The following is a 56,462-nucleotide window of genomic DNA, read 5'->3' as shown; positions in this document are numbered from 1 at the left end:
CGGCGGATGCGCTCCAGCTCGGCCTCGCCGAGGTCACGGATACGCCGTACCCGGGTTTCGTAGCCGGCTCGCTCGATGCGCTTGACCATCTGGCGCACGTTGCGCATCGCGCGTCCGGCGAGCGAGAAATCCGCGACGTCGACCACCGCCTCGTCGCCCAGTTCCAGGGCGTCGAGGCCGGTCTCACGGGTCCACACCTCGCCGCCCGTCTCCGAGCAGCCCATGACGGCGGGCGTCCAGGAGTGGGCCTTCGCCTCGTCCATGAAGCGTTCGATGGCGCCGGGCCAGGCCTCGACGTCGCCGATGGGGTCGCCGCTGGCGAGCATCACGCCGGAGACGACGCGGTAGGTGACCGCGGCCTTGCCGCTGGGGGAGAAGACGACCGCCTTGTCGCGGCGCAGCGCGAAGTGGCCGAGGGAGTCGCGGCGGCCGTGCTTGACCAGCAGGGCGCGCAGTTTCTCCTCGTCGTCCTCGGTGAGGCGGGCGGCCGGGTGCTCGGGGCGGAAGGCCAGGTAGATGGTGGTGACCGCGGTGATCCAGCCGAGGGCGCCGAGGGAGAACGCCACGGTCCAGGAGGTGTTGCCCTGGTAGTCGACCGGGCCCTCGAAGCCGAACAGGCCGTAGACGACGTGCGTGAGCCGGTCGGCCAGGCTCGGATCGCCGATCGTGCGGTCCGGGTGGACGTTGACGATGACGAGTCCCAGAGCCAGCGAACCCGCGCTCATCAGGACGAAGTTGGCGAGCGCCCGCCAGCGGCTGCGCGGGTCGGGCAGCGCCGCGAACTCCTCACGGTGCCGCAGCAGAGGCACCAGCAGCGCGACGGCGATGAGTACGCCGATGAGCGAGTGCCGGTAGGCCAACTGCGCCACCGCTCCCGCCGGCAGCAGCACGACCGCGGCCCGCCAGGCCCGGCGCTTGCGCCGCTTCAGCCCGTGCGCCAGCAGCAGCAGCAAGACGCCGGCGCTGAGCGAGAGCGCCGCCGCGAAGGGACCGAAGGAACCCGGCAGTACCTCGGCGATGGCGTGCATACGGCTGTGCCGGAAGCGCGGGAACACACCTGCGGCGATGTCCAGGACGCCCACGATCGCGGCAGCCCGGGCGACCAGAACGGGGGCCACCTCGGCGCGCGGGCCACTCAGTATGCGCCGCGCCCGGCTTGATCCACCCGGAACCTCGCCCGACATTTCCCCATCTATCCTGACAGACATCGCATCCCGTAGTTCTGCGAGAGACCTTGAACCCGGGCCCGATCGGGCATCCGGCGACATTGCGCCCTCTAGGACGGTGTCTTGGGGAAAAAGGTTCACTCCCCATCGGAAAGTCGGGTCAAAGGCCGAGGAAAGCCCCGGGCAAGTCCACACGAAGACGTGTGGTCCGGCACGGGCCGAAAGTGCAGGCAGGAAACAGACCATGGGTCTCACGAGCAACAAAGTGCTGATGCTGACGGTGGTGTGCGCCGTCGCACTGTTCGTCGGCACGGTCTGGCTGTGGCCGCGCCTGGCTCGGCAGAACTGGCGCACCGTCAGCGGCCGGGTCGGTCTGATGCTCGCCACTCAGCTGGCGCTCTTCGCGTCCGTCGGGCTCGCCGCCAACCAGGCCTTCGGCTTCTACGCCAGCTGGGCGGACCTGTTCGGCAAGGAGACCGATCAGGGGATCGTCGTCGACCACTCGGCGGGCGGCGGTTCCGGCGGCCCGCTCCAGGTGATCTCCTCGTCCGCGGTGAAGGGGGCTCGCAGCTCGCGGCCGGAGATCGGGGGACAGATCCAGAAGGTCGACATCGTCGGCCGCAAGACCCACATCGCCACCCCGGCGTACGTGTACCTGCCGCCGGAGTACTTCCAGCCGCAGTACCGCACGCGTACGTTCCCCGCGGCCGTCGTGCTGACCGGCTACCCGGGCACGGCCGAGTCGCTGGTGAAGAAGCTGAAGTACCCGAACACCGCGCAACAGCTCGCCGACGACGGACGCATGCAGCCGATGATCATGGTGATGATGCGGCCGACCGTGGCACCGCCGCGGGACACGGAGTGCGTGGACATCCCGGGCGGCCCGCAGACGGAAACGTTTTTCGCGAAGGATCTGCCCGATGCGGTGCTCGCGCACTACCGGGTCGGCAAGCGGCCGGGCAGCTGGGGCGTCATCGGCGACTCCACGGGCGGCTACTGCGCGCTGAAGCTCGCCATGCACCACCCGGGCGTGTACGCGGCCGCCGCGGGCCTCTCGCCGTACTACAGGGCGCCGATCGACCCCACGACCGGCGACCTCTTCCACGGCGACAAGGATCTGCAGAATCGTGCCGACCTGTGGTGGCTGCTCCAGCACCAACCGGCGCCCGACACCTCCCTGCTCGTCACCAGCAGCAAGACGGGCGAGCACAACTACAAGGACACGCTCGAGTTCATCGACCGCGTGAAGGCCACGAACCGGACCAGGATCGCGTCGATCATCCTCGGCAGCGGTGGTCACAACTTCAACACCTGGCGGCGCGAGATCCCGGCGACTCTGCAGTGGATGAGCGGACGGCTCACCGACCGCTGAGCCCGCGCGCCCCTGACGCCCCGTGAAGCCCGGGAAGTGGCGTGTTTTTACGAGGCGGGGGCCCATGATTCGCCTACGCGCGGTAAGTTTCTGGCCATGCCACGTGGACGCCACCGCCATTCCCCGCCTCTGCACCGGCTGTTGCCTCCCTCGGCGATCGCCGGTGTCTCCGTCGTCTGCGCGCTGGGGCCCTGGGCGTTCTCCGAAGCCATGGTGCTGCGCGCCCTGGCCGCCGCCGCCGCGGTGACCGCGGTCGCCGGCGCCGTCGTGATGCGCCGCTGGGACACGCACGCGGGCAAGCAGGTCGCCGACCTCGTACGCGCGCGTGCCGGCGACGAGTGGCGGTACGAGGAACGGGTCGCCGAACTGGAGACCGACCTGGAGGAGTCCCGCGAGCTGCGCGCCAAGCTGGAGCAGCGGCTGCGTGCCAAGCGAGCGGAACTGGCGGGCCTGCGCAACGAGCACGCGGCCCTGCTGCGCCGGTACGCCACGGCGGAGACCGAGCGCGCGAGCGCCCTGGAGGGACGCCGGCTGCTGGAGATCGAGGCCGCCGTGCCCTCGTCCTCGCCCGCCCTGCCACCCGCGCGAAGCGCCGAGCGCGGCGCGATCGAGGCGGCCCGCGAGGGCTCCGACAAGCCCGACAAGCCCGAGAAGCCCGAGGGCTCCGCAGACGCCGACGACTTCGAGGACGCCGAAGACTTCGACAGGGCCGACGACTTCGACAGGACCGACGGCCTTGAGGGCGCCGACGGCCTTGAGGGCGCCGACGGTTCCGAGGGCGCCCGGGTGTCCGGGACATCCGGTGCCGAGGCGAAGGCGTCCGCGGTGTTCTCGCCCGAGGGCGCCCGGTTGTACCGGCGGGCGCTGACGGCCCTGGCCCGGTTCGACGGAGACGCCCGTGCCGCGAGCGGTACCGCCGAAGCGGGGACCGCCGGGCGGGACGCGGCCGAGCCGGACGCACTCGCGTCGGACGCCGCCGAGTTGGACACACCCGAGTTGGACACATCCGAGCTGGACGCCCCTGAGTCGGACACCGCCGGGTCGGACACCACCGGGCCGGACGCTCCCGCGACGGAGGCCTCGCACCGTGGGGCGGCCGAGGCGGAGTCCGTCGCCAAAGGAGAACCCTCGGCACCCGTCGTGAAGGACGACTCCGGCGCTTCCGCGAGCGAGTCCGCTGCCGTCCGGGACGAGTCGGCGGCTGTCCGGGGCGAGTCGGCTGCCGTCCGGGACGAGTCGGTCGCTTCGCGGGGCGAGGTCGCCGAACCGTCCGCCGAGAAGGGCGAAGGCGAAGAGGCCGAAGGCATCCAGGGGGCCGAAGGGGGCGTAGCGGCCCCAGAGGGCGAGAAGCGCGAGCCGGGCGGGGAACACGCGCAGCCCGCCGCGGCCGGCGGGCACGAGCCCGCGGCCGGCGTCGCGACCGAACCGGCCGAGCCCGCGCAGCCGGTGGGGCGGCGGCCCGCCGGGCACTTCACGGTGCCCACCGCGGTGGCCGTCGTACCGGCCGCGCCCGTGCGGCGTCCGGTGGTCGAGGGCGGCTTCGACTTCTTCGGCACCCAGAAGGGCGACCCGAAGGCCGCGCTGGACGCCGTGCAGAACGAGGATCTCGCCGATGTCGTCGGCCAGGAGGCCCTGGCCGTGCACAAGGCCGAGGCGGAGGGCGAGTTCAAGCCCGCCGACGCGCAGTCGCGCGGTGTCGGTCAGGTCATCGACCTGACCGCGCACGACGAGACCGAGCAGATCGACATCCAGGGGCTGCGCAGCGCGGCTTCCTGAGCCCCAGCGACACCGGACGCACGAGACCAGGTACACCGGCATCCAGGCCCGGCTTCCCCGCGAAAGGGGCGGCCGGGCCCTTTTCGCGGGGAAGCCGGGACAAGGGGCGGCCGGGCCCTTGCGGTCATTCGGTCGGTGGTGGCGGACGGGTCCCGTGCTCAGCCGGTCGGTGCGGGGGTGGGCCGGCCGTTGGTCAGCCGGTGGGTGTGAGGCGCGTGGGCTGGCCCTTGCGGTCAGCCGGTCATCCAGCGGTCCGGGCGGGCGTCCCGGCGGCCGGTACGGGACCGCTCCGCCTGCTCGTGCAGCAGCCGTGCGGCCTCCTCCGCGTCCCGCAACCGGGCCGTCACGGTCTTGCCGGCCCCCGTGTCCACGTGGACGTCGGCGAGCCGCCAGAACCGCTTCCAGGGGCCCTGGGTGAGCCGTACGCTCTGCACCTTGGCGTGCGGGACGAGCGAGAGCCTGCGGCGCAGCAGGCCGTCGCGGGTGGCGAACACCGTGCCGGTGACCGCGATGCGGTGCCCGCGCCACCACACCGGCAGGCACCACCGGGCCCGCCGCGGGGAGCGCGACAGCTCCCGGGGGACCCGCACGCCGGGCAGCACGCGCGCGATGACCGACTCGGCGAGCGGGCGCGGGGCGACCGGGATCAGCACGGAGTTCGCGGATCCGGCCACATCGAGTTCCACCCGGACCCAGCCGAGCGGCCGCCACAGGAGCGGTTCCACGATCCGTACGGTCTGCACCCGGCCGGGCGGCACCGTCTCGTGCGCGCGGTCGAGCAGCCCGCGGTCGATGCGCAGGCCGTCCGGGGACTCGCCGACCGTCCAGTCGAACTCGGAGACGAACCGTCCCGCACTGCTCGCGCCGGCCGCGCCGAGCAGCGGCAGGGCGCTGACCAGCACCGTCCACACGTTGTGCGTGGCGACCCACAGCACGGACGGCACGACGAGCGCGGCGCACAGCGAGCCCCAGGTGGCGCCCGTCAGCAGCAGGGAGCGCACCAGCACGCGCGGGGGCACGCGCAGCAGCTCGCGTGCCGGCGCCTCGCCGACCTCGCGCGCTGTCTCGGGCGCGAATCCGGCCGCGCGCGCCAGCAGCTCCGCGCGCAGGGTGCGCGCCTCCTGCTCGCCGAGGAAAGCCAGTTCGTCCTTGGAGTCGGTGCCGACGACGTCTATCCGCAGCTTGGCGACGCCCGCCACGCGCGCGAGAAGCGGACGGGAGACGTCCACCGCCTGGATGCGCTCCAGCCGGATGTGCGCGGTGCGCCGGAACAGCAGCCCGGTGCGGATGCGCAGCTCGGTGTCGGTGACCGCGAAGTGCGTGAACCACCAGGACAGGAAGCCGTAGAGGCCCGCCACCGGCATTAGAACGGCCAGCCCCAGCAGGAGCATGGTGGTGGTCAGCCGCGCCAGCTGCTCCTGGGTGCCGTTCGGGTCGTGCACAGCCCAGCCGGCCAGGACGGCGACCGGCGCCCACGCCCGGCGGAAGGGGGTGACCGGGTGCAGCCGGCGTTCGGTGACGGGCGGGCGCTGCGGTATGCCGCCGGGGTCCGGGGAGGTCACAGGCCCGCCGATCGGGCCTCGCCCAGCTCGGTGAGCCGGTCGCGCAGTCGTTCCGCCTCGGCCGGGTCCAGGCCGGGGATGGTCGCGTCGGTCGCGGCGGCCGCCGTGTGCAGCTGTACGGTGGCCAGCCCGAAGCGCCGCTCCAGGGGCCCGGAGGTCACCTCCACGAGCTGCATCCGCCCGTACGGCACCACCGTCTCCTCGCGCCACAGGACACCGCGGCTGATCAGCAGGTCGTCGGCGCGCTCGGTGTACCGCCACGAGCGCCAGTTCCGCTCCAGCAGCCGCCAGCCCCACGCGGCCAGGGCCGGCGGCAGCACCGCGAAGGCCGCCCACGCGGGGCCCGCCAGCAGCCCCGGCAGCAGGCCGGCGGCGGCCGTGAGCACGGCCGTCCACGCGACCACCAGCAGCCGGCGCACGCGCAGCAGCCCCCGCTCCAGTCCCCGCCACACCGGCTCGCTGTCCGGTATCCCGGTCTCTTCCCGGCTCCCCGTTTCCATGAGCCCAGCGTACGTAGGGGAAACTGGGGCCATGACTCCTACGACGGAGACCACGGTCGGTGTCGGCGGTGCCGCCGAGAGCACCGACATGGTGCTCAACATCGGACCTCAGCATCCCTCCACGCACGGCGTGCTGCGGCTGAAGCTGGTGCTGGACGGGGAGCGCATCGTGCGCGCGGAGCCGGTGATCGGCTACATGCACCGCGGCGCCGAGAAGCTCTTCGAGGCGCGGGACTACCGGCAGATCATCATGCTCGCCAACCGCCACGACTGGCTGTCGGCGTTCTCGAACGAGCTGGGCGTGGTCCTCGCCGTGGAGCGGATGCTCGGCATGGAGGTCCCGGAGCGGGCGGTGTGGACGCGCACGCTGCTCGCCGAGCTGAACCGGGTGCTGAACCACCTGATGTTCCTCGGCTCCTATCCACTGGAGCTGGGCGGGATCACGCCGGTGTTCTACGCGTTCCGGGAGCGCGAGGTGCTCCAGAACGTCATGGAGGAGGTCTCCGGCGGGCGCATGCACTACATGTTCAACCGCGTCGGTGGCCTGAAGGAGGACCTGCCGGCCGGGTGGAGCGCACGCGCGCGTGCCGCCGTCGCCGCCGTGCGTTCGCGCATGGACGTCTACGACGACCTGGTGCTCGGCAACGAGATCTTCCGCGGGCGCACGCGCGGTGTGGGCTCGCTCGCCCCCGAGGCCGTGCACGCCTACGGCGTGAGCGGTCCCATCGCGCGCGGTTCCGGCGTCGACTTCGACCTGCGCCGCGACGAGCCGTACCTGGCGTACGGCGAGCTCCAGGACACCCTGAAGGTCGTCACCCGCTCCGAGGGCGACTGCCTCGCGCGCTTCGAGGTCCTGCTGGCGCAGACCCACAACGCGCTGGATCTCGCCGACGCCTGCCTGGACCGGCTCGCGGAACTGGCGCCGGGGCCGATCAACCAGCGCCTTCCGAAGGTGCTGAAGGCGCCCGAGGGCCACACGTACGCGTGGACCGAGAACCCGCTCGGCATCAACGGCTACTACCTCGTCAGCAAGGGCGAGAAGACCCCGTACCGGCTGAAGCTGCGCTCGGCGTCGTACAACAACATCCAGGTCCTGACGGAACTGCTGCCCGGGACGCTGGTGGCGGACATGGTGGCGATCCTGGGGTCGATGTTCTTCGTGGTCGGCGACATCGACAAATAGGGGTGCCTCAGCGGATGCGTACGGCTCGGCGGGTGGGCGTGGCTCAGCCGAGCGGGTCGGCGACACCGACCGGCTGGAGCAGCCAGCCGAAGTCCCCGAGGCCGCCGGGAGCGGTGAGTTCGGCGGCCTCACCGGCACTCGCGAGGGCGCGCACATAGCCGGTGGGGTCGGTGGACGCGAGCGCGAGCGGGGGGCGTGCGCCGGTGACGTCCAGGGCGCGCAGAGCAGCGCGCTGAGTGAGCAGGCGCGCGGAGGTGAGCGTCCGCGCCGCGTCAGGGAGTGTGTGGTCCGTGGGAGCCGCGGCGCACGCGTCCAGGGCCACATGCGCGGTGATGTCGCACGAGCCGTCCGGCACCGGAACCGTCTCGCGCCCCTCGCGGAAACCGGTGAGCGTGCCGAACGCGGGACGCGTGGACACGGTGTGCGCGTAGTCCACGGCCACAGCGAGCCCGCGCACCACCCGGCCCACCGCCGCCGCCCAGGCCAGGTCCCGGGGCAGTCCGATCTCCGCCCGCAGCCCCTCCTCGGCAGGCAGCGGCCACCAGCGCGCCAGCCAGTCCGCGTCCCCGCCGGTCACCCGCTCCCCGAGCCGCTCGGAGCCGTCCCGCGCGACGAGCACCAGCCGGGGCACGCCCGCCGGGTCCACCTCGGCGACGTCCACGGGCACGTTGTCCAGCCACTCGTTGGCGAACAGCAGTCCGGTGACCGCCCCGGGAGGTTCGCTCAGCCAGGTGATCCGTGCGTCCAGGCCCGCCGGGCGGTCGGCGATCTCCACGGCGTACCCGCGCGCGCGGGCGGCCACGTCGGCGGGCAGCGCGCCGAGCACGCCCGTGACCAGCTCGCCCCGCCCGGCGCCCATGTCGACGAAGTCCAGCACCGCGGGCCGTCCCAGTGCCTCGTCGACCCGGCACAGCAGCCGGGCCACGGCCCGTGCGAACAGCGGGGACGCGTGCACGGACGTACGGAAGTGGCCGGCCGGCCCCTCCGGGCGACGGTAGAAGCCGCCGGGCCCGTACAGCGCCGCCTCGGCCGCCGCGCGCCATCCGCGCGGCCCGCGCTCCTCGCGGGGACTTCCCTCCGTCGTCTCATCCGTCACCGGACCAGACTAGGCGCACAGATGATCAACTCCTCCACCTTGCGGAGTACGTGCGCCGGGCGCGGATCGGCCCTCCGGTTGACCCCTGCACACGTCTGGTTTACCTACGCTGGGTTACGTGCAGCGCCTCTATGACTTCCTCCGCCGCCACCCGACCTGGGTCGACACCTTCTGGGCCGTCGTCCTGTTCGGGCTGTCCGGTCTGAGCACGGTCAATCTCGACGGGGCGTCCGGTCATCACGGGACGTTCGCCGGCGGCATGGCCGTGTCCGCCGTCCTCTGCGTCGTCGTGGCGCTGCGCCGCCGCTTCCCGGAACCGCTGCTGCTGATCGCCCTCGCCACCGGACTGGCCCAGCTGGTCCTGGACATCGAGACGAACGTCGCCGACTTCGCGATGCTGGTGATCACCTATACGGTCGCGGCGGTCGGCGCGCGCTGGGCCTCCAGGCTCGCCCTCGCCGTCAGCCTCGGCGCGGCGACGCTCGCGCAGATCCGCTGGCCCGCCGAGCACAGCAGTTTCCTCGGGCAGATCGCGGTAGCGGTCTTCCAGACGGTCCCCTTCGCCCTCGCCTGGGTGCTCGGCGACTCCGTGCGCACCCGGCGCGCCTACTTCGCCCAGCTCGAGGAGCGCGCCGCCCGCCTGGAGAAGGAGCGCGAGGCGCAGTCGAAGGTCGCGGTGGCCGCCGAGCGCGCCCGCATCGCGCGCGAGCTGCACGACGTCGTCGCGCACAACGTGTCCGTGATGGTCGTGCAGGCCGACGGCGCCGCCTATGTCCTGGACGCCGCACCCGACCAGGCCAAGAAGGCGCTGGAGACGATCTCCTCCACCGGTCGCCAGGCCCTCGCCGAGATGCGCCGCCTGCTGGGCGTGCTGCGCACCGGCGAGCACCAGGAGAGCGGTGAGTACGTCCCGCAGCCCGACGTGGAGCAGATCGACGATCTCGTCGACAAGTGCCGCAGCTCCGGTCTCCCCGTCGACTTCAAGGTCGAGGGCACCCCGCGCCCGCTGCCCAGCGGCGTGGAGCTGACCGCGTACCGGATCGTGCAGGAGGCGCTCACCAACACCCGCAAGCACGGCGGGCCCGACGCGGGCGCGAGCGTACGGCTGGTCTACTTCGACGACGGGCTCGGTCTGCTCGTCGAGGACGACGGCAAGGGCGCCCCGCACGAGCTGTACGAGGAGGGCGGCGCCGACGGCCAGGGGCACGGCCTGATCGGTATGCGTGAGCGGGTCGGCATGGTCGGTGGCACGCTGGACGCCGGTCCGCGCCCGGGCGGAGGATTCCGCATCAGCGCCCTGCTGCCGCTCAAGCCGGCGCACTGACGACCTCCAGTGCCCTGGCCTGCACCCGTCAGGCCTGCTCCCGTGCCCAGTACCCCTACAGCCCGCATCGCCCGCCCGCCCGCACCGAGCGCCGGACGAATCCGAACGAAGCGCATGAGCCCGAACGAACCGCACGAACTCGAACGAACGTGAACGAACCCGAGCGAACTCGAATGAACTCGAATGAAAGAGACCCGATGACGATCCGCGTGATGCTCGTCGACGACCAGATGCTGCTGCGCACCGGGTTCCGGATGGTGCTCGCCGCCCAGCCGGACATGGAGGTCGTCGCGGAGGCGGGCGACGGTGTCGAGGCCCTGCAGGTGCTGCGGTCCACCGCCGTCGACGTCATCCTGATGGACGTCCGGATGCCCAAGCTGGACGGCGTGGAGACCACCCGGCGCATCTGCTCCGAGCCCAACCCGCCGAAGGTGCTGATCCTGACCACCTTCGACCTGGACGAATACGCCTTCTCGGGGCTCAAGGCGGGCGCGTCCGGTTTCATGCTCAAGGACGTGCCGCCCGGCGAACTGCTGACCGCCATCCGTGCCGTGCACAGCGGTGACGCGGTGGTGGCGCCGTCCACCACGCGGCGCCTGCTGGACCGTTTCGCGCCGATGCTGCCCTCCACCGGCAAGGAGCCCCGGCACGAGGAGCTGGACCGGCTCACCGACCGGGAGCGCGAGGTGATGGTGCTGGTCGCGCAGGGTCTGTCCAACGGCGAGATCGCCGCCCGTCTGGTGCTGAGCGAGGCCACCGTGAAGACCCATGTCGGCCGCATCCTGACCAAGCTCTCGCTGCGCGACCGGGTGCAGGTGGTGGTGCTGGCGTACGAGACCGGCCTGGTGCGCGCGGGCGGCCACGGCTGAGACGGCCGTGGCCGAGGTGGCAACGGCTGGGACGGCCGAGGTGGCCGCGCCGCGCGGTCTCAGCGCAGGACGCCCTCGAGGAAGTCGCTGCCCAGCCGGGCGACCGCGGACAGGTCCAGCTGGTGCTGCACGTACCGGCCGCGCCGGCAGCCGGTGATCAGGCCCGCCTTCTTCAGCACCGTGAGGTGCCGGGATATCTCCGGCGCCGTCATGCCGTGCGCGTCGGCCAGTTCGCCCGTGGTGTGCGGTGCTCGCGCGAGGTGCCGGCACAGCCGCATCCGCACCGGGTGGGCCAGCGCCTCCAAGCGCCGGGTGAGCTGTTCCACCGACGGCGCCTGGGGCCGGGGGCCGCTCGTGGGGTAGGTGATCGAGGGCTGCCAGCCGTACCGGTGCAGGACCATCAGATGGGGGCGGCCGAGGCCGGTCGGCACGAGGACCAGGCCGCCGTCTCCCGTGGCGGTGCGTCCCACGAGGAGCTTGTCGACCGTGATGAGCGCGGCCTCCTCGTCCAGTGACACGGCACCCGACAGCGACGCGAGGGCCTCACCGAGCCCCTTGCGGCGCAGCAGCTCGGTCTTGTGCCGGGCGTCCGCCGCCAGCTGCGGCTGGATCCGGGCCCAGGTGTCGGCGAAGAAGGCCTCGTCGCAGTCCAGCATCAGCTGCCGGAACCAGGCGCGGACGACCGGCGGGTCGTCCAGCAGGCGGCGGGTGAACCGCTCCTGTACGACACCGCGCGCGGCGGCCAGTTCCAGGGAGCGCCGGCGCAGCTCCGGGTCGTCCAGCGGGCCGGGCTCCTTCAGGTCGTAGCGCAGCTGGCAGGTGAACTCGAGCGCGGCGTTGACGAACTGTTCGTCCGTCAGCTTGTCCAGCTGGTCGAGTTCCTCGGCGAGCGTGGCACCCGGGATCGCGCGGCCGCCGGGGATTCCGGCGAACGGGGCGAAGACGTCCGAGAACGTCGTACGCCACAGGAAGTCCGCCTCGCACAGCCGGTCGGCCAGGCCCGGCTCCAGCCGGGTCGATACGGCCGTCGCCCAGCCCTGCAGCTCCGGGTGGTGGCCGGGCTCGCTGAGCGCGTGCAGGGCCATTCCCAGTTCCGCGAGCGGGGAGGGCACGACGCAGACCCGCTCAGGCGGCAGTCCGGTGATGTCGATGGTCACGCTCATGCCCTCCATCGTGCACGCCGCCACCGACAGTGACCCCGTGGATTGACGGCAGCCGTCAATCCACGGGACAACCGCCCCGGCCGGCGAGCAGTGTGGAGGCACCGGGGCAGCCGCGGAGCCCGATCGGTCACCGAGCGGTCGGTGAACAGTCCACGTCCCGAGACCTACCGGGAAGGCGATCCCCCATGAGCATCACCCAGCAGTACCTCCTCGACAGCCATCGCGCCCGCCTGCACGGCGAGCCGGAACCGCCGGCGCCGGGCCGCCACGACGTCGGGACCCTGCGCGCGCTGCGAGACCACCGGCGCTTTCGCGCGGTGATCGCCGAGCGGCCGGCACGGGGTCGGCTGCGGCACCTGCTGGAGCGCCGGCTGCGCCCCCGCGCGGTCGGCTAGGGCCTCTCCGGCAGGCGGCCGGCGAAGTCCCGTACGGCGTCGCGGACGTCGCCGGCCGTCCACTCCAGGCCCGCGGAGCGGACGGTGACCTCCGTCATCGCGACACCGGGACCGGCGCCGGCCCAGTCGTTAGCGAAGAGCAGCACCGAGGTCTCCTCGCACTGGCGCACGGCCGCCTCGGCGACGACGTCCGGCTCGTACGGCAGCCAGACCTGGAACTCGTGGGTGTGCGGCTCCTCCGGGTTGACGCGCGCCCAGGGCACCCCGGCCGCCGCGAAGCCCTCACGCAGCGCGCCGGCCACCACGCGCGCGTGCCGCACGTACTCGGGCAGCCGCGGCAGTTCACGGTCCAGGCCGACGAGCGCGGACAGCGCGGTCGGGAACTGCTGGAAGATCATGCCGCCGTACCGGTGCCGCCAGGCCTTCGCCTCCTCCACCAGCGTCATCGGACCGGCGAGGGCGGCGCCGCCGAAGCCGTCGAGGGACTTGTAGAACGACACGTAGACGCTGTCGGCCAGGCCCGCGATCTCCTCCAGCGGGCGCCCGAAGTGGTCCGTGCACTCCCACAGGCGCGCGCCGTCGAAGTGCACCACCGCGTCGCGCTCCCGCGCCGCCTCGACGACCTCGGTCAGCTCCTGCCAGGTGGGCAGCACGAAACCGGCGTCCCTGAGGGGCAGTTCCAGCATCAGCGCGCCGAAGGGCTCCTCGAAGTCGCGTATCTCGGCGGCCGTGGGCGGCCGCGGCCCGCTGCCCACCCTGACCGGACGCAGGCCGCTGACCCGGCTGAAGGCGTTCCGCTCGTGTACCTCCGGATGGGACAGGGCGTGCAGGGCCACTGCCGGGTCGCCCGTGCGTCCCGCCCAGCAGCGCAGGGCCACCTGCTGGGCCATCGTGCCCGTCGGGAAGAACGCGGCGGCCTCCGTGCCGAGCAGCGCCGCGACGCGCTCCTCCAGGGCGGCGACGATCCGGTTGCCGTAGACGTCGGCCGGCTCGTCCAGGTCGTACACCGCGGCGCCCGCCCGGCTCAGCTGCGCGAGACGCTCGCCGATCGTGTCTCCCCAGCCCGCGCGGGACAGCGCGCGCCGCGCCCGTCGCCGGGCGGCCGCGCGCCGCTCCCGCAGCCCCTCCTGCCCCGGGCGGTCCGTGCCCCGCTCGGCGTCCTGCCCGGTGCCGTGTCCCGTCGTGTCGCTCATGCCGGGGATCATGCCGTGCCGGGCGCGGAAGGGCACCGGGTTTCCCCAGGGCGCCCGTGCCGGGCCGGGTTTCCCTCGGGCGCCCGGGCCGGAGGGCGCGGACAGGCCGCGGGCGCCGGCACCGGACGGGCCGAGAGGACCCGTGACAGCCCGGCGTCGTGGGGTGGGGAAACCCACAGCCTGTGGACAACCGGTCGCCGCCCGACCCGATAGCGTTAACATGACGAGAAATCGTTCGGTACATCGTCCGGTACCCACAGCGGACTGGAACGGGAAGGCCGCCGTAGCGTGAGTACAGTCCACCAGCCAGACCTCAAGGACCGCCCCGCGCGGCTCACCGTCGGCGTCGTCGGCGCCGGACGGGTGGGCCCCGCGCTCGCCGCGTCCCTCCAGCTCGCCGGACACCGTCCGGTCGCCGTCTCCGGAGTCTCCGACGCCTCCCGCAGGCGGGCCGAGTCGATGCTCCCGGACGTACCGCTGGTACCGCCCGCGGAGGTCCTGCAGCGCGCCGACCTCGTGCTGCTCACCGTCCCCGACGACGCCCTGCCGGGCCTGGTCACCGGCCTCGCCGAGACCGGTGCCGTACGACCCGGACAGCTGCTGGTGCACACCTCCGGCCGGTACGGCACGAAGGTCCTCGACCCCGCCCTGCGCGCGGGCGCGCTGCCGCTGGCCCTGCATCCGGCGATGACCTTCACCGGCACCCCGGTGGACGTGCAGCGCCTCGCCGGCTGCTCCTTCGGCGTCACCGCGCCCGAGGAACTGCGCCTGGCCGCCGAGGCCCTCGTCATCGAGATGGGCGGAGAGCCGGAATGGATCAGCGAGGAGAACCGCCCGCTCTACCACGCGGCTCTCGCGCTCGGCGCCAACCACCTGGTCACCCTGGTCGCCCAGGCCATGGACCTGCTGCGCACGGCAGGCGTGGCGGCGCCCGACCGGATGCTCGGCCCGCTGCTCGGCGCCGCCCTGGACAACGCCCTGCGTTCCGGTGACGCCGCCCTCACCGGGCCCGTCGCGCGCGGGGACGCCGGCACGGTCGCCGCGCACGTCACCGAGCTGCGCAGGCACGCCCCGCAGACCGTGGCGGGCTACCTGGCGATGGCCCGCGCGACCGCGGACCGGGCACTCGCGCACGGACTGCTGAAGCCCGAACTCGCCGAGGACCTGCTCGGAGTGCTCGCCGACGGAAGCGGTGGCCCGAACGGCACGGACGGCACCGGCACGAACGGCACCAACGGCATCGAGGGGAACGACCGATGAGCACCGCCCTGCTGAGCACCGCCGCGGAGCTGCACGCACGTGTGCGCCACGGCCGCCGGGCCGTCGTGATGACCATGGGCGCGCTGCACGAGGGCCACGCCACCCTGATCCGCACCGCGCGCGAGATCGCCGGCCCGGACGGCGAGGTCGTCGTCACGGTCTTCGTCAACCCCCTGCAGTTCGGCGCCGGTGAGGACCTGGACCGCTATCCGCGCACCCTCGACGCCGACCTGAAGCTCGCCGAGCAGGCGGGCGCGGACGCCGTGTTCGCCCCTGCCGTGGACGAGGTGTACCCCGGCGGTGAACCCCAGGTGCGCATCACCGCCGGGCCCATGGGCGAGCGGCTGGAGGGCGCCTCCCGGCCCGGCCACTTCGACGGCATGCTCACCGTCGTCGGCAAGCTGCTGCACCTGACCCGTCCCGACGTGGCCCTGTTCGGGCAGAAGGACGCCCAGCAGCTGGCCCTGATCCGGCGCATGGTGCGCGACCTGAACTTCGGCGTGGAGATCGTCGGCGTGCCGACCGTGCGCGAGGAGGACGGGCTCGCGCTGTCCAGCCGCAACCGCTACCTCTCGCCCGACGAGCGCCGCACCGCGCTCGCGCTGTCCCGGGCGTTGTTCGCGGGCCGTGACCGGCACGCCGCCCAGGAGGCGCTGCGCGCGCGGGCCCGCGAAGTGCCCGCCACACACGCGCGTGCCGAGGCGCTGAGCGCCATCGGCGAGTCCCGCGCGGCGGCCGACGCCCACGCGGTGGCCACGGCCGCTCCCGGCGGCCCGGCGGCCGTCCGGGCCGCCGCCCGCCAGGCCCTGGACGAGGCCGTCCGCTTCGACCCGCCGCTCGCACTGGACTACCTCGCCCTGGTGGACCCGTCCGACTTCAGCGAGATCGGCGCCGACTTCACCGGCGAGGCCGTCCTCGCCGTCGCCGCCCGGGTCGGCCGGACCCGGCTGATCGACAACCTCCCCCTCCACTTCGGATCCCTCGGAGGCGCCTCGTGACCAGCACAGGCATACGACTGCACGCGCCCGCACCCGGATGGTCCGTCTCCGCGGACGTGGTCGTGGTCGGCTCCGGAGTGGCGGGCCTGACCGCGGCCCTGCGCTGCGAGGCCGCCGGGCTCACCACGGTCGTGGTCACCAAGGCCCGCCTCGACGACGGCTCCACGCGCTGGGCACAGGGCGGCATCGCCGCCGCCCTCGGCGACGGCGACACCCCCGAGCAGCACCTGGACGACACCCTCGTGGCGGGCGTGGGCCTGTGCGACGAGGAGGCCGTACGGATCCTCGTCACCGAGGGCCCCGACGCGGTACGGCGCCTCATCGAAACCGGCGCCCACTTCGACGAGTCCTCCGAAGGAGCACTGGAACTGACCCGCGAGGGCGGCCACCACCGGCGCCGGATCGCGCACGCGGGCGGCGACGCGACCGGCGCGGAGATCTCCCGGGCACTCGTCGAGGCGGTACGCGCACGGGGGCTGCGCACCGTCGAGAACGCACTCGTGCTCGACCTCCTCACCGACGCCGAGGGCCGCACGGCCGGTGTCACCCTGCACGTGATGGGCGAGGGCCAGCACGACGGCGTGGGCGCCGTGCACGCCCCCGCGGTGGTTCTCGCCACCGGCGGCATGGGCCAGGTGTTCTCCGCGACCACCAACCCGTCCGTGTCGACCGGGGACGGTGTGGCGCTGGCACTGCGCGCGGGCGCGGAGGTCAGCGACCTGGAGTTCGTGCAGTTCCACCCGACCGTGCTGTTCCTCGGCACGGACGCCGAAGGACAGCAGCCGCTCGTGTCCGAGGCGGTACGCGGCGAGGGCGCCCACCTGGTCGACGCCGACGGCGTGCGCTTCATGGTGGGCCAGCACGAACTGGCCGAGCTGGCGCCCCGGGACATCGTCGCCAAGGGCATCACGCGGCGGATGCAGGAGCGGGACGCCGAGCACATGCTTCTCGACGCCCGGCACTTCGGCGCGGAGATGTGGGAGCAGCGCTTCCCGACCATCCTGGCCGCCTGCCGCGCCAACGGCATCGACCCGGTCACCGAGCCCATCCCGATCGCCCCGGCCGCCCACTACGCCTCCGGGGGCGTCCGCACCGACGCCCGGGGCCGGACGACCGTCCCCGGCCTGTACGCGTGCGGCGAGGTCGCCTGCACCGGCGTGCACGGCGCCAACCGGCTCGCCTCCAACTCCCTCCTCGAAGGCCTGGTGTACGCGGAGCGCATCGCCGCCGACATCGCCGGGGCCCACGCGGCAAACGGCCTCCACGCGCGCGTGCCCGCATCCGTCCCGGCCCCCGAGAAGCCCGCGCACCCGCTGCTCGCGCCCGAGTCGCGGTTCGCCATCCAGCGGATCATGACCGACGGCGCGGGCGTGCTGCGCTCCGAGGAGTCCCTCGCCAGGGCCGCGGACCAGCTCCAGCGGCTGCACAGCGAGGCCCGTGAGGCGCTCGACGAGAACGGCAAGACCGCCGAGCCCGGCGTCGACACCTGGGAGGCCACGAACCTGCTGTGCGTGGCCCGCGTCCTGGTGGCCGCCGCCCGGCTGCGCGAGGAGACCCGCGGCTGTCACTGGCGCGAGGACCGCGCCGAGCGCGACGACACCGCCTGGCGGCGCCACATCGTCGTACGGCTCAACCCGGACCGGTCGCTGGCCGTACGCACCACGGACACCGCAGACTTCCCCCCTACCCGGCAATCCCAGCGCCCCCAGGAGCAGTGACAGACGTGAGCACCGACGACCTTCCCCTCGCCCCGACCGGCGGCTGTGGCGACGGCTGCGCCTGCGGCGCCGAGGGGGACGAGGAGTATCTGGAGTGCGGGCTCGACCCCGCGCTCGCCGAGCTGCTGGCCGCTGCCGGGCTCGACCCCGTCGAGGTCGAGGACATCGTCAACGTGGCCATCCAGGAGGACCTGGCCGGCGGCGTGGACGTGACGACCGTCTCGACCATCGCCGAGGACGCGGTGGCCACCGCCGACTTCACCGCGCGTGAGGCGGGCGTCGTGGCCGGCCTGCGGGTCGCCGAGGCCGTGCTCTCCGTGGTCTGCACGGACGAGTTCGAGGTCGAGCGGCACGTCGAGGACGGCGACCGGGTCGAGGCCGGGCAGCAGCTGCTGTCGGTCACCACGCGCACGCGTGACCTGCTCACCGCCGAGCGCAGCGCCCTGAACATCCTGTGCCGCCTGTCCGGCATCGCGACCGCCACGCGCGCGTGGGCGGACACGCTGGAGGGCACCGGGACGCGCGTGCGCGACACCCGCAAGACGACCCCCGGCCTGCGTTCGCTGGAGAAGTTCGCGGTGCGCGCCGGCGGTGGCGTCAACCACCGCATGTCGCTGTCCGACGCGGCCCTGGTGAAGGACAACCACGTGGTCGCCGCAGGTGGTGTCGCGCAGGCCTTCAAGGCCGTACGGGAGGCGTTCCCGGAGGTGCCGATCGAGGTCGAGGTCGACACCCTGCACCAGTTGCGCGAGGTCGTGGACGCGGGCGCCGACCTGATCCTGCTGGACAACTTCACGCCCGGCGAGTGCGCGGAGGCCGTCGGCATCGTCGGCGGACGCGCCCTGCTGGAGGCCTCCGGCCGGCTGACGCTGGCGGGCGCGCGCGCGTACGCCGAGACCGGCGTGGACTTCCTGGCCGTCGGCGCGCTCACCCACTCCTCGCCGATCCTGGACATCGGCCTCGATCTGCGCGAGGCGGAGTAACGGCCATGCTGCTCACGATCGACGTCGGCAACACCCACACCACCCTCGGCCTGTTCGACGGCGAGGACATCGTCGAGCACTGGCGCATCTCCACGGACCCGCGCCGCACCGCGGACGAGCTGGCGGTCCTGCTGCACGGTCTGATGGGCATGCACCCGCTGCTCGGCGAGGAGCTGGGCGACGGCATCGACGGCATCGCGATCTGCGCGACGGTGCCGGCGGTCCTGCACGAGCTGCGTGAGGTCACCCGGCGCTACTACGGCGACGTGCCAGCGGTGCTGGTGGAGCCGGGCGTGAAGACGGGCGTGCCGATCCAGTTCGACAACCCCAAGGAGGTCGGCGCCGACCGCATCATCAACGCGGTCGCGGCGAACGAGCTGTACGGCGGTCCGGCGATCGTCGTGGACTTCGGCACGGCGACCACCTTCGACGCGGTCTCCGCGCGCGGGGAGTACGTCGGCGGGGTCATCGCCCCCGGGATCGAGATCTCGGTGGAAGCCCTCGGGATCAGGGCCGCGCAGCTGCGGAAGATCGAGGTGGCCCGGCCCAGGAACGTGATCGGCAAGAACACGGTCGAGGCCATGCAGTCGGGTGTCGTGTACGGCTTCGCCGGGCAGGTCGACGGAGTGGTGGGCCGGATGGCCCGGGAGCTGGCCGACGACCCGGACGACGTCACCGTGATCGCCACGGGCGGCCTCGCTCCGGTGGTGCTGGGCGAGTCCTCGGTGATCGACGAGCACCAGCCGTGGCTGACCCTGATCGGGCTGCGCCTGGTCTACGAGCGGAACGTGTCACGCCTGTGAGCTGACGGCGCCCCGGCGCGGCACGGGGCGCCGGTGCGGTGTGGGACGCCTGCGCTGTCACGGGGGCGCCGTCAGGTGCGGTGTGGGACGCCCGCGCTGTCACGGAGCGGTGCGGGACGACCACGCGCGCCGAGGAGTGCGGCGCCTGCGCGCGTTGTCGCGGGGAGGCACCGGCGGAAAGCGGCCCGGCGGGAGCCGGTTCGGTTCGGAGGTCCGCGTGGCCCCGGTCGAGGGAAACCGGGAACGACACGCGCCGAAACAGGAGTCCACTCCGTCCCTTTTGTCCGATTAGCGGTACCGTCGCTGCATGCCCACGCCATACGGATCCCGCGGCGGCATGGCGTTCGGTGCGGAGGAGCTGCGTGTGCTCCGCCGCGCCCTCGCCCTCGCCCTTCACCCCGGCCAAGCGTCCGCCGAGGACGTCCAGGACTGCTTCCGGCTCGCCGAGTCGCTCGACGAGGCGATGTGCGAGGGCGCCAGGCTGCGCGCCTTCCTGGTGGCCGACCTCGGGCGGTACCGCGCCGCCCTCCCGGGCGCGGCGGCGGGCTACCTGGGCCTGCTGGAGGAGGCGCTGGGCGCGGGGCACCGGCCGACCCCGGACGACCTCGCCGCGCTCCGGGGGCTGGACGGCGACCCCGTCGCGGCCGCCCTTCTGGACCGCTGCCAGGCGCTGGCCGAGCTGGACGTACGGGCCAGGTTCGCGCAGGGCGCCCGAAAGATCCCGGCGCCGGCCGTACCGCCCTCCCGCACCCGCCTGCAGGCCCTGCCGGGCGGCGCCGCCGAGTCCGCAGCCCCGCGGGGGCGTGCCACCGAGCCCGCGGTCCCGCAGGGGCGTGCCGCCGAGCCCGGCACGCCGCAGCTCCGCGCGGGGGGGTCGGGGGCCCCGCAGGCCGAGGAGCCGGAGAAGCCCGCGCCGAAGCCGGCCCCCAAGCCCACGCCGGCGCCCGCGGAGCGGCCCGCCGGGGAACCGGCCGCGCCGAAGCGCCCGATCCCGACGCCGGGCGAGGTGTTCCCGCGCCGCAAGCCGGCGCCTCCGGCGGACCCGTCGGAGAGCCACCAACTGGCCGCCGGCTGAGGCACCCGCCCCACGACCGAAGCCGACCCCGCACCCTCACCGGCGCCGGCAGCCTCACCCCGCCCCCCATCGGCGCCGGCAGCCTCACCCCGTACCCCCACCGGCAGCCTCACCCCGCGCCCCCACCGGCAGCCTCACCCCGCCCCCCATCGGCGCCGGCAGCCCCACCCCCGCGCCCCCACCGGCACCGGCAGCCTCAGCCCGCCCCCACACCCGGCGCCACGCCGACACCCCGCACCCACACCCGCACCTGCGGCCTCACCTCACACCCCCCCCGGCAGCCACGCCGACACCCGCAGCCACACCCGGCGCCACGCCGACACCCGCAGCCGCACCCCACATCCCGCGCCGACACCCGCACCCCGCATCCCGCGCCCCGACACCCCGGCGGCTGGCCGGGGTGTCGGGGCGCGGGATGTGCGCGGTTCGTGCACCCCGCCCCTTTCGCCCGTTGCGCCGCGGCTACTCTGGTGCCATGGACTACGTCTCCGCGCTCGTGCCCCCGATCGTCATGGCCGCGTTCTTCATCGGTGTGGTCAGGGTCATCGTGAAGACCCAGGGCGGGGCCGCCAAGGCCAAGGAGGACGCGGCGGTCGACGCCGCCCTCGCCCGCGCGGAGGGTGCTCGCCAGGTCTCCGGCCCCGGCCAGGCCTGACCCGACGGCGTCCCGCGGGCAGCCCCGCACGGACACCCGGCACCGCCGAGCCGCACGTCCCTTTTGTTCATGTTCGTGTCATTCGTGTGCTTAGCGCACGTCCGGCAGGTCATTGACGGGTTCTCCCACTATTGTTCTGAGCTGTGCCTCGCCCATTGGGAGAACTCGAAGACGCGGTCATGACGCGGGTGTGGAAGTGGAACCGCCCGGTGACCGTTCGAGAAGTCCTGGAAGACCTGCAGCAGGAACGCTCCATCGCGTACACCACCGTGATGACCGTTTTGGACAATCTCCATCAGAAGGGCTGGGTGCGCCGCGAGGCGGAAGGACGTGCCTATCGATATGAGGCCGTCTCCACTCGAGCCGCGTACGCCGCCGCCCTCATGAACGACGCCTGGTCGCAGAGCGACAACCCGGCCGCCGCTCTCGTCGCCTTCTTCGGGATGATGAGCGACGAACAGCGTCAGGCCCTCAGGGACGCCGTACGCATCGTCCAGGGCCCGGAAGAAACCCGGGAAGCACCCGAAGGCCGGCCGGAAGCCGCCCCACGGCCAGCCCGGCAACAGGAAGCCGCGGAAGCCCCGCAAGAGCAGAACCCCGGCTCGGCGGAGGACGGCGACGGGCGATAGCGTCCGCTCATGTCAGCAGAGCGTCCCGAAGTCTCCGCAAAAGCCATCACCGTCCGGCGGGCCCGGACCAGCGATGTCCCTGCCGTACGCGACCTCCTCGACGCCTACGTGCGCGGCCGCATCCTGCTCGACAAAGCCACGGTCACGCTTTACGAGGACATCCAGGAGTTCTGGGTCGCGGAACGCGACGACAACGCCGAGGTGGTCGGCTGCGGTGCACTGCACGTCATGTGGGAGGACCTCGCGGAAGTCCGCACACTGGCGGTGAAGCCCGGCCTCAAGGGCGCGGGCGTCGGCCATCAGTTGCTGGGGAAGTTGCTGCAGACCGCACGCTGGCTCGGCGTTCGCCGGGTTTTCTGCCTGACCTTCGAAGTCGACTTCTTCGGGAAGCACGGCTTCGTGGAGATCGGCGAGACGCCCGTCGACACCGATGTGTACGCGGAGCTGTTGCGTTCCTATGACGAGGGCGTCGCCGAGTTCCTCGGTCTCGAACGAGTGAAACCGAACACCCTGGGCAACAGCCGGATGCTTCTGCATCTGTGATCGTCATTGCCTCGGTGGCCTATGTCCGAAACGCGCATGTTTTCGGCCCGAGGTGGTCCGCTGGGTCTCTCCCAGGGGTTTGTGTTTTTCCGGCAAAAGCGGTTTGCTTTCCGACGTACTGCAGTACTGCATATAACAGGGGCGGCTAAACGGCGGTCGCCGCACACGCCCCGGCCCTCACGTTATCGATGAAAGGAAATCCGGTGGCACAGAAGGTTCAGGTCCTTCTTGTCGACGACCTCGACGGCGGCGAGGCAGACGAGACCGTGACGTTCGCGCTGGACGGCAAGACGTACGAGATCGATCTCACGACGGCCAATGCGGACAAGCTGCGCGGCCTTCTCGACCCCTATGTCAAGGGTGGTCGTCGTACCGGCGGTCGTGCCTCGGGCGGTCGTGGAAAGGCGCGTGCCGCCTCCGGCGGCAACCAGGACACCGCGGCGATCCGCGCCTGGGCGAAGGAGAACGGTTACGAGGTCAACGACCGCGGCCGCGTTCCCGCGTCCATCCGCGAGGCCTACGAGAAGGCCAACGGCTGATTCCGGGTCTCCTCGGAGAACACCGACGCCTCGGAGAAGGCCGACGGCCGACTCCGCCGGCAGGCGGACGGTCCGGCACACATGCGCCGCAACCGGACCCGGTGGCATCCCGCTGCCACCGTGTTCACGAGACGTACGAGATCGGGGGCGCTTCCCTCGCCCCCCATGGCCGGCATCGCCGGCAGCGAGTCCTCGACCTCGCGCCCCCGACCGGGGGGCCGCAGCCACACGGCGGCCCCCGGTACGGAACCGGCCGTCGGTGCGGCCATGGTGCCGCCCGCCCCCAGCACCCGCAGGTCGAGCGTGACGGCGCTCCACTCCAGCCAGTCCAGCAGCCCCGGCAGCTCCTCCGCGCCGCCGGCGGCCACCAGCAGAGCCATCCGGTCGCCCAGCAGGGCCACCGGAGAGTCCGGCGCGAGCTGCCGGAGTGCACCCGCGCCCGCCTCGGCCGGCACGTCCAGGACGTCGAACCGCACCCCGGTGAGCAGCCGCAGCGGCCGTCCGGGCACGGTCGCCCACCCCAGATCGTTCTCGTACCGGTGACGCGTCCAGTGGCGTTGCCAGTGACGCGTGCGCGCTTCCGGATCCGCCGGAGGCACGCGGGCCGGATCCGGTTCCGGATCGAAGGGCCGACGGGGGAGGGGGACCGATGTCGTGTGGGCCGAGCCAGCCATGCCAAGTGCAACCACCGAAACAGCCGAAGGGTTACGCTGGGTGGTCCGCTCGATGCACAGGGTGCGGAAAAGGGGAGCGTGCGGGGCGCGGGGGAGGCGCAAGGTTGTTCGCCCATAGCGGAGTGAACCGGTGCCCGCGGCATGGAGTGTCAGCCCCTGCGGGTAAGACATGCCTAGTGGGAGGGGGCGACACGCAGAATGGGCCGTCTCACGTTCGCCATCGGCGTACTGGCGAGTGGGGTAACTGCCTGGCCTGCGGGAACATCGTCTCGCACCATCGGGTTGGAGCAGATGTCGGCGTTCGGGGTCAGGAGGCCATCGACGGTGTCGGCAGTTGGAATGAGCGGTCCCCGCTTGCGGGACTAAGCTGCGGAAGGACAGGGAGGGGAAGTTCCCCCCACTGCCTGACCGCTCTGAGGAGCGATTAACGATGTTCGAGAGGTTCACCGACCGCGCGCGGCGGGTTGTCGTCCTGGCTCAGGAAGAAGCCCGGATGCTCAACCACAACTACATCGGCACCGAGCACATCCTCCTGGGTCTCATCCACGAGGGCGAAGGTGTCGCCGCTAAGGCCCTGGAGAGCCTCGGCATTTCGCTTGAGGCGGTCCGTCAGCAGGTGGAGGAGATCATCGGTCAGGGCCAGCAGGCCCCGTCCGGACACATCCCCTTCACCCCCCGTGCCAAGAAGGTCCTGGAGCTGTCGCTCCGCGAGGCCCTTCAGCTGGGCCACAACTACATCGGCACGGAACACATCCTGCTCGGCCTGATCCGTGAGGGCGAGGGCGTCGCCGCCCAGGTCCTGGTCAAGCTGGGTGCCGATCTCAACCGGGTGCGGCAGCAGGTCATCCAGCTGCTCTCCGGTTACCAGGGCAAGGAGACCGCCACCGCGGGCGGCCCGGCCGAGGGCACGCCCTCGACCTCTCTCGTCCTGGACCAGTTCGGCCGGAACCTCACCCAGGCCGCTCGTGAATCCAAGCTCGACCCGGTCATCGGGCGCGAGAAGGAGATCGAGCGGGTCATGCAGGTGCTGTCCCGCCGTACCAAGAACAACCCGGTGCTGATCGGTGAGCCCGGCGTCGGCAAGACCGCCGTCGTCGAGGGCCTCGCCCAGGCCATCGTCAAGGGCGAGGTGCCCGAGACCCTCAAGGACAAGCACCTCTACACCCTCGACCTCGGTGCCCTGGTCGCCGGCTCCCGCTACCGCGGTGACTTCGAGGAGCGCCTGAAGAAGGTGCTCAAGGAGATCCGCACCCGCGGCGACATCATCCTGTTCATCGACGAGCTGCACACGCTGGTCGGTGCGGGTGCCGCCGAGGGCGCCATCGACGCGGCCTCCATCCTGAAGCCGATGCTGGCCCGCGGTGAGCTGCAGACCATCGGCGCGACCACGCTGGACGAGTACCGCAAGCACCTGGAGAAGGACGCGGCCCTCGAGCGCCGCTTCCAGCCCATCCAGGTCGCCGAGCCGTCCCTGCCGCACACGATCGAGATCCTCAAGGGTCTGCGCGACCGGTACGAGGCGCACCACCGCGTCTCCATCACGGACGAGGCCCTGGTCCAGGCCGCCACCCTGGCCGACCGGTACATCTCGGACCGCTTCCTGCCGGACAAGGCGATCGACCTGATCGACGAGGCCGGTTCCCGGATGCGCATCCGCCGGATGACCGCGCCGCCGGACCTGCGCGAGTTCGACGAGAAGATCGCCGGTGTCCGCCGGGACAAGGAGTCCGCGATCGACTCGCAGGACTTCGAGAAGGCCGCCTCCCTGCGCGACAAGGAGAAGCAGCTCCTGGCCGCCAAGGCCAAGCGCGAGAAGGAGTGGAAGGCCGGCGACATGGACGTCGTCGCCGAGGTCGACGGTGAGCTGATCGCCGAGGTCCTCGCCACGGCCACCGGCATCCCGGTCTTCAAGCTGACCGAGGAGGAGTCCAGCCGCCTGCTCCGCATGGAGGACGAGCTGCACAAGCGGGTCATCGGCCAGGTCGACGCCGTCAAGGCGCTGTCCAAGGCGATCCGCCGCACGCGCGCCGGTCTGAAGGACCCGAAGCGTCCGGGTGGCTCGTTCATCTTCGCCGGCCCGTCCGGCGTCGGTAAGACCGAGCTGTCCAAGGCGCTCGCCGAGTTCCTCTTCGGCGACGAGGACGCGCTGATCTCCCTCGACATGTCGGAGTTCAGCGAGAAGCACACGGTCTCGCGTCTCTTCGGTTCGCCCCCCGGTTACGTGGGCTACGAAGAGGGCGGTCAGCTGACCGAGAAGGTCCGCCGCAAGCCGTTCTCCGTCGTCCTCTTCGACGAGGTCGAGAAGGCCCACCCGGACATCTTCAACTCGCTGCTGCAGATCCTGGAGGACGGCCGCCTGACCGACTCCCAGGGCCGGGTCGTGGACTTCAAGAACACGGTCATCATCATGACGACCAACCTCGGCACCCGGGACATCTCCAAGGGCTTCAACCTCGGCTTCGCGGCCGCGGGTGACACGAAGACCAACTACGAGCGCATGAAGAACAAGGTGTCGGACGAGCTGAAGCAGCACTTCCGTCCCGAGTTCCTCAACCGCGTCGACGACGTGGTCGTCTTCCCGCAGCTGACGCAGGCGGACATCCTGCGGATCGTCGACCTGATGGTCGGCAAGGTGGACGAGCGCCTGAAGGACCGGGACATGGGCATCGAGCTGTCCCAGTCCGCCAAGGAGCTGCTGGCCAAGAAGGGCTACGACCCGGTGCTGGGCGCGCGTCCGCTGCGCCGCACGATCCAGCGCGAGGTCGAGGACACCCTCTCGGAGAAGATCCTCTTCGGCGAGCTGCGCCCCGGTCACATCGTGGTCGTGGACACCGAGGGCGAGGGCGATGCCCGGACCTTCACCTTCCGGGGTGAGGAGAAGTCGGCGCTGCCGGACGTCCCGCCGATCGAGCAGGCGGCCGGCGGTGCCGGACCGAACCTGAGCAAGGACGCCTAGGCGTCGGGGCCGGGACGCCTCGGCGTCCCGGCCGACGGAAGGGGCCGGTGCTTTCGAGCACCGGCCCCTTCCGCATGCCTGGAGAACGCCGCCTACGACAGTTGCCCGACGCCTACGACAGCCCGTCGTACGCCTACGACAGCTGCCCGTCGTAGTCCGGCAGCTTGAAGGTCTTCTCGGCGTGGCCGCCGGACAGGTCGGTGGCGCTGTTGCCGATGTTCGCGATGATCGTGTAGCCCTTGTTCTCGATGTCGACGCGCTGGGCGGTCTTGTAGGCGGCGACGTCCTTGAAGAGGTCGAACAGGCCGCGGACGTAGAGGCCGGAGACGTCGTAGCCGTCGTGCTCCAGGTTGTACTCGGTGGGCCAGTAGACGATGCCCGGCCGGGCGGTGACGAAGAAGAGCCTGACGCCGTGCTGCTGGGCGTAGCGGGCGACGTTCAGCACGGGCTGGTTGGCCGGCTGCGGGTAGCTGAAGCCGAAGTCGGTCTCCAGGGTGGTGTTGTCGATGTCGAAGACGACCGCAGGCTTCTCCCCGGGCCGGGCGGCGGCGATGCGGGCCTGGAGATACGGCAGGGCCTGGTCCATGACCGTCCGGCAGTCCTGCTGCCAGGTGGCGTAGTCGACCGCCGCGGAGGCGCTGGAGGCGCGGGGAACGCCGGTGGAGCTGGTGGAGCCGCTCGTGGTCGCCGCGTCGGCCGGCGCGGCCATCGCGGCCAGGGCGGCCACGGAGACTGCGGTCACGGCGGTGCGGCGCGCCCAGGGGCGTCTGGTCATCGGTGGGGGGTCCTCTCACGTCCGTACACGTGCCTGAATGTCAGGGGCATGATCTGTGGTGAGGGTGGCGCGAGGGGAACCGTAGGGTTACCGGACGGTAGGTCGCTAGGGGTCTGCGTCACATTTCCGTGGGCGCCGGGCGGGGCCGACGGTGACAAGCCGCACAGGCGAAATGTCCGGTACTAACCCTGATAGTGGGATCCATCAGGGCGGCAAAACGGACATAAGGGAGACTTTCGGCCTAAAGTCTGCCGGCAAAAGACGACGTCGTCGGGGCTTATGCCGGGTGGCACGCGGGCCGTCAAGAAGGAAGCCGGAGCGGCGACTGCCTACTACGTAATGCCGTAGATGGGCGGTTTGAGTGGAACTGGGGGGTTCGGTTACCAAGGATGAGCCGCTGCGGCGAACGTCTTTGCGCCGGGTGGTCTCTCTGTCTCCGAGTACACGAGGTTCAGATGTTCCAGCGCGTCACGCCCCGCTCTTCCCGTACGTCCTCGCTCCGCAACCGCGTGGCCGTCCTGGCTGCCGGAATCGGCGCCACGGCCGTGGTGGGGGCCGGGGTCGCGAGCGCCGCCGCCCCCTCCGCGAACTCCTGGGTCGACCCGGTGCACAAGTACACGCTCTCGGCCACCTTCATGCAGGCCGGCGGTCACTGGGTCGCCAAGCACAGCGGCCAGGACTTCGCCGTGCCGACCGGCACCGACGTCATGGCCGCGCACGGCGGCACCGTCGTCAAGGCCGGCCCGAACGGCGCCGGTGACGGCCCCGCGTACGGCAACGCGATCGTCATCAAGCACGCCAACGGCAACTTCTCGCAGTACGCCCACCTGTCCCGGATAGACGTGAAGATCGGCCAGATCGTCAAGACCGGCCAGCACATCGCGCTGTCCGGCTCCACCGGTAACTCCACCGGCCCCCACCTGCACTTCGAGATCCGCAAGACGCCGAACTACGGCTCGGCCGTCGACCCGGTCTCGTTCCTGCGCTCCAAGGGCGTGAAGGTCTGACCTAGTCGGTGCCGTGGGTGTGCTCGTGCGCCTGCGTGACCAGGTCCATGGCGACCTCGAGAACGGCAGCGCGCCGTTTCTCGAGGTCGTCGTTCAGGTCCTGCATGACGAACATCCCGGCGTGCAGCGTGAACATCGCGCTGACGCAGCGGACCTGCTCCACGAGCGGCGCCTCGGGATCGATGAGGATGTCCCGGAAGCCGCGCAGCCGGTCCTTGAAGGTGTCGCCGATGCGCAGTTCCCGCACGGTCGCCTGGTTCTCCTGCATGAAACGGAAGAGCGGTTCCGCGCCGGCCAGCGCCTCGCTGTAGCGGCGGACGATCTCCTGCTTGATCTCCAGGGTGTGCGGCTGCGTCCGGCCCCACTCGATCAGGTCCTCGATCGGTTTCGTCAGGTCCGCGAAGAGACTGACGATGATCTCTTCCTTCGTCTTGAAGTGGTAGTACAGGGCCGCCTTGGTGACGTCGAGACGCTCGGCGATCTCGCGCAGAGACGTCTTCTCGTACCCCTGTTCCGCGAACAGTTCGAGGGCCACATCCTGGATGCGCTGGCGGGTGTTGCCGCGGCGCTGCTGCTTGGTGCCGTCCATGGTGCCGCCCATCCTCGTACTCCTCCCGCCACCGCGGAAACTTACTTGACGCCCGGCAGGTGACTAACTTACTTGACGCCCGGCTAGTGACGGGGCTACCTTTCCCAGTGTAGTCAACTAGCCGGGCGACAAGTAAGTAGTCGTCGCTGGGGGAAACGGGAAGACGATGGCGGACACGGTCGGAAGCGTCACAGACGGCAAGCGGCCCAGGAGCGTGCGGGTGGTCCTGCTCGCTCTCATGATCGCGATGATGCTCGCGATGCTGGACAACATGATCGTGGGTACGGCGATGCCGACGATCGTGGGCGAGCTGGGGGGCCTGGAGCACCTCTCCTGGGTCGTCACCGGCTACACCCTGGCCACCGCGGCCTCCACCCCGGTCTGGGGCAAGCTCGGTGACATGTTCGGGCGCAAGGGCGCCTTCCTCAGCTCCATCGTGATCTTCCTGATCGGCTCCGCGCTGAGCGGCATGGCCCAGGACATGGGTCAGCTGATCGGGTTCCGCGCCGTGCAGGGTCTGGGCGCGGGCGGTCTGATGGTCGGCGTCATGGCGATCATCGGCGACCTCGTGCCGCCGCGGGAGCGGGGCAAGTACCAGGGCATGATGGCCGGCGTGATGGCGCTGGCGATGATCGGCGGACCCCTGGTCGGCGGCACCATCACCGACAACTGGGGCTGGCGCTGGGCCTTCTACATCAACCTGCCGCTGGGCGCGGTCGCCCTCGCGCTGGTCACCACCGTGCTGCACCTGCCGAGGAAGCGGGCCAAGGCCGGCATCGACTACCTGGGCGTCGTCCTGCTGACCGTCGGCATCACCTCCATCGTGCTGGTCACCACCTGGGGCGGCACCGAGTACGCCTGGACCTCCGCGCGGATCATGGAACTGATCGGCATCGGCGTGGCCGCGCTGGTCGGGTTCGTGTTCTGGCAGACGAGGGCCGCCGAGCCGGTGCTGCCGCTGCACATATTCAAGAGCCGCAACTTCACCCTGATGTCGGTCATCGGCTTCATCACCGGCTTCGTGATGTTCGGCGCCACGCTGTTCCTGCCGCTGTACCAGCAGTCGGTGCAGGGTGCCTCCGCGACCAACTCCGGTCTGCTGCTCCTGCCGATGCTCGGCGCGATGCTCGTGACCTCGATGGTCGCCGGCCGGGTCACCACCAACAGCGGCCGGTACAAGGTCTTCCCGATCGTCGGCGGTGCGCTGATGATCGTCGGCCTGTACCTGCTGTCCACGATGGACACCGGTACGACCCGGCTGACCTCCGGCCTCTACATGGCCGTACTGGGCCTGGGCATGGGCTGCCTGATGCAGATCACCATGCTGGTCGCGCAGAACAGCGTGCAGATGAAGGACATGGGCGTCGCGTCCTCGTCCACCACCCTGTTCCGTACGCTCGGTTCGTCCTTCGGTGTGGCCATCATGGGCGCGCTGTTCAACCACCGGGTCCAGGACGTCATGGCCGAGCGGGCCGGTGCCGTGGGCAAGAACATCACCCAGCAGTCGGCGCAGCTGGACGCGAAGAGCCTGGAGAAGCTGCCGGCCGCGGCGCGCGAGGCGTACCAGCACGCGGTGACCTCCGGCGTCCACTCGGCGTTCCTGCTGGGCGCGGCGATCGCGGTGCCGGTGCTGATCGCGGCGCTGTTCGTCAAGGAGGTGCCGCTGAAGGGCGGTCCGCAGAAGGCCGCGGGCGACGGCGCGGACGCCATGCCGGCGCCCCTGGTCGAAGTCTGAGCTTCGAATTCCCCATCTCCGAGTCCTCCAGTCCCGGAGTCCCGCAGTCCCGGAGTCCCGGAGTCCCGGAGTCCCGGAGTCCCGGAGTCCCGGAGTCGCGGAGTCGCGGAGTCTCCGAGTCCCCGCTTCTCGGAATCTCCGAGCCCGAAGGCCCCGGCGCGTGTCCGCCGCCGGGGCCTTCGGCGTTTCCGCGCACCCGGCTCACGACGGAGCGTTCGGCTCTCGACGGAGCGGTCGACGGAGCGGCTCGCCAGGGGGTGCCGGGTCCGGGTCCGGTGGGAGCCGCCGGGCGGCCTGAGCCGGGGTGCCGGGCGGGCCGGTGGCGACGGGCGGCCTGGGCGAGGCTCCGGCCGGATCGCCGGGCACGTCCGGCCCAAGTCGCCGGGAGGGTCAGGGGGTGCCGCTGGGCAGCGGCATCGCGGGATAGCTGCCGGTGTTCGTCGGGGCGTGTTCGGGGAGCCACAGGACGGCCACCGCGCCCTCCGCGGGCACGTGGGCGGGGGCCCCGGCGGGGCGCACGTTACGGAACGTCAGGCGGGCGCCCAGCACCCGGGCCTGGCCGGCCGCGATGGTCAGGCCGAGTCCGTGGCCCTGCCCGGCGCGGTCCTTGCTGCCGGTGCGGAACCGGCTCGGGCCCTCGGCGAGCAACTCCTCGGGAAAGCCCGGGCCGTGGTCGCGGACCCGGATGACCCGCCCCTCCACGGTCACCTCGATCGGTGGCCTGGCGTGCCGCGCCGCGTTGGCCAGCAGGTTGAACAGCACCCGCTCCAGCCGCCGCGGATCGGTGGTGACCTCCGACTCGTGCACCACCCGCACGGCGATGTGCGGATCCTTGGCGGCGACGCGGCGGGCGACGAACTCGCCGAGCATGATGTCCTGCAGCTCGGCCCGCTCCGAGGCGCTGTCCAGCCGGGCCACCTCCAGGACGTCCTCGACGAGGGTGCGCATCGCCTTCGCCCGGTCCAGGACCAGCTCGGTCGGCCGGCCGGGCGGCAGCAGCTCGGCGGCCGTCAGCAGTCCCGTCACCGGGGTGCGCAGCTCGTGCGCGATGTCGGCGGTCACCCGCCGCTCGGCCTCCAGCCGCAGCCGCAGCGCGTCCGCCATGGCGTCCACCGCACGTGCGAGATCGTCGGTCTCGTCCCGTACGACACCGCCGATGGCCGCCCGCACCCGGACCTCGGTCTCGCCCTTGGCGACCTGGTTCGCGGCGGCCGCCGCCTTGCGCAGCCGCCGGGACAGCTGCCCGCCGATCAGGACTCCGAGCGCGCTGCCGCCCAGCACCACCGCGACCGAGCCGATGACCAGGGCCTGGTCGAGGTCCTTCATCACATCGACGGAGCGGTCCGGCAGATGGCTGTGCAGGGACAGCACCCGCCCGTCCTTGACCGGCACCGCCGCCCAGATGTCCGGCACTCCGCCGTGTTCGGTGACGTCACTGACCCGGCGGCCCTCCGCCACCTTCTCCCGCAGCGCGGCCGGCAGCTCGGGGTCGTCGACCTTGATGCTGGGAAAGTTCGGCCCGCGCTTCTGCTCGTAGTTGCGCTGGGCGATCTGGACCCGCTCGTTGGCCAGATCACGCGCGTTGTCCAGCATCGAGACCCGGGCCGCGTTGTGCACGACCAGACTGAGCGCGATCGCCACCAGCCCGGCGACCAGCGCGATCGCCGCGCTGAGCTTCCATCTGAGTCCGGTTCTGAGGTTCGAGCGCTCCACGCGCCCCAGCGGCCGTCGAATCATCCCCCGCATGTCCGCCCCGCTCAGGCCTTCAACTTGTAGCCGAAGCCGCGGACCGTCTCGATCCGGTCCTGGCCGATCTTCTGGCGCAGCCGCTGCACATGGACGTCGACGACCCGCGTGTCCCCGCCCCAGCCGTAGTCCCACACCCGCTCCAGCAGCTTGTCGCGGGAGAGCACGGTGCCCGGCGCCGAGGAGAACTCCAGCAGCAGCCGCATCTCGGTCGGGGTGAGCGCCACCGGCTGCCCGGCCCGGCACACCTCCATGCCCTCGGTGTCGATCTCCAGGTCACCGAAGGTCAGCGTGCCGCCGTTCGCCGCGGAGGCGGACTCCTGCGCGTGCGCGGCCCCGCCGGCGTGCCCGAAGCGGCGCAGCACCGCGCGGATCCGGGCGACCAGCACGGCGCCGTCGAACGGCTTGGTGACGTAGTCGTCGGCCCCCGCCTCCAGACCGAGGACGACGTCGATGGAGTCGGCGCGCGCCGACAGCATGATCACCGGCACGGTCGACTCGTCCCGGATACGACGGCACAGGCTGACGCCGTCCAGGCCGGGGACCATGACGTCCAGCAGCGCGATGTCGGGTCGGTTCGCCCGGAACGCGTCCAGGCCGGAAAGCCCGTCCGGCATGGCCGTGACCGCGAAGCCGTCCCGCTCCAGGGCGAGCTGGGTGGCCTCGCGGATGACGTCGTCGTCCTCGACGAACAGGACGTGGGTCTGGTCTGCCATCCGGTGCTCTCGCTCCTCAGGGTGTGCGTGGCGGGAATCAGTTGCCCGGTTCGGGGGCCGCGTCGCCGCCGGCCTTGCTGTAGTCGGTCTCGTGGCTGTCTATACGGGCGAACCGGCTCGCTCTCCACCTGTACGTGATCACGGTTTCCCGGGAGGGGTTCGACACCGGGTCGTCCGAGTCGTACACCTGCTTGGTCACGGTCAGATCGGTGCCGTCGATCTCCGAGTAGACCGGCGACTCCTCCGCCTTGAACACATTCTTGTACGAGCCCCCGACGTCCCGGTACACGTAGGTGCCGACGCCCACCCAGTCACCGCAGGTCACCACGTTGACGACGACGTCGTCGACGGGTCCGCCGGTCAGGTCGCCGTAGGAGACGTCGACCGGGTACTCGTCACCGCTGCACGCCTTCAGCTCCCGCTTGACCGCCGGGGAGACGGCCGGGTCCTTCTTGACGAGCTGGACGGCGTCCACCCGCCGGTGGGTGCCGGCGGGACTCGGGCTGGGCGAGGCGAGGGTACCCGCCACCGCCGACGCGTGGGCCGGGCCCTCGTCCCGGGCCCCCGTACCCCCCGTGCCGCACGCGGCGGCGAAAAGGGCGACGGCGGCGAGCGCGGCCCCCACCGCGATCACCGCCTGTGTGCTCCCCCGGATCCTCTCGGACCCGGCCTCGGTCAGGCCGCGCAACGCTCCCGCTCCTCACGCTCCAGCGCGCGTGCGTCCAGATCGCGGGCCTCCAGCTCCTCGCGGAGCCGGGCGAGCGCCCGGTGCAGCGTGCTCTTGACCGTACCGGCCGACATGCCGAGGGCAGCGGCCGTCTCCTCTGTGGACATCTGCTCCCAGTGTCGCAGCACCACGACACTGCGCTGCTTCGGTGCGAGCACCTTCATGACGTCCATGAGCAGAGCACGGTCCGCGTGCTGCTCGGTGGAGTCCTCCACGGAGGCGTCCGGCAGCTGCTCGGTCGGGACCTCCTCCAGCTTGCGCGCCCGCCACCACTCGGTGCGGGTGTTGATCATGACCCGGCGCAGATAGGCGTCGGCGAGCCGCTTGTCGGCGATCCCGTCCCAGCGGCCGTACGTCCGTACCAGCGCGGTCTGCAGCAGGTCCTGGGCGTCGACCGGGTCCGGCACCAGCCGGCGGGCGCTGCGCAGCAGCGCGTCCTGCCGTGTGCGGACGTACTCCTCGAATTCGAGCACCTCGCCCTGCGCCATGATCAACCGCCTCCGTTCCCCGTTCTCCGGCTTGCGCCTGAGTCCTGCTGTCCCCGTGTCCCGTGGTCTGCCGGGCACGGAAAAGAAGTTACGGAGCGGTTGTCACGGGGCTGTGCGGAGCAGCCTGCGGCTAGCAGTCGGCTGTCCGTCGGTTGTGTAACGGAAGGATGGGCGGGGTAAGGAGGGCGACTCGAATGTCTGGTTATGTAGCGGTTTATCGGTCTGGAGGGTCGGTAACGGACGCACGGGGGCCGTTACTTGGCCGCCCGTCAGCTCAGCGGCAGCCGGTACAGATCGCCCGGCAGCGGCTCCACCAGGCCGTCCGCGACGAGCCCGTCGAGCGCGCGGGCCCGCTGCACCGGCTCGTGCCACACCCGGTCCAGCATCGTCTGCGGCACCGGTGTGTGGGCCTCCCGCAGCACGGCGAGCAGTTTGCCGCGCACCTGCCGGTCCGTGCCGGCGTAGGTCTGCCCACGCCGTGGCGGCCCCGCGTGTTCGGGCTTGCCCGCGAGCCGCCAGGCGCACTGCGTGGCGATCGGGCACCGCTGGCAGCCCTCGTTCTTCGCCGTGCACACCAGTGCGCCCAGCTCCATGGAGGCGGCGGCCCACCGGGCGGCGATCCCCTCGTCCTGCGGCAGCAGCTCCCGGGCCAGGCGCCGTTCCGCGGCGGTGGTCGCGTTCGGCGGGTACTGCACACCGCTCACCGCCCGCGCGAGGACCCGGCGGACATTGGTGTCCAGCACCGGATGCCGCTGCCCGTACGCGAAGGAGGCGACGGCCGCGGCCGTGTACTCGCCGATGCCGGGCAGCGCCAGCAACTGCGCGTGCTGCGTCGGTACGTCACCACCGTGCCGTTCCGTTATGGCGACCGCTGCGCCGTGCAGCCGCAGGGCCCGGCGCGGATAGCCGAGCCGGCCCCAGGCGCGCACCGCCTCGCCCGGAGCCTCCTTGGCGAGGTCGGCGGGGCGCGGCCAGCGGGCCAGCCACTGCTCGTAGACGGGCAGCACCCGGTTGACCGGGGTCTGCTGGAGCATGAACTCGCTGACCATCACCCCCCACGGGCCCGCCTCCGGGCGGCGCCAGGGGAGGTCACGGGCATGGGCGTCGAACCAGGCGATCACGGGGGCGTGGAGCATCTCAGTCATGGCCTTCCGATCCTGCCACGGGTTGGCACCCCTGGGGCGTGACGGCGCGGTCACCCGGCGTCGCGATGTGTGAAGAGCCGCGCCGCCCGCGGAAGTTGCCGGGATGATGATCCGGAAAAGTTGGTGTTCGAGCGGCGGGTGACGCGAGCAAGCTCCGCGATCTCTCGTACAGTTTGGGCCGTGGGATCTCTGCGCAATCCGGTCGGGCCGCTCCCCTCCTCCATCTACTGGCGAAGGAGGGTCGCACTGCTGTCGGTGTTCGCCGTGTCGGCCCTGCTGATCCTGTGGATCGTCACCGCCGGCGGCGGGGGCGGCAAGAAGAACGACGACGGATCCGACGGCAAGAATCCCGCGCACACGATCACGCCGGGCCCGTCCTCGTCCGGGCCCGCGATCAGCCAACACCCGGGCGGGCGTGACGATTCGGGCGGCGGCTCCGGTGGCGGCGACGCCGGTTCCGGCCCCGGCAACGGTTCGGCCACCGGTTCCGCCGGCGCCGGTGACGGCTCGGGCGGCGGTTCGGGTTCGGGCTCCGGCGCCGGAGACGTCGGTACGGGCGACACGCTCCCAGCGTCCTCCACCCTGGCCAACTGCCCCTCTTCGGCGGTGACGTTGGGCCTGCGGAGCCTGCGCAACACCTACTCGCCCGACCAGACGCCGACCTTCGAACTCACCGTGAAGAACGGCTCGTCCGCCGACTGCAAGATCGCCCTCGGGCCCAAGGACACGGTGCTGACGATCACGCCGGCGGACGGCAGCGACGCCTACTGGTCGTCGGCCGACTGCCCCAAGGGGCCGGGCAGCCTGGCGTTCCGGGTGACGGCGGGCAGGAGCATCACGTACACCGTGAAGTGGGACCGCAAGCCGAGTGCCGCCGCGTGCGCCACGCCCCCCGCGGGTTCGGCGAAGGCGGGCACCTACCTGCTGGAGGCGAAGGCGCCGGGCTTCGGCAAGGTGCGGGCGTCCTTCGTGCTGTCGGCCGACTGACCCGCCCGCGCGCCGAGGACCCCGCCGAACCGGTCGCCGTGCGAGAGGCACGGGCTGTGCGGCGCCCGGCCGGCGCCGGAGGCCCCAGGCCGGGCACGGCGCCATGACGGCCCCCGGCCACGTGCGGGTCCCGGCCGAACACCGCGGGCAGCCGGTTCGTGCCGCGCGGGCCGGCCCGCGCCGTCAGGTGCTCCGGGCCGGTGTCAGACGTACCGTTCGAGGATGGAGGACTCGGCCAGACGGGACAGGCCTTCGCGCACGCTTCGGGCCCGGGCCTCGCCCACGCCGTCCACGGTCTGCAGGTCGTCCACGCTCGCGGCGAGCAGCTTCTGCAGGCCGCCGAAGTGTTCCACCAGGCGGTCGATGATCGCGCCCGGAAGGCGCGGGACCTTGGCGAGCAGCCGGAAGCCCCGCGGGGACACCGCCGAGTCGAGGGTCTCGGGGGAGCCGGTGTAGCCCAGCGCCCGCGCCACCGTGCTCAGTTCCAGCAGCTCGGCGTGGGTCAGGGCGTCCAGCTCGGCCAGCGCCTCCTCCACCGTGCGGGAGCGCTTCGCCGTCGGCTCGGGGACATAGTCCCGGACGACCAGCTCACGGTCGGGCTCCACGCCCGCGATCAACTCCTCGAGCTGCAGCGAGAGAAGGCGACCGTCCGTGCCCAGTTCGACCACGTATTCGGCGATTTCGGTGGCGATGCGCCGGACCATCTCCAGACGCTGGGCGACCGCCGACACGTCCCGGACCGTCACCAGGTCCTCGATCTCCAGCGCCGACAGGGTGCCCGCGACCTCGTCCAGGCGGAGCTTGTACCGCTCCAGGGTGGCCAGCGCCTGGTTCGCGCGGGAGAGGATCGCCGCCGAGTCCTCCAGCACCCGGCGCTGACCGTCCACGTACAGCGCGATCAGACGCATCGACTGGGAGACGGAGACCACGGGGAACCCGACCTGCTTGCTCACCCGGTCCGCCGTGCGGTGCCGGGTGCCCGTCTCCTCCGTCGGGATCGTCGGGTCCGGGACCAGCTGGACGCCCGCGCGCAGGATCTTCGACAGGTCCGAGGACAGCACGATGCCGCCGTCCAGCTTGCACAGCTCCCGCAGCCGGGTGGCGGCGAACTCGACATCCAGGACGAAACCGCCCGTACACATCGCCTCGACCGTCTTGTCGGAGCCGAGGACGATCAGACCGCCGGTATTGCCGCGGAGCACCCGCTCCAGGCCGTCGCGCAGGGCCGTGCCCGGTGCCACGGCACTCAGTGAGGCGCGCATCAGACCCTCGGAACCGGAGCTCCCAGCGGACTTTCCGGGAGCTGCTGCCCGGTCGTTGGCTGCCACTGCACTCCTCCGGTCGCAGGTTCTGACGCGCCCCCGTACCCGCACTCGGTTCGTACGGACGGGCGAGACCTGCGCAAAGTCTACCGGCGCTCCTCCGACTGCTGTGGGGCCTCTCGGCGACGGGAGCGCGGCAGCACCCGGAGTGCGTCCCCCATGTCGGCGACTTCCAGGACCTTCATGCCGGCCGGCACCTTGCCCGGATCGGTCGGGACGAGCGCGTGCGTGAAGCCCAGCCGGTGGGCCTCGGCGAGCCTGCGCTGCACGCCCGTGACCCGTCTGACCTCGCCCGCGAGGCCCACCTCGCCGATGGCGACCAGGTTCTTCGGCAGCGGGGTGTCGCTGGCCGCGGAGGCGAGCGCGAGGGCGATGGCGAGGTCGGCGGCCGGCTCGGACAGCTTCACCCCGCCCACCGTCGCGGAGTAGATGTCCCGCTTGCCGAGCGCGCTGATCCGGCCGCGCTGCTCCAGCACCGCGAGCATCATGGACACCCGCGAGGTCTCCAGGCCCGAGGTGGTGCGGCGGGGGGAGGGGATCTGGGAGTCGACGGTCAGCGCCTGCACCTCGGCCACCAGCGGGCGGCGGCCCTCCAGGGTGACGGTCAGGCAGGTGCCCGGGACCGGTTCGGCGCGGCGGGTGAGGAACAGGCCGCTCGGGTCGGCGAGGCCCGTGATGCCCTCGTCGTGCAGCTCGAAGCAGCCGACCTCGTCCGTGGTGCCGTAGCGGTTCTTCACGCCCCGGACCAGGCGCAGGCGCGCGTGCCGGTCGCCCTCGAAGTGCAGCACGACGTCGACCAGGTGCTCCAGCAGCCGGGGGCCCGCGATCGCGCCGTCCTTGGTGACATGGCCCACCAGGAGCGTGGACATGCCGCGTTCCTTGGAGGCGCGGATCAGGGCGCCCGCGACCTCCCGCACCTGGGCCATGCCGCCGGGCGCGCCCTCGATCTCCGGGGAGGCCACCGTCTGCACCGAGTCGAGGATCAGCAGGGACGGCTTGACCTCGTCCAAGTGACCGAGAACAGCGGACAGATCGGTCTCGGCGGCCAGATACAGATCGTCGTCCAGGGCGCCGATGCGGTCGGCGCGCAGCCGCACCTGGCTCGCCGACTCCTCACCGGTGACGTAGAGGGTGCGGTGGTCGGGGCTCGCGGACTTGGCGGCCACGTCCAGCAGCAGCGTGGACTTGCCGACGCCGGGCTCGCCCGCGAGGAGCACCACCGCGCCGGGCACGAGGCCGCCGCCGAGCACCCGGTCCAGCTCGGGCACGCCGCTCGTGCGCGCGGTGGCCTGGCGGCCGTCGACCTGGCCGATGGGCAGCGCGGAGCTGGTCACCCGGCCCGGTGCCGTCGTGCGGACCGCCGGCGCGCCGTACTCCTCGACCGTCCCCCAGGCCTGGCACTCCGGGCAGCGGCCGAGCCACTTGGCCGTCTGCCAGCCGCACTCGGTGCAGCGGTAGGACGGGCGGTCCTTGGTGGTCTTGGTACGGGCAGCCATGCGGAAACCGTAGCCCGCGGCACTGACAACGCGGCCGGGCTCCGCGTGCGGGCGGACCGGTATCCGCCACCACCCGCCGATTCCGGCCGCGGAACAAAGGGCTCCTGTCCCCTTATGAGGGATCGTTTCACCCGTACGGATTAAAAGTGCTCAAGGTTCCGGAAGGGGCACTGTCCCGCCGCCTACGGTCGCACGGGTGATGAGCAGCAGTCCGGAGACCACGACCCGCACCACCGGCGCGCACCGGGCGCACCGCGAGGCGCGTGATCGCGCCGCCGCGCGCACCCTGGCCCAGCGGCCGCCGGCGCGCTACGAACCGTACCTGGACGGTCTGTTCACCTACTGCCTGTCGGTGCTGTGCGACCACGACGCGGCCACCGCCGCGCTCGGCGACGTCCTCGCGCTGGCCGAGCGGCGCGGGCACCGCGTCCCGGCCGCCACCGGCGACCGCAGGGCCTGGCTGTACGCGCTGGCCCGCTGGGCGTGCCTGCGCAAGCTGGCCGAGGCCAAGCAGAAACGTCAGGCCACCCACGCCGCGGGCCGTACGGCGACCCACGCCGCGGGCCGTACGGCCACTGACACGGCGAGCCGTGCGGCCACTGAGACGGCGGGCCGTACGGCCACCGGGAAGGCGGCACCGGAGCCGTCCCTCGCCCCCGAGGTCGAGGAGCAGCGCCGCCGCGAACTCTCCCTGCTCGCCTGGCCGGAGGCGGCCGGGACCACCCCCGAGCAGCGTGAGGCGCTGGAGCTGGCCGTCCGCCACCACCTCGCCGCCCACGAGGTCGCCGCCGTCCTCGGCATGGAGCCCGCCACCGCGCGCGAGCTGCTCGGCGCTGCCGCCTGCGAGGTCGAGCGCACCCGCGCGGCCCTCGCCGTGGTCGAGACCGGCGGCTGCCCGAGCGTGGCCCATCTCACCGGGGACAGCCGGCTGGTCCTCAGCACCGCGCTGCGCCGCGAGCTGGTCCGGCACGTCGACGACTGCCCGCACTGCCGCCGCACCGCCGAACGCGCCGTCTCCGGCCACTGGCCCGGCGCCACGGTCACCCCCGCGGAGCTGCCCGTCCTGGAGGCCCCGCGTCCGGCCCTCCACACGGCCCTCGCACACCAGGCACGCGCGCGGGGTGCCGCCGCACCGCGGTTCGACCGGCGCGGCTTCCCGATGGACCCCAAGGACCGCGCGGCCCGGCGCGACCGCCTGCGCGCGCGTGCCGTCACGACGACGGTCGTCGCCACGGTCGTCGCCGCGCCCGTGCTCGCCCTGTGGGCCGCCTACCGGGGGGCTCCGGCGGGCGACGAGGACGGCCACCCCGCCACCGCGCGAGAGGCGCAGGGCCCCGACGCGCTCGGTGACGGTGCGGCGGGCGGCTACGAGAACGCGGGCAACGCCAGGGCGAAGCCCGGCGCACGCGGCGGCAAGGACGGCAAGCCGGACGTCTCCGTGGAGGTCGTCAGCGTCTCCGGAGCCGGTACGAAGGGCGCCGGTCAGCTCGCGGTCGACGCGGCCAACGAGGGCGACACCACCTTGATCACGCTCACCGCCTCCGGCTCCTCGCCGGTGCGCTGGTCCGCGTCCACCTCGGCGTCCTGGCTCTATCTCAGCCGGTCCGCGGGAACCCTCGAACCCGGCGAGACGTTGACGATCAAGGTGTACGTCGACCATCTGCGCGAGCCGGCCGGACACTGGCACGCGCAGGTGGCGATCTCTCCGGCCGGCGCCGTGGTCACGATCGACGGCTACGGCACCGCGCCGAGCGGCCGCCCGACCCCGCCGCCGGTGTCGACCACCCCCGACCCGACGCCGTCCGGTACGCCGCCCACCGAGCCGCCGTCCGGCCAGCCCACCACGCCCACCGACCCGCCCTCGACCCCGCCCGACTCCACCCCTCCGGACTCCACGAGCCCGTCCCCGTCCGCTTCCTCCTCCGCGCCCGACCAGAACACCCCGACCCCCTCGGGAAGCTGAGCGGCGAATGCCCGGGCGCGGTCACGGGTGCGTGTGCGGGCGCAGGCGCCGGCCCCGGCCGCGGCGGAACCCGCCTGCGGCGGGCCGGGCCGGCGAGCCCCGTGGCGCCGCCCCGCCGGGGCGAGCCCACCGGGGCTCCGGAAGCTCCCGAAGCTCCGGGAGGCTACGGCTCGGGGTCGGCGGGGTGCGGGGCGACCAGGGGCAGCTGCGACGCCAGTCGCTGTTCGCACAGCTCGACCAGGCGGTCGTAGCCCGCCTTGCCCATCAGCTCGATCAGCTCGGGCCGGTAGGAGACGTACACCGGGTCGCCCGCGCCGTGCGCCGAGGTGGCCGACGTGCACCACCAGTGCAGGTCATGGCCGCCCGGACCCCAGCCCCGGCGGTCGTACTCGCCGATGGACACCTGCAGCACGCGCGTGTCGTCCGGCCGGTCGATCCAGTCGTACGTCCGCCGGACCGGCAGCTGCCAGCACACGTCGGGCTTGGTCTCCAGCGGCTCCCGGCCCTCCTTCAGGGCGAGGATGTGCAGCGAGCAGCCCGCGCCGCCCGCGAACCCGGGCCGGTTCTGGAAGATGCAGGACCCCTGGAAGGGGCGCGTCTGCCGGGAGCCGTCCTCGTCCTCGGAGATCCAGCCGCCCCGCAGGCCCTCGTCGTGGTGCTGCCAGACCTCCGGGGTGAGCCGGGCGACATGCTCGGCCACCCGCTTCTCGTCGTCCTCGTCGGAGAAGTGGGCGCCCAGCGAGCAGCACCCGTCGTCCGCGCGGCCCGCCTGGATGCCCTGGCAACCGCTGCCGAAGATGCAGTTCCAGCGAGAGGTCAGCCATGTCAGATCACAGCGGAAGACCTGCTCGTCGTCCGCCGGATCAGGGAACTCCACCCAGGCGCGCGCGAAGTCGAGCCCCTTCTCGTCGCTCATCTTCGACCCCTTGGGTGTCTTGCCGTTCTTACGAACCTTGTCTGCCTTTTCCGCTTTTCCCGCTTTGGCAGAGTTTGCCTTTTTCGTCTTTGGCACTCGTCCAGGGTAAGTGGCCCGGGCCCACTCCGGGGACCGAGCACGGACGTTCTGGCAGTAGCGTTCCGTATATGAGACTCGGTGTCCTGGACGTGGGTTCGAACACGGTGCATCTGCTGGTGGTGGACGCCCACCCCGGCGCCTGCCCGCTGCCCGCGCATTCGCACAAGGCCGACCTTCGGCTGGCCCAACTCCTCGACGACAGCGGTGCCATCGGCGACGAAGGCGTCGAGAGGCTGATCGCCGTCGTACGGGACGCGCTCCAGGCAGCCGAGGACAAGGGTGTGGAGGACCTGCTGCCGTTCGCCACCTCCGCCGTACGTGACGCGGGCAACGCCGACGACGTCCTCGCGCGCGTGGAGGCCGAGACCGGCGTACGGCTCCAGGTGCTCTCCGGCGAGGAGGAGGCCCGGCTCACCTTCCTCGCGGTCCGCCGCTGGTTCGGCTGGTCCGCCGGAAAGCTCCTGGTCCTGGACATCGGCGGCGGCTCCCTGGAGATCGCGTACGGCATGGACGAGGAGCCGGACGCCGCCGTCTCCCTGCCGCTCGGCGCCGGTCGTCTCACCGCCGGATGGCTGCCCGGGGACCCGCCCGACCCGGAGGACGTCCGTGCGCTGCGCCGGCACGTCCGCGCACAGATCGCCCGCACGGTCGGCGAGATCAGCCGCTTCGGCGCCCCCGACCACGTGGTCGCCACGTCCAAGACCTTCAAGCAACTGGCCCGCATAGCCGGCGCCGCCCGCAGCGCCGAGGGACCCTACGCGCAGCGCGAATTCAAGCGGGAGTCCCTGGAGGCCTGGGTCCCGCGCCTGTCCGGCATGACCACCCAGCAGCGCCGCGAACTGCCCGGCGTCTCGGAGGGCAGGGCCAACCAGCTCCTCGCCGGCGCCCTGGTGGCCGAGGCCGCCATGGATCTGTTCCGCGTGGAGAAGGTGGAGATCTGCCCGTGGGCACTGCGCGAGGGCGTGATCCTGCGCCGTCTCGACCACATGGGGTCCGACCAGGGACCCGGGTGACCGTGCGGCCGGGCCGGCGGGGCCGGGACGGCGGGGCCGGGCGGCGACGCGGGGGATCGTGTGCCGGATCACGCGACCCGCACCCACGTGCATGGCAAACCTCACAACGGCGAACAGGCACCCAACACCCGGGCCGCCCAACGCCGTATGGTGTCGGACGTGGCTGAACCAAGGGACCTTTCCGTCGCCCTGTCGACAGCCTCCGTATACCCGGAGTCGACCGCGACGGCCTTCGAGATCGCCGCGCGCCTCGGCTACGACGGCGTCGAGGTCATGGTGTGGACCGACCCGGTCAGCCAGGACATCGAGGCGCTGCGCCGCCTGTCGGACTACCACGGCATCCCGATCCTCGCCGTCCACGCGCCCTGTCTGCTGATCACCCAGCGGGTCTGGTCCACCGATCCCTGGGTCAAGCTCCAGCGGGCCCGCGCGGCCGCGGAGAAGCTGGGCGCCTCCACCGTCGTCGTGCACCCGCCCTTCCGGTGGCAGCGGCAGTACGCGCGGGACTTCGTCGACGGGATCTGGCGGATGGCCGACGAGACGGACGTGCGATTCGCCGTCGAGAACATGTACCCGTGGCGGTACCGCGACCGCGAGATGCTCGCCTACGCCCCCGACTGGGACGTCACCCGCGACGACTACCGTCACTTCACGATCGACCTCAGTCACACGGCGACGGCCCGCACGGACGCCCTGGACATGATCGACCGCATGGGAGACCGCCTCGGCCACGTGCATCTGGCCGACGGCCGGGGCTCGGCCAAGGACGAGCACCTCGTCCCCGGCCGTGGCACCCAGCCCTGCGCCGAGCTGCTGGAGCGCCTCTCGCTCTCCGGCTTCGACGGCCATGTCGTCATCGAGGTCAACACCCGGCGGGCGATGTCCAGCGCCGAACGCGAGGCCGACCTCGCCGAGGCCCTGGAGTTCACGCGCAAGCACCTCGCCTCTGCCGCGCGGATGCCCCGGCGATGAACGAGGCCACGCCCCCGGCGGCGAAGAAGCCCACCCGCGCGGCGGCGAAGCGGACGGTGAAGAAGACGGCCCCGGAGGCCGTGCAGGAGGCGGCACTGGAGGCCGTGAGGGAGACGGTCCCGGAGGCCGTGAAGGAGACCGGGGCGCGCCGCCGCGGCCGGCCACCGCGCACCGAGTCCGCCGGCACCCGCGACCGGATCCTCGCCGCGGCCCGTGAGGAGTTCTCCGAACGCGGCTACGAGAAGACCTCCGTCCGCGGGATCGCCAAGGCCGCCGGCGTGGACGCGGCGCTCGTCCACCACTACTTCGGCAACAAGGAACAGATCTTCGAGGCGGCCGTCGAGGTCGCCTTCGCGCCCGCGCTGAACGCCCCGAACGCGCTGGCCGACGGCCCGCTGGACGGTGTGGGGGAGCGGCTCACCCGCTTCATCTTCGGCGTCTGGGACAACCCCACGACCCGTACGCCCCTGCTCGCGATCCTGCGGTCGGCCGTGGACAACGAGACCGCCGCCGCCGTGTTCCGCCGCCTCGTCGCGGCCCAGCTGCTGCGCCGCATCGCCGCCCAGCTGGACCTGCCGGACGCCGAGCTGCGGGCCGAGCTGGCGGCCGCGCAGCTGGTGGGCACGGCGATGATGCGCTACGTGATCAAGCTGGAGCCGCTGGCGTCCGCGGACCTGGAGCAGATCATCGCCCGGGTCGCCCCCGTCGTGCAGGGGCATCTGACCCAGCCCTGACCGGCGTGCCTCCGGGAAGGCGCCGCCCGCCCGAGCGGTTCGCTCCCGGAACGTGTCGCGGCCCCGAGAAGTGCGCTCCTTGGAACGTCCGTCCCGCATTTCGGACAGTCGTGTCCACCGGTTGGAGGCGCGGCGTACGCTCGGAGTGAGTCAGAACTCTGGCAGAGCACTTCTGGCAGACGGTCTTCGAAGGAGCGAGCGACGATGCCCGAGCTGAGGTCCCGCACAGTCACCCACGGCCGCAACATGGCGGGCGCCCGCGCCCTTATGCGCGCCTCCGGTGTACCCGGTGCGGACATCGGCCGGAAGCCGGTCATCGCCGTCGCGAACTCCTTCACGGAGTTCGTGCCGGGGCACACCCACCTCCAGCCGGTCGGCCGGATCGTCAGCGAGGCGATCAAGGAGGCCGGCGGCATCCCCCGCGAGTTCAACACGATCGCCGTGGACGACGGCATCGCCATGGGCCACGGCGGAATGCTGTACTCCCTGCCCTCCCGCGACCTGATCGCGGACTCGGTGGAGTACATGGTCGAGGCGCACTGCGCCGACGCCCTGGTCTGCATCTCCAACTGCGACAAGATCACGCCGGGCATGCTGATGGCCGCTCTGCGCCTGAACATCCCGACGGTCTTCGTCTCCGGCGGCCCCATGGAGTCCGGCCGTGCCACCCTGGTCGACGGCACGGTCCGCACGCTCGACCTGGTCGACGCGATCTCCGACGCCGTGAACGACAAGATCTCCGACGAGGACATCCTCCGCATCGAGGAGAACGCCTGCCCGACCTGCGGCTCGTGTTCCGGCATGTTCACCGCCAACTCGATGAACTGCCTCACCGAGGCGATCGGCCTGTCCCTGCCCGGCAACGGCTCGGTCCTTGCCACCCACACCGCGCGCAAGCGGCTCTACGTCGACGCGGCCCACACGGTCATGGACATCACCCGCCGCTACTACGAGCAGGACGACGCCACCGTCCTCCCGCTCAACGTCGCCACCTTCCAGGCCTTCGAGAACGCCATGGCCCTGGACATCGCGATGGGCGGCTCCACCAACACGATCCTGCACCTGCTGGCCGCCGCCCAGGAGGCGGGCGTCCCCTTCGGCCTGGAGGAGATCGACGCGGTCTCGCGCCGGGTGCCCTGTCTGGCCAAGGTCGCGCCCAACGTCGCGAAGGACCGCACGTACTACATGGAGGACGTGCACCGCGCCGGCGGCATCCCGGCCCTGCTCGGTGAACTGCACCGCGCGGGCCTCCTCAACGAGGACGTGCACGCCGTGCACAGCCCCTCGCTGTCGGACTGGCTCAAGACCTGGGACGTCCGCGGCGGGTCCCCGTCCCCCGAGGCAGTCGAGCTGTGGCACGCGGCCCCCGGCTGTGTCCGCTCCGCCGAGGCCTTCTCCCAGTCCGAGCGCTGGGAGGCCCTGGACGACGACGCCGAGGGCGGCTGCATCCGTTCCGCCGAGCACGCGTACTCCAAGGACGGCGGCCTCGCGGTCCTGCGCGGCAACCTCGCCGTCGACGGCTGTGTGGTGAAGACGGCCGGCGTCGACGAGTCGATCTGGACCTTCGAGGGCCCGGCCGTGGTCTGCGAGTCCCAGGAGGAGGCCGTCCAGCGGATCCTCACCCAGGAGGTCAAGGACGGCGACGTCGTCGTCATCCGCTACGAGGGTCCGAAGGGCGGCCCCGGCATGCAGGAGATGCTGTACCCGACCTCGTACCTGAAGGGCCGCGGCCTCGGCAAGACCTGTGCGCTGATCACCGACGGCCGCTTCTCCGGCGGCACCTCCGGCCTCTCCATCGGCCACGCCTCGCCCGAGGCGGCCTCCGGCGGCACCATCGCCCTGGTCCGGGACGGCGACCGCATCCGCATCGACATCCCCGGCCGCACGATCGAGCTGCTGGTGGACGAGGACGAGCTGGCCCGGCGCGAGCAGGCCCTGAACGGCGTCTACGCCCCGAAGAACCGCGACCGCAAGGTCTCCGCCGCCCTCCGGGCCTATGCGGCCATGGCGACCAGCGCGGACAAGGGCGCGGTCCGCGACGTGGGCAAGCTGGCCTGACCCGCTGACCCGCTGACCCGCTGACCCGCTGACCCGCTGACCCGCACTTCGCAGGGGCCGCTCCTCCGGGGGCGGCCCCTGCGCGTCTCACCAGGTCGCCGGCCGGCTGCCGTCCACGGCGAAGACGGTGCCGTCGGGAGCGGTGGCGTAGACGCGGGTGCCGGCGACCAGCGGGGCCGGCAGTGTGGCGGGGACGGTTCCCGAGTTCACGCCGAGACGCGGCGGTGTCTGCCCGAGCAGGCGTCCGCTTCGAGCGTCCACGGCGAGCAGACGGCCGTCGGGTGCGGTGAAGTACACGTGTTCGGCGGTGGCGGTGGGGGAGGAGCCGCGGCTCACGGCCGTCTCGAGGTTCCAGAGCCGCTTGCCGGTGCGCAGGTCCACGGCATCCAGTGAGCCACCGGCGGCCAGCAGATAGATCACGTGCCCGCGCACGGTGGCCTGCGGCGTCGTGAGCGGCACGGACAGCGTCATCCGGCGTGTCTTCCCCGTGACCGGCGAGTAGTGGACCACCGCGTCCGTGACCGCTTCGGCGTTGTCGTCGGACAGCAGGACCAGCGAACCCGCCTCGCCGCCGACAGGCCGCAGCGCGCCCGGCAGCCGGGCCGTCCAGCGTGTGTCACCGGTACCCGTCTCCAGCTCGGTGACCAGCGTGTACGCCCCGTCCGCCGAGGTGGTGGCCGTATGGACCAGCGAGCCGTCGGCGTCGCCGGTCAGCATCGGGGTGCCGGGGCCGGACAGCCGCCGGTGCCATGCGTCGCGCCCCGACCTCCCGTCCACTCCCGTCACGGTGCCGTCCGCACCGGCGACGAGGAGCATGTCGCCGGCGATCCGCACACCCGAGTCGACGGGCAGGCTCCGCTGCCAACGGGTCCTGCCGGACGCCGGATCGAGGGCCGCCACCCGCCGGTCACCGTCCGCCGGCAGCACCATCAGCCCTCCGGCCAGGGCGGGCGCGCCCTGCCTGTCGTCCCCGGCGACCGTACGCCGCCAGAGCAGCGCGCCGTCCGTCACGTCGAACGCGTAGGCCGACCCGGACCGGAAGCACAGCAGTCTCCGGCCGGCATCCGTGCACTGCGGCATTCCGGAACCCTTGCCGGCCGGCTCGCTCCGCCACGCGGTGAACCCGGTCGCGCCGGCGGTCGCGCCGGTCCCCTTCACCGCCGGGCCGTCGTCGCCCCGCGGCAACAGCAGCGCCGCGAGCACACCACCCGCGACCAGGGCGGCAGCCGTGACACCGAACACGGTCCGCCCGCCCGCCCGGCCGATGAACGACCGCCGCCCCGCAGGTGCTCCGCCGGGGAGGGCCCCCTGCCCCGCAAGCGACTGCCCGGGCAGCGCCTCTCGCCCGGCGGCCGGCTGTCCGCGGCCGGCCCGGCGTCCCATGAACGGCAGGCCCGCAAGCGACCGCCCGCCCACCGCCGCCCGGCCGGGGAGCAGCGCCCGTCGCCGGGACGAGCGGTTCGGGTCCGCGGGTCCCGACCCCGACTCCGCGGGACCGTGCCGCCCCTCGGCGTCACCGGTCCGCTGCGCCGGTATGAAGGCCTGCGTGTCGTACGAGGCCGCCACCGAGCGAAGCTCCCGCATCAGCTCGTCGGGGGTCGGCCGCTCGTCCGGCTCCTTGGCGAGACAGCGCCGGACCAGCGACTCGAGGCTCTCCGGCATCCCCGTCAGATCGGGTTCGTCGTGCACCACCTGGTACGCCACCACGTACGGACTGTCCGAGTCGAACGGCCCCCGTCCGGTCGCCGCGTGCACCAGGACGGACCCGAGGGCGAAGATGTCCGCCGCCGGACCCACCTCGCGCGGCCGCCGGAACTGCTCGGGCGCCATGAACGGCGGCGTGCCGATCAACTTCCCGGTCTCGGTACGCAGTTCGCTGTCCTTGGGCCGCGAGATGCCGAAGTCGATCACCTTCGGCCCGTCTTCCGCGAGCAGAACGTTGCTCGGCTTGAGATCCCGGTGCACCACCCCTACGCGATGGATGTCGCGCAGTGCCTCCGCGAGCCCGGCCATCAGCCGCCGCAGCTGCTCAGGGGCCATGGGGCCATTCCGCTTCACGTGTTCGGACAGGGTGGGCCCGGGAATGAACAGCGTGGCCATCCAGGGCCGTTCGGCCTCCGGATCGGCGTCGACGACCGGTGCGGTGAAGGCACCGCTCACCCGCCTGGCGGCAGCGATCTCCTGCCGGAAACGGCCCCTGAACTCCGGGTCCCGCGCGAACTCGGCATGTACGACCTTGACCGCGAGCTTCATCCCCGAGGTGCTGCGGGCGAGGTGGACGACGCCCATGCCCCCGGAACCGAGGCAGGACTCCAGGTGGTAGTGACCGGCGTATTCCGGAAGTTCCGCTTCCGCGCCCGCTCCGGTACTGCGCTGTGGCGTCATGGACAGCCCCCCGTGCTCATCGTCCGCGCGCGACGCACGGAGCCTAGTCGATGACTCGTACGACACAGAGGCGGCTTGCTAGCCTCCGCGTGCGAGTCGCGCACGGTTGTTCCGCGACTCGTCTCGAGCAGGCGAGGGGCCCCCGGGACAGCCGTGGGGCCAAGGGGGAGAGGTCTCATGTCCGTCGACCGTTCGGAAGCAGTCCAGAGCCTGGACGAGCAGGAAGCCCTGGTGGCGCAGTCCGCCGCCGCGCGCACATACGCGGTGGCTCCGGGCGTCCGTGTGAACGTCCGCAGCGGCCCCGGCACCCAGTACGGCATCGTTCGCGTGCTCCCGGCGGGCGCCCACGTCACGATCTACTGCCAGTCACCCGGCACCACGGTCACGGGTCCCTACGGCACCACGAAGATCTGGGACAACATCGACGACGGCCAGTACGTCTCCGACGCCTACGTCCAGACGGGCAGCGACGGCTACGTCACCGGCCGCTGCGCCGGCTGACCCCGCGCGCCACGACAGCCGCCGCGGAGGCCGATCCCGCCGACGCCGATCCCGCCGACGCCGATCCCGCCGACGCCGATCCCGCGGACGCCGATCCCGCGGACGCCGATCCCGCGGACGCCGATCCCCCGGTGGCGGGCCCGGCCCGGGCCGATCCGGCGGCGGTCCCGGCCGACCCCGCTGGTGGTCCCGGCCCCGGCCGACCCCGCCGGTGGGCCGCCTTCGTCCGGCGCCATAATCGTCTGGTGAGCGACGAAACCGGCACCCCGGACACCTTGGCGGGCACCGCGGGCGGAGCGGCCCCGGGCGGTCCTCGCCCGGAGCCCCTGCGCTTCTTCGGCACCTCTTGGGTCGACCACGACAACGGCTACGCGGTCCGCCGCGCAGGCGTCGCCGTCGGTGCACTCCTCGCGGCCGCCGCCGCCTGTCTGGTGCTGCGCTTCGCCTACGACGGCCTCCGGATCGCCGGCTCCGGATCCTTCGTGACCGTGCTGGTCGTCGCCATGTTCGCGATCTGCAGCGCGCTCGCCTTCCGCAACACCTGGGAGGGCTTCGGCAAGCGTCATGACGCCGAGCGCCAGGCCTCGTTGCGTGGACTCCTCGCCATCGGTTTCGTCGGCTCCCTCCTCGCCCATTTCTTCCGCGCCCTCGTCGAGGCTCCGGGTGAGAAGCTGCACCGCGAGGAGTACGACAAGGCCCGCGAGGAATACGAACGCCGCGTGACCCGCCGGACCGGAAACCCGTCGAAGAAGAAGCGCCACCGGTGACCCCCACCGGTCAGTAGCCACACCGGCCCCCACGACCGGCGGCCGGGCGGCACCGGTCCACGACAACCGGCCCGCGTCCGCCGACGTCACACCGGCCTCGGCCGCACACGTGGCCTCGGCCGCTCGCCGGACTCGGCCCGCGCACCTGGCCTCGGCCGCGCGCCGGCCTCGGCCCGCGCACCTGGCCTCGACCGCGCGCCGGACTCGGCCGCGTCGGCCGCCCGGGGCCGGCCTGGCGCTGCTGCCCGGCCGCCGGTCGTAGGGGCCCGTTTATTCAGCGGCGCGGGCGCCCGTTCGGCGAGCATGGGCGTATGCCTACGACGCAGCAGCCCTCGCACGCCGACCGCGCCCACTCCTTCAACGCGGTCGCCGCGCAGTACGCCGCCAACCGCCCCTCCTATCCACCCGCCCTCTTCGACGCCGTCGAGGACCTGGCCGGCCGGCCCCTGTCCGGAGCCAAGGCCGTGGACGTCGGAGCCGGCACCGGCATCGCCACCGCTCTCCTGCACGCCCGTGGCGCCGACGTCCTCGCGGTCGAACCCGGCGCCGGTATGGCCGCCGAGTTCCGCCGCTCACTGCCGCATCTCCCGGTCGTGCGGGGCAACGGCAACGCCCTTCCCGTTGCCGACGCCCACGCCGACTTCCTCACCTACGCCCAGGCCTGGCACTGGACCGACCCCGCCCGCTCGGTCCCGGAGGCGCTGCGCGTGCTGCGCCCGGGCGGCGCACTGGCCCTGTGGTGGAACACCGATGCCCTCGACATCGACTGGATCGCCGAGGCCGCCGATCGCGCCGCCCGCTTCCTCGGCGTGGACGTCGCCGCCGAGAAGCGCAAGGCGGGTGACCGCACGGACCGGGCCGATCCCAGCGGCCGTCTCGACTTCACCCGCCGCGAGGTTCGCTGGAGCCGCCGGGTGCCGATCGGCACCCACCTCGCCAACATCGGCAGCCACTCCGCGTTCCTCGTGGCATCCGGGGAACGCAGGGCCGCCTTCCTGGACGAGGAGCGCGCCCACCTGCTGAAGGTCTTTCCCGGCGGAATCGTCGAGGAGACCTACGACGTGCTCCTGCTCGTCGCCACCAAGCCCTGACCCCGGTCGGGCACGCCCGAAGAGCGGCGGCCGGCCGCACGCCCGGCCGCCGCTCCGCCGTGTACGCGGCACCGCACCCCGCCCCACCACCCGCTCGCGAGCCCCCGCGCCCCGCGAGCTTCGCGCAGGCCCCCGCCTTTCCCCTGCCGCCTCCCGCCATCGCACCCCGCGAGCACTCGCCTCCCGCCATCGCACCCCGCGAGCACTCGCCTCCCGCCATCGCACCCCGCGAGCACTCGCCTCCCGCCACCGCACTCCGCGAGCACTCGCCTTCCGCCACCGCACCCCGCCTCAGCTCCCGCCCCCCGCTGTCCGGGTGCGCCGCCGATCCCCAAGCGCCTACGTCCCCACGGCCTCAGCCCACGCCAATCGCCACCCACGTCCACCCACCACCGTCCTGGCCCGCGGGTCACCGTCCTGCTCCACGGGTCACCGTCCTGCCCCCCGGGGCGCCCAGCCGTCGGCGACGAACAGTCCGTTCCCCCTTGACGAGTACCGCCGCGCGGCAGATTATTCATCGCATGATGAATTACGAGCCGGCAGACCCACCCCACCCGGCCTCCACCTCCGCCGTCCGCGCCGAAGACCTCACCGTCGTGCGCGGATCCCGCACGGTCCTGCGCCACCTCGGCTTCGCAGTCCCCCGCGGTCAGATCACCGGCCTGCTCGGCCCCTCCGGCTGCGGCAAGTCGACTCTCATGCGCTCCATCGTCGGCACCCAGGCCAACGTCACCGGCACCCTGGACGTCCTCGGCCGCCCGGCCGGCCACCCCACCCTCCGCAGCCGTATCGGCTACGTCACCCAGGCCCCCTCCGTCTACGACGACCTGACCGTCCGCCAGAACCTGGAGTACTTCGCCGCGATCCTCGACCCCGGCCGCACCGCCGCCGAACGCCGCCGGGAACACGTCACCCGAGCCATCGCCGACGTCGACCTCACCAGCCACGCCGACGCCCTCGCAGGCAACCTCTCCGGCGGTCAGCGCAACCGCGTCTCCCTGGCCGTCGCCCTCCTCGGCACCCCCGAACTCCTCGTTCTCGACGAACCGACCGTCGGCCTCGACCCCGTCCTGCGCCGCGATCTGTGGAACCTCTTCCACGACCTGGCCACCACCCGCGGCACCACCCTCCTCGTCTCCTCCCATGTCATGGACGAGGCCGAGCGCTGCCACCGCCTCCTCCTCATGCGCGAGGGCGAGATCCTCGCCGACGACACCCCGCACGCCCTGCGCACCAGCACCGGCAGCGACACCGTCGAGGCCGCCTTCCTGCACCTCGTCGACGAGGCGGCCACGACCGGCCGCACCAAGGAGAGCACCCGATGAGCACGACGGCCCCCGCGCACACCCCCGCCCGCACCGCCGCACCCACCGGCGCGTTCAGCCCCGCCCGCACCACCTCCACGGCCGCCCGCACCCTGCGCCAGCTCCGCCACGACCCGCGCACCATCGCGCTGATGGTCCTCGTCCCCTGCCTGATGCTCGTCCTGCTGCGCTACGTCTTCGACGCCAGCCCGCGCACCTTCGACAACATCGGCGCCTCCCTGCTCGGGATCTTCCCGCTGATCACGATGTTCCTGGTCACCTCGATCGCCACCCTGCGCGAACGCACCTCCGGCACCCTGGAACGCCTCCTCGCCATGCCCCTCGGCAAGGCGGACGTCATCGCCGGCTACGCCCTGGCCTTCGGCGTCATCGCCATCGTCCAGTCGGCCCTCGCCACCGGCCTCGCGGTGTGGCTGCTCGGCCTGGACGTCACCGGCTCCCCCTGGCTGCTGCTGCTCGTCGCCCTCCTCGACGCCCTGCTCGGCACGGCCCTCGGTCTCTTCGTCTCGGCCTTCGCGGCCTCCGAGTTCCAGGCGGTCCAGTTCATGCCCGCGGTGATCTTCCCCCAGCTCCTCCTGTGCGGCCTGTTCACACCGCGATCCGACATGCACCCCGTCCTCGAGGCGATCTCCGACGTCCTGCCGATGTCCTATGCCGTCGACGGCATGAACGAGGTCCTGCACCACACCGACATGACCACGACCTTCCTCCGCGACATCGTGATCGTGGCCGGCTGCGCGCTGCTGGTCCTGGGACTGGGCGCGGCCACCCTCAGGCGCCGCACGGAATAGGCCCGTGCCGCGCGAGCCGCACGACACGACGGCACGGGGTCCGCGCCGTGGGACCAGCACGGCACAGGCGACCGCGGCGGTGTCCCGCCAGCCGGACAACCGCCGCCGGCTGTCAGGGCCGGTGCGAGGATGGCCCCATGAGCCAGAAAGTCGCAGTCCTCGGCACCGGCAAGATCGGCGAAGCCCTGCTCAGCGGAATGATCCGGGCCGGCTGGGCCCCCGCCGACCTCCTGGTCACCGCCCGCCGCCCCGAACGCGCCGAAGAACTCCACGCCCGACACGGAGTCAGCCCGGTCGGCAACATCGAGGCCGCCAAGACCGCCGACACCCTGATCCTCACGGTCAAGCCGCAGGACATGGGCACCCTGCTGGACGAGCTCGCCCCGCACGTGCCCGCCGACCGCCTGGTCATCAGCGGAGCGGCCGGTATCCCCACGTCCTTCTTCGAGGAGCGCCTGGCCGCAGGCACCCCGGTCGTCCGTGTCATGACCAACACCCCGGCCCTCGTCGACGAGGCCATGTCGGTCATCTCCGCCGGCAGCCACGCCACCGCCGACCACCTGGCCACCGCCGAGGACATCTTCGGCGCCGTCGGCAAGACGCTCCGCGTCCCCGAGAGCCAGCAGGACGCCTGCACCGCCCTGTCCGGCTCCGGCCCCGCGTACTTCTTCTACCTGGTCGAGGCCATGACCGACGCGGGCATCCTGCTCGGGCTGCCCCGCGACAAGGCCCACGACCTCATCGTCCAGTCCGCCATCGGCGCCGCCGTGATGCTCCGCGACAGCGGCGAGCACCCCGTCAGACTGCGCGAGAACGTGACCTCCCCGGCCGGCACGACGATCAACGCCATCCGCGAACTGGAGAACCACGGCGTACGCGCCGCCCTCATCGCCGCCCTGGAAGCCGCGCGCGACCGCAGCCGCGAGCTGGCCTCCGGCAAGAAGGACTGACGCCACCGCGAGGACCCGAACGACCGCCCCGGCACCGGGACCGGAAGGACCGCCCCGGCACCGGGACCCGAACAACCCCCCCGGCACCGGGACCGGCCGCCCCCCGGTACCGGTCGGCGGCGCCCCGGACGTCCGGCGGGCGCCCCCGGTACCGGGCGGCCGCGCCCCGGAGGTCTAACGGGCGGCCGCGCTCGGCGCCGTCTCGAAGGCCGGCGGCAGCAAGCCGATCGCCCGGTACGCCGCATCGACGGTCGGCCGGGCCATCGCCCCGGCCTTCTCCGCACCTTCCCGCAGCACCCCCTCCACATAGGCGGGATCCGCGCACAGCTCCCGGTGCCTGTCCTGAACGGGCCTGAGGACCTCCACCACCGCCTCCGCGGTGTCCTTCTTCAAGGCGCCGTACGACTCGTAGGCACCGGCCAGGCTCGCGGGGTTCCCCTCCGTGCACGCGGCGAGGATCTCCAGCAGATTCGCCACTCCAGGCCGAGCCTCCCGGTCGTACTCGACCTCCCGCCCGCTGTCGGTCACCGCGCGCATGACCTTCTTGCGCACCACGTCCGGCTCGTCGAGCAGATAGACGATCCCCGGCCCCGAATCCTCCGACTTCCCCATCTTCGACGTCGGGTCCTGCAGGTTCATCACCCGCGCCGCGACCTCCTGACGGGTCGCCCTGGGCACCACGAACGTACGGCCGTACCGCTGGTTGAACCGCACCGCCAGATCCCGCGCCAGCTCCACGTGCTGCACCTGGTCGTCCCCGACCGGCACCTCGTCCGTGCCGAACGCCAGGATGTCCGCCGCCATCAGCACCGGGTACGTCAACAGGGACAGCCGTACGCTCCCCCCGCGGTCACGTTCCCGCGCGGACTTCTCCTTGTACTGGATCATCCGTCGCGTCTCGCCGTCGGTCGCCACGCACTCCAGCAGATACGACAGTCTCGTGTGCTCGTCGACATGGCTCTGCAGGTAGACGGTGCACACGTCGGGGTCGAGCCCCGACGCCAGCAGCAGCGTCGCCGCCTGCCGACTGAGCCTGCGCACCCGTGCCGGATCGTGGTCCACGGTCAGTGCGTGCAGATCCACGATGCAGAACAGCGAGTCCGCCCGGTGCTGGTCGACCTCGGCCCAGTGCCGCATGGCTCCCAGGTAGTTCCCCAGGGTCACGTGCCCGGTCGGCTTGATCCCGCTGAAGACCCGCGTCATCTTCACTCCACCTCCTGATCGGGACCGCCGCTCCTGCGGCCGGCCCCCGGAGTCCCGGAGGAGATACGAGAACGGCCGCCGAAGCGGCGGCCGTTGAGTGCATACGTGACTGCGGCCGCCGTCAGGCGGCCCACCAGAGCTGGGTACACGTACGCGTAGTCACGTCCCGCAGCCTACGCCTCAGGGGGGTCGTCAGGGGGGAAGTTGACACACCCGGTGCCGCTACGTAGTGTTCTCCGAGTTGTCCGACGTGAGCGCCGACTCCGGTCGGTCCCCGGGCAGCCATTCCGCAAGACCACTCATCGATCGACGCTCCGGTGTCGGCCGTATTGGCGTGTGTATTTGCGAAATGAGGAATCCGCGTTCGAAAGAGCGCCGGCCCCCGATTAGCTCGGGAGCCAGGAATCCGCTAAAGTCTCACTCGTCGGAACGGTCCAAGGGCCGGGAAGACAAACCCCCCTGACTGGGAGTCAGACGCCGAAAGGATCTGATAGAGTCGGAACCGCCGGAAAGGGAAACGCGAAAGCGA

General features: G+C 72.2%; 50 protein-coding genes (1 of these 50 running past the window's edge). 31 read left to right on the top strand and 19 right to left on the bottom strand.

Going from position 1 to position 56,462, the window contains the following annotated elements:
* A protein-coding gene (locus ACGFT2_RS28890; protein WP_393283606.1) for a phosphatidylglycerol lysyltransferase domain-containing protein crosses the window boundary here: on the bottom strand, positions 1-1,184 show its 5' portion. The gene continues 631 nt to the left of window position 1, outside the view; the window shows 1,184 of its 1,815 coding nt (coding positions 1-1,184); the start codon lies at positions 1,182-1,184; its stop codon lies off the left edge, out of view.
* A gap of 226 nt (positions 1,185-1,410) precedes the next feature.
* On the opposite strand from ACGFT2_RS28890, the gene ACGFT2_RS28885 reads away from it, so the two are divergent.
* Together ACGFT2_RS28885 and ACGFT2_RS28880 are read left to right on the top strand one after the other, a co-directional pair.
* Positions 1,411-2,538 carry an alpha/beta hydrolase gene (locus ACGFT2_RS28885; protein ID WP_393283604.1) on the top strand — a complete coding sequence of 376 codons (1,128 nt, stop codon included), beginning with the start codon at positions 1,411-1,413 and terminating at the stop codon, positions 2,536-2,538.
* A gap of 96 nt (positions 2,539-2,634) precedes the next feature.
* Positions 2,635-4,314, top strand: coding sequence for a hypothetical protein (locus ACGFT2_RS28880; RefSeq protein WP_393283602.1), 1,680 nt, complete (start codon positions 2,635-2,637; stop codon positions 4,312-4,314).
* 233 nt (positions 4,315-4,547) lie between these two features.
* Here the strand turns inward: ACGFT2_RS28880 and ACGFT2_RS28875 are convergent, their stop codons facing one another.
* Both ACGFT2_RS28875 and ACGFT2_RS28870 read right to left on the bottom strand, forming a co-directional pair.
* A complete protein-coding gene (locus ACGFT2_RS28875; protein WP_393284021.1) occupies positions 4,548-5,888 on the bottom strand; it encodes a PH domain-containing protein in 1,341 nt (446 codons plus the stop codon).
* Entirely contained in the window at positions 5,873-6,376 is a 504-nt protein-coding gene (locus ACGFT2_RS28870; RefSeq protein ID WP_393283600.1) for a PH domain-containing protein, read from the bottom strand. The genes ACGFT2_RS28875 and ACGFT2_RS28870 overlap by 16 nt, the downstream gene beginning before the upstream one ends.
* Positions 6,377-6,407: 31 nt before the next feature.
* Between ACGFT2_RS28870 and ACGFT2_RS28865 the strand changes: the two genes are divergently transcribed.
* On the top strand, positions 6,408-7,559 hold the full coding sequence (locus ACGFT2_RS28865) for an NADH-quinone oxidoreductase subunit D (protein WP_393283598.1): 1,152 nt from the start codon (positions 6,408-6,410) through the stop codon (positions 7,557-7,559).
* A gap of 43 nt (positions 7,560-7,602) precedes the next feature.
* Here the strand turns inward: ACGFT2_RS28865 and ACGFT2_RS28860 are convergent, their stop codons facing one another.
* Positions 7,603-8,655: an SAM-dependent methyltransferase gene (locus ACGFT2_RS28860; protein WP_393283596.1), complete on the bottom strand. Its 1,053-nt coding sequence runs from the start codon at positions 8,653-8,655 to the stop codon at positions 7,603-7,605.
* 118 nt (positions 8,656-8,773) lie between these two features.
* On the opposite strand from ACGFT2_RS28860, the gene ACGFT2_RS28855 reads away from it, so the two are divergent.
* Both ACGFT2_RS28855 and ACGFT2_RS28850 read left to right on the top strand, forming a co-directional pair.
* Entirely contained in the window at positions 8,774-9,979 is a 1,206-nt protein-coding gene (locus tag ACGFT2_RS28855) for a histidine kinase (RefSeq protein WP_393283593.1), read from the top strand.
* A 197-nt stretch (positions 9,980-10,176) separates the two neighbouring features.
* Complete coding sequence (locus ACGFT2_RS28850) at positions 10,177-10,848, top strand: response regulator (RefSeq protein WP_393283591.1); 672 nt, start codon at positions 10,177-10,179, stop codon at positions 10,846-10,848.
* 59 nt (positions 10,849-10,907) lie between these two features.
* Here the strand turns inward: ACGFT2_RS28850 and ACGFT2_RS28845 are convergent, their stop codons facing one another.
* Positions 10,908-12,011 carry a DUF5937 family protein gene (locus ACGFT2_RS28845; RefSeq protein WP_393283588.1) on the bottom strand — a complete coding sequence of 368 codons (1,104 nt, stop codon included), beginning with the start codon at positions 12,009-12,011 and terminating at the stop codon, positions 10,908-10,910.
* A 185-nt stretch (positions 12,012-12,196) separates the two neighbouring features.
* On the opposite strand from ACGFT2_RS28845, the gene ACGFT2_RS28840 reads away from it, so the two are divergent.
* Positions 12,197-12,406, top strand: a complete 210-nt coding sequence (locus ACGFT2_RS28840; protein WP_393283585.1) for a hypothetical protein — start codon at positions 12,197-12,199, stop codon at positions 12,404-12,406.
* On the opposite strand, the gene ACGFT2_RS28835 is transcribed toward ACGFT2_RS28840, so the two are convergent.
* Positions 12,403-13,599 (bottom strand): threonine aldolase family protein, encoded by a 1,197-nt coding sequence (locus ACGFT2_RS28835; protein ID WP_393283583.1) that lies wholly within the window; start codon positions 13,597-13,599, stop codon positions 12,403-12,405. The genes ACGFT2_RS28840 and ACGFT2_RS28835 overlap by 4 nt on opposite strands.
* Before the next feature lie 288 nt (positions 13,600-13,887).
* Here ACGFT2_RS28835 and ACGFT2_RS28830 point away from each other — a divergent pair, with 288 nt between their 5' ends.
* The 10 genes from ACGFT2_RS28830 (at position 13,888) to ACGFT2_RS28785 (ending at position 22,802) form a co-directional block, all read left to right on the top strand.
* The gene (locus ACGFT2_RS28830) at positions 13,888-14,859 is read left to right on the top strand and encodes a Rossmann-like and DUF2520 domain-containing protein (RefSeq protein WP_393283581.1); all 972 of its coding nucleotides are present in this window, start codon (positions 13,888-13,890) and stop codon (positions 14,857-14,859) included.
* Positions 14,856-15,857 carry a pantoate--beta-alanine ligase gene (gene panC / locus ACGFT2_RS28825; protein ID WP_393283579.1) on the top strand — a complete coding sequence of 334 codons (1,002 nt, stop codon included), beginning with the start codon at positions 14,856-14,858 and terminating at the stop codon, positions 15,855-15,857. Before ACGFT2_RS28830 ends, panC begins: the two co-directional genes overlap by 4 nt.
* On the top strand, positions 15,854-17,575 hold the full coding sequence (locus tag ACGFT2_RS28820) for an L-aspartate oxidase (protein WP_393283577.1): 1,722 nt from the start codon (positions 15,854-15,856) through the stop codon (positions 17,573-17,575). Before panC ends, ACGFT2_RS28820 begins: the two co-directional genes overlap by 4 nt.
* 5 nt (positions 17,576-17,580) lie before the next feature.
* A complete protein-coding gene (gene nadC / locus ACGFT2_RS28815; RefSeq protein ID WP_393283576.1) occupies positions 17,581-18,558 on the top strand; it encodes a carboxylating nicotinate-nucleotide diphosphorylase in 978 nt (325 codons plus the stop codon).
* Positions 18,559-18,563: 5 nt separating this feature from the next.
* Positions 18,564-19,361 carry a type III pantothenate kinase gene (locus ACGFT2_RS28810; RefSeq protein WP_393283573.1) on the top strand — a complete coding sequence of 266 codons (798 nt, stop codon included), beginning with the start codon at positions 18,564-18,566 and terminating at the stop codon, positions 19,359-19,361.
* Between the two features lie 337 nt (positions 19,362-19,698).
* Positions 19,699-20,436 carry a hypothetical protein gene (locus ACGFT2_RS28805; RefSeq protein WP_393284019.1) on the top strand — a complete coding sequence of 246 codons (738 nt, stop codon included), beginning with the start codon at positions 19,699-19,701 and terminating at the stop codon, positions 20,434-20,436.
* A gap of 475 nt (positions 20,437-20,911) precedes the next feature.
* The gene (locus ACGFT2_RS28800; protein ID WP_393283570.1) at positions 20,912-21,091 is read left to right on the top strand and encodes a hypothetical protein; all 180 of its coding nucleotides are present in this window, start codon (positions 20,912-20,914) and stop codon (positions 21,089-21,091) included.
* Between the two features lie 179 nt (positions 21,092-21,270).
* Positions 21,271-21,720, top strand: a complete 450-nt coding sequence (locus ACGFT2_RS28795) for a BlaI/MecI/CopY family transcriptional regulator (RefSeq protein ID WP_393284016.1) — start codon at positions 21,271-21,273, stop codon at positions 21,718-21,720.
* Between the two features lie 9 nt (positions 21,721-21,729).
* Positions 21,730-22,263: an amino-acid N-acetyltransferase gene (locus ACGFT2_RS28790; RefSeq protein ID WP_393283567.1), complete on the top strand. Its 534-nt coding sequence runs from the start codon at positions 21,730-21,732 to the stop codon at positions 22,261-22,263.
* Positions 22,264-22,466: 203 nt separating this feature from the next.
* Complete coding sequence (locus ACGFT2_RS28785) at positions 22,467-22,802, top strand: Lsr2 family protein (protein WP_030751806.1); 336 nt, start codon at positions 22,467-22,469, stop codon at positions 22,800-22,802.
* On the opposite strand, the gene ACGFT2_RS28780 is transcribed toward ACGFT2_RS28785, so the two are convergent.
* Positions 22,781-23,476, bottom strand: coding sequence for an SCO3374 family protein (locus tag ACGFT2_RS28780; RefSeq protein WP_393283564.1), 696 nt, complete (start codon positions 23,474-23,476; stop codon positions 22,781-22,783). The two genes, ACGFT2_RS28785 and ACGFT2_RS28780, sit on opposite strands and share 22 nt — an antisense overlap.
* Before the next feature lie 430 nt (positions 23,477-23,906).
* Here ACGFT2_RS28780 and ACGFT2_RS28775 point away from each other — a divergent pair, with 430 nt between their 5' ends.
* Positions 23,907-26,432 carry an ATP-dependent Clp protease ATP-binding subunit gene (locus tag ACGFT2_RS28775; RefSeq protein WP_393283561.1) on the top strand — a complete coding sequence of 842 codons (2,526 nt, stop codon included), beginning with the start codon at positions 23,907-23,909 and terminating at the stop codon, positions 26,430-26,432.
* 133 nt (positions 26,433-26,565) lie between these two features.
* Here ACGFT2_RS28775 and ACGFT2_RS28770 read toward each other — a convergent pair whose 3' ends face one another.
* Positions 26,566-27,207: an HAD family acid phosphatase gene (locus ACGFT2_RS28770; RefSeq protein WP_393283558.1), complete on the bottom strand. Its 642-nt coding sequence runs from the start codon at positions 27,205-27,207 to the stop codon at positions 26,566-26,568.
* 455 nt (positions 27,208-27,662) lie between these two features.
* Here ACGFT2_RS28770 and ACGFT2_RS28765 point away from each other — a divergent pair, with 455 nt between their 5' ends.
* Complete coding sequence (locus ACGFT2_RS28765; protein WP_393283555.1) at positions 27,663-28,214, top strand: M23 family metallopeptidase; 552 nt, start codon at positions 27,663-27,665, stop codon at positions 28,212-28,214.
* A gap of 1 nt (position 28,215) precedes the next feature.
* On the opposite strand, the gene ACGFT2_RS28760 is transcribed toward ACGFT2_RS28765, so the two are convergent.
* On the bottom strand, positions 28,216-28,815 hold the full coding sequence (locus tag ACGFT2_RS28760) for a TetR/AcrR family transcriptional regulator (protein ID WP_393283552.1): 600 nt from the start codon (positions 28,813-28,815) through the stop codon (positions 28,216-28,218).
* 154 nt (positions 28,816-28,969) lie between these two features.
* Here ACGFT2_RS28760 and ACGFT2_RS28755 point away from each other — a divergent pair, with 154 nt between their 5' ends.
* Positions 28,970-30,538, top strand: coding sequence for an MDR family MFS transporter (locus ACGFT2_RS28755; RefSeq protein ID WP_393283550.1), 1,569 nt, complete (start codon positions 28,970-28,972; stop codon positions 30,536-30,538).
* A gap of 390 nt (positions 30,539-30,928) precedes the next feature.
* Here the strand turns inward: ACGFT2_RS28755 and cseC are convergent, their stop codons facing one another.
* The 5 genes from cseC to ACGFT2_RS28730 all read right to left on the bottom strand — a co-directional run bounded on the left by cseC (position 30,929) and on the right by ACGFT2_RS28730 (position 35,360).
* The gene (gene cseC, locus ACGFT2_RS28750; protein WP_393283548.1) at positions 30,929-32,284 is read right to left on the bottom strand and encodes a two-component system sensor histidine kinase CseC; all 1,356 of its coding nucleotides are present in this window, start codon (positions 32,282-32,284) and stop codon (positions 30,929-30,931) included.
* A gap of 11 nt (positions 32,285-32,295) precedes the next feature.
* Positions 32,296-33,000, bottom strand: coding sequence for a two-component system response regulator CseB (gene cseB, locus ACGFT2_RS28745; RefSeq protein ID WP_393283547.1), 705 nt, complete (start codon positions 32,998-33,000; stop codon positions 32,296-32,298).
* Positions 33,001-33,037: 37 nt separating this feature from the next.
* Positions 33,038-33,688 carry a hypothetical protein gene (locus ACGFT2_RS28740; protein ID WP_393283544.1) on the bottom strand — a complete coding sequence of 217 codons (651 nt, stop codon included), beginning with the start codon at positions 33,686-33,688 and terminating at the stop codon, positions 33,038-33,040.
* Entirely contained in the window at positions 33,676-34,215 is a 540-nt protein-coding gene (locus ACGFT2_RS28735) for a SigE family RNA polymerase sigma factor (RefSeq protein ID WP_030342754.1), read from the bottom strand. The genes ACGFT2_RS28740 and ACGFT2_RS28735 overlap by 13 nt, the downstream gene beginning before the upstream one ends.
* A 269-nt stretch (positions 34,216-34,484) precedes the next feature.
* Complete coding sequence (locus tag ACGFT2_RS28730) at positions 34,485-35,360, bottom strand: A/G-specific adenine glycosylase (RefSeq protein WP_393283541.1); 876 nt, start codon at positions 35,358-35,360, stop codon at positions 34,485-34,487.
* Positions 35,361-35,540: 180 nt separating this feature from the next.
* Between ACGFT2_RS28730 and ACGFT2_RS28725 the strand changes: the two genes are divergently transcribed.
* The gene (locus ACGFT2_RS28725; RefSeq protein WP_393283539.1) at positions 35,541-36,347 is read left to right on the top strand and encodes a hypothetical protein; all 807 of its coding nucleotides are present in this window, start codon (positions 35,541-35,543) and stop codon (positions 36,345-36,347) included.
* A gap of 203 nt (positions 36,348-36,550) precedes the next feature.
* On the opposite strand, the gene disA is transcribed toward ACGFT2_RS28725, so the two are convergent.
* Positions 36,551-37,675 (bottom strand): DNA integrity scanning diadenylate cyclase DisA, encoded by a 1,125-nt coding sequence (gene disA / locus ACGFT2_RS28720; protein ID WP_393283537.1) that lies wholly within the window; start codon positions 37,673-37,675, stop codon positions 36,551-36,553.
* Positions 37,676-37,755: 80 nt separating this feature from the next.
* Entirely contained in the window at positions 37,756-39,165 is a 1,410-nt protein-coding gene (gene radA, locus ACGFT2_RS28715) for a DNA repair protein RadA (RefSeq protein WP_393283535.1), read from the bottom strand.
* Positions 39,166-39,361: 196 nt separating this feature from the next.
* On the opposite strand from radA, the gene ACGFT2_RS28710 reads away from it, so the two are divergent.
* Positions 39,362-41,128, top strand: coding sequence for a hypothetical protein (locus tag ACGFT2_RS28710; protein WP_393283532.1), 1,767 nt, complete (start codon positions 39,362-39,364; stop codon positions 41,126-41,128).
* 163 nt (positions 41,129-41,291) lie between these two features.
* Here the strand turns inward: ACGFT2_RS28710 and ACGFT2_RS28705 are convergent, their stop codons facing one another.
* Positions 41,292-42,044 (bottom strand): hypothetical protein, encoded by a 753-nt coding sequence (locus ACGFT2_RS28705; RefSeq protein ID WP_393283528.1) that lies wholly within the window; start codon positions 42,042-42,044, stop codon positions 41,292-41,294.
* Between the two features lie 167 nt (positions 42,045-42,211).
* Between ACGFT2_RS28705 and ACGFT2_RS28700 the strand changes: the two genes are divergently transcribed.
* The 4 genes from ACGFT2_RS28700 (at position 42,212) to ilvD (ending at position 46,920) form a co-directional block, all read left to right on the top strand.
* Positions 42,212-43,156: a Ppx/GppA family phosphatase gene (locus ACGFT2_RS28700; RefSeq protein WP_393283525.1), complete on the top strand. Its 945-nt coding sequence runs from the start codon at positions 42,212-42,214 to the stop codon at positions 43,154-43,156.
* A 147-nt stretch (positions 43,157-43,303) separates the two neighbouring features.
* On the top strand, positions 43,304-44,128 hold the full coding sequence (locus ACGFT2_RS28695; protein WP_393284013.1) for a sugar phosphate isomerase/epimerase family protein: 825 nt from the start codon (positions 43,304-43,306) through the stop codon (positions 44,126-44,128).
* Positions 44,125-44,862, top strand: a complete 738-nt coding sequence (locus tag ACGFT2_RS28690; RefSeq protein WP_393283522.1) for a TetR family transcriptional regulator — start codon at positions 44,125-44,127, stop codon at positions 44,860-44,862. The genes ACGFT2_RS28695 and ACGFT2_RS28690 overlap by 4 nt, the downstream gene beginning before the upstream one ends.
* Positions 44,863-45,066: 204 nt before the next feature.
* Positions 45,067-46,920, top strand: coding sequence for a dihydroxy-acid dehydratase (ilvD, locus tag ACGFT2_RS28685; protein WP_393283519.1), 1,854 nt, complete (start codon positions 45,067-45,069; stop codon positions 46,918-46,920).
* An 87-nt stretch (positions 46,921-47,007) separates the two neighbouring features.
* On the opposite strand, the gene ACGFT2_RS28680 is transcribed toward ilvD, so the two are convergent.
* Positions 47,008-49,305, bottom strand: coding sequence for a serine/threonine-protein kinase (locus tag ACGFT2_RS28680; protein WP_393283517.1), 2,298 nt, complete (start codon positions 49,303-49,305; stop codon positions 47,008-47,010).
* A 177-nt stretch (positions 49,306-49,482) separates the two neighbouring features.
* On the opposite strand from ACGFT2_RS28680, the gene ACGFT2_RS28675 reads away from it, so the two are divergent.
* From ACGFT2_RS28675 to proC, 6 genes are all read left to right on the top strand, one after another.
* Positions 49,483-49,806: an SH3 domain-containing protein gene (locus ACGFT2_RS28675; RefSeq protein WP_393283514.1), complete on the top strand. Its 324-nt coding sequence runs from the start codon at positions 49,483-49,485 to the stop codon at positions 49,804-49,806.
* 245 nt (positions 49,807-50,051) lie between these two features.
* Positions 50,052-50,573 carry an EamA/RhaT family transporter gene (locus ACGFT2_RS28670; RefSeq protein WP_393283513.1) on the top strand — a complete coding sequence of 174 codons (522 nt, stop codon included), beginning with the start codon at positions 50,052-50,054 and terminating at the stop codon, positions 50,571-50,573.
* Positions 50,574-50,884: 311 nt separating this feature from the next.
* Positions 50,885-51,664: a class I SAM-dependent methyltransferase gene (locus tag ACGFT2_RS28665; RefSeq protein ID WP_393283511.1), complete on the top strand. Its 780-nt coding sequence runs from the start codon at positions 50,885-50,887 to the stop codon at positions 51,662-51,664.
* A gap of 521 nt (positions 51,665-52,185) precedes the next feature.
* The gene (locus ACGFT2_RS28660) at positions 52,186-52,989 is read left to right on the top strand and encodes an ABC transporter ATP-binding protein (RefSeq protein ID WP_393283508.1); all 804 of its coding nucleotides are present in this window, start codon (positions 52,186-52,188) and stop codon (positions 52,987-52,989) included.
* Positions 52,986-53,780 (top strand): ABC transporter permease, encoded by a 795-nt coding sequence (locus ACGFT2_RS28655; protein WP_393283505.1) that lies wholly within the window; start codon positions 52,986-52,988, stop codon positions 53,778-53,780. The genes ACGFT2_RS28660 and ACGFT2_RS28655 overlap by 4 nt, the downstream gene beginning before the upstream one ends.
* 137 nt (positions 53,781-53,917) lie before the next feature.
* Entirely contained in the window at positions 53,918-54,730 is an 813-nt protein-coding gene (gene proC, locus ACGFT2_RS28650; RefSeq protein WP_393283502.1) for a pyrroline-5-carboxylate reductase, read from the top strand.
* A 174-nt stretch (positions 54,731-54,904) separates the two neighbouring features.
* Here proC and trpS read toward each other — a convergent pair whose 3' ends face one another.
* The gene (gene trpS, locus ACGFT2_RS28645) at positions 54,905-55,933 is read right to left on the bottom strand and encodes a tryptophan--tRNA ligase (protein WP_393284011.1); all 1,029 of its coding nucleotides are present in this window, start codon (positions 55,931-55,933) and stop codon (positions 54,905-54,907) included.
* Between the last annotated feature and the right edge of the window lie 529 nt (positions 55,934-56,462).

The organism is Streptomyces sp. NPDC048514, from assembly GCF_043199955.1.
Classification (GTDB): Bacteria; Actinomycetota; Actinomycetes; order Streptomycetales; family Streptomycetaceae; genus Streptomyces.
Note: the sequence above shows the minus strand (reverse complement) of the source record. Positions and strands in the feature narration are given on the sequence as shown.

Excerpts from the sequence above, each read along its gene's own strand:
- ACGFT2_RS28690 (WP_393283522.1), top strand. The coding sequence starts at position 44,125 with ATGAACGAGGCCACGCCCCCGGCGGCGAAGAAGCCCACCCGCGCGGCG.
- ACGFT2_RS28770 (WP_393283558.1), bottom strand. The coding sequence starts at position 27,207 with ATGACCAGACGCCCCTGGGCGCGCCGCACCGCCGTGACCGCAGTCTCC.
- ACGFT2_RS28765 (WP_393283555.1), top strand. The coding sequence starts at position 27,663 with ATGTTCCAGCGCGTCACGCCCCGCTCTTCCCGTACGTCCTCGCTCCGC.
- ACGFT2_RS28870 (WP_393283600.1), bottom strand. The coding sequence starts at position 6,376 with ATGGAAACGGGGAGCCGGGAAGAGACCGGGATACCGGACAGCGAGCCG.
- ACGFT2_RS28760 (WP_393283552.1), bottom strand. The coding sequence starts at position 28,815 with ATGGGCGGCACCATGGACGGCACCAAGCAGCAGCGCCGCGGCAACACC.
- ACGFT2_RS28660 (WP_393283508.1), top strand. The coding sequence starts at position 52,186 with ATGATGAATTACGAGCCGGCAGACCCACCCCACCCGGCCTCCACCTCC.
- trpS (WP_393284011.1), bottom strand. The coding sequence starts at position 55,933 with ATGACGCGGGTCTTCAGCGGGATCAAGCCGACCGGGCACGTGACCCTG.
- ACGFT2_RS28730 (WP_393283541.1), bottom strand. The coding sequence starts at position 35,360 with ATGACTGAGATGCTCCACGCCCCCGTGATCGCCTGGTTCGACGCCCAT.
- proC (WP_393283502.1), top strand. The coding sequence starts at position 53,918 with ATGAGCCAGAAAGTCGCAGTCCTCGGCACCGGCAAGATCGGCGAAGCC.
- ACGFT2_RS28665 (WP_393283511.1), top strand. The coding sequence starts at position 50,885 with ATGCCTACGACGCAGCAGCCCTCGCACGCCGACCGCGCCCACTCCTTC.
- ACGFT2_RS28840 (WP_393283585.1), top strand. The coding sequence starts at position 12,197 with ATGAGCATCACCCAGCAGTACCTCCTCGACAGCCATCGCGCCCGCCTG.
- ilvD (WP_393283519.1), top strand. The coding sequence starts at position 45,067 with ATGCCCGAGCTGAGGTCCCGCACAGTCACCCACGGCCGCAACATGGCG.
- ACGFT2_RS28780 (WP_393283564.1), bottom strand. The coding sequence starts at position 23,476 with ATGGCTGGCTCGGCCCACACGACATCGGTCCCCCTCCCCCGTCGGCCC.
- ACGFT2_RS28755 (WP_393283550.1), top strand. The coding sequence starts at position 28,970 with ATGGCGGACACGGTCGGAAGCGTCACAGACGGCAAGCGGCCCAGGAGC.
- panC (WP_393283579.1), top strand. The coding sequence starts at position 14,856 with ATGAGCACCGCCCTGCTGAGCACCGCCGCGGAGCTGCACGCACGTGTG.
- ACGFT2_RS28845 (WP_393283588.1), bottom strand. The coding sequence starts at position 12,011 with ATGAGCGTGACCATCGACATCACCGGACTGCCGCCTGAGCGGGTCTGC.
- ACGFT2_RS28800 (WP_393283570.1), top strand. The coding sequence starts at position 20,912 with ATGGACTACGTCTCCGCGCTCGTGCCCCCGATCGTCATGGCCGCGTTC.
- ACGFT2_RS28775 (WP_393283561.1), top strand. The coding sequence starts at position 23,907 with ATGTTCGAGAGGTTCACCGACCGCGCGCGGCGGGTTGTCGTCCTGGCT.
- ACGFT2_RS28865 (WP_393283598.1), top strand. The coding sequence starts at position 6,408 with ATGACTCCTACGACGGAGACCACGGTCGGTGTCGGCGGTGCCGCCGAG.
- cseC (WP_393283548.1), bottom strand. The coding sequence starts at position 32,284 with ATGCGGGGGATGATTCGACGGCCGCTGGGGCGCGTGGAGCGCTCGAAC.
- ACGFT2_RS28790 (WP_393283567.1), top strand. The coding sequence starts at position 21,730 with ATGTCAGCAGAGCGTCCCGAAGTCTCCGCAAAAGCCATCACCGTCCGG.
- ACGFT2_RS28700 (WP_393283525.1), top strand. The coding sequence starts at position 42,212 with ATGAGACTCGGTGTCCTGGACGTGGGTTCGAACACGGTGCATCTGCTG.
- ACGFT2_RS28805 (WP_393284019.1), top strand. The coding sequence starts at position 19,699 with ATGGCGTTCGGTGCGGAGGAGCTGCGTGTGCTCCGCCGCGCCCTCGCC.
- ACGFT2_RS28810 (WP_393283573.1), top strand. The coding sequence starts at position 18,564 with ATGCTGCTCACGATCGACGTCGGCAACACCCACACCACCCTCGGCCTG.
- ACGFT2_RS28655 (WP_393283505.1), top strand. The coding sequence starts at position 52,986 with ATGAGCACGACGGCCCCCGCGCACACCCCCGCCCGCACCGCCGCACCC.
- ACGFT2_RS28705 (WP_393283528.1), bottom strand. The coding sequence starts at position 42,044 with ATGAGCGACGAGAAGGGGCTCGACTTCGCGCGCGCCTGGGTGGAGTTC.
- ACGFT2_RS28835 (WP_393283583.1), bottom strand. The coding sequence starts at position 13,599 with ATGAGCGACACGACGGGACACGGCACCGGGCAGGACGCCGAGCGGGGC.
- radA (WP_393283535.1), bottom strand. The coding sequence starts at position 39,165 with ATGGCTGCCCGTACCAAGACCACCAAGGACCGCCCGTCCTACCGCTGC.
- ACGFT2_RS28735 (WP_030342754.1), bottom strand. The coding sequence starts at position 34,215 with ATGGCGCAGGGCGAGGTGCTCGAATTCGAGGAGTACGTCCGCACACGG.
- ACGFT2_RS28880 (WP_393283602.1), top strand. The coding sequence starts at position 2,635 with ATGCCACGTGGACGCCACCGCCATTCCCCGCCTCTGCACCGGCTGTTG.
- ACGFT2_RS28885 (WP_393283604.1), top strand. The coding sequence starts at position 1,411 with ATGGGTCTCACGAGCAACAAAGTGCTGATGCTGACGGTGGTGTGCGCC.
- ACGFT2_RS28695 (WP_393284013.1), top strand. The coding sequence starts at position 43,304 with ATGGTGTCGGACGTGGCTGAACCAAGGGACCTTTCCGTCGCCCTGTCG.
- ACGFT2_RS28795 (WP_393284016.1), top strand. The coding sequence starts at position 21,271 with ATGACGCGGGTGTGGAAGTGGAACCGCCCGGTGACCGTTCGAGAAGTC.
- cseB (WP_393283547.1), bottom strand. The coding sequence starts at position 33,000 with ATGGCAGACCAGACCCACGTCCTGTTCGTCGAGGACGACGACGTCATC.
- ACGFT2_RS28850 (WP_393283591.1), top strand. The coding sequence starts at position 10,177 with ATGACGATCCGCGTGATGCTCGTCGACGACCAGATGCTGCTGCGCACC.
- ACGFT2_RS28680 (WP_393283517.1), bottom strand. The coding sequence starts at position 49,305 with ATGACGCCACAGCGCAGTACCGGAGCGGGCGCGGAAGCGGAACTTCCG.
- ACGFT2_RS28675 (WP_393283514.1), top strand. The coding sequence starts at position 49,483 with ATGTCCGTCGACCGTTCGGAAGCAGTCCAGAGCCTGGACGAGCAGGAA.